The following is a 57,671-nucleotide window of genomic DNA, read 5'->3' as shown; positions in this document are numbered from 1 at the left end:
CGAGTACACCCCCGGCTACCCGATCATCAAGCACCGCACCTTCGGCCGGGCCGTCCCGCCGTCGACCCCCGGCGCGGGTCAGGAGGTGCGGCTGCCCTGCGCCAAGGTGCTGGGCGCCGCCCGTGGCCGGGCCGGCGCCTTCCGCCCGCAGTCGGTGGTCAACATCTCCGGGATGAGCTTTGGCTCGCTCTCCGGCAACGCGGTCACGGCGTTGAACCGCGGCGCCGCCCTCGCCGGCTGCCTGCAGAACACCGGCGAGGGCGGGCTGTCCCCGTACCACCGCAACGGCGGTGAGCTGGTGTTCCAGATCGGCACCGCGTACTTCGGCTGCCGGGACGATCGGGGCCGGTTCAGTCTGGCCAGGCTGAAGGAGCTGGTGGCCGGCGCGCCGGTGCGCGCGCTGGAGATCAAGCTGAGCCAGGGCGCCAAACCGAGCCTGGGCGGCCTGCTGCCCGGAGCGAAGGTCTCCGCGGAGATCGCCGCGACCCGCGGCGTCCCGGAGGGGCGCGACTGCGTGAGCCCGTCCCGGCACGCGGAGTTCTCCGACTGCGACAGCCTGCTGGACTGGGTGGAGCTGCTCGCCGCAGAGACCGGGTTGCCGGTCGGCATCAAGTCGGCGGTCGGCGACCTCGGCTTCTGGCGGGAGCTGACCGAGTTGATGCGGAACACCGGGCGCGGCGTCGACTTCGTGACGGTGGACGGCGGCGAGGGCGGCACCGGCGCCGCCCCGCTGATCTTCACCGACTCGGTCTCGCTCCCCTTCCAGCAGGGCTTCTCCCGCGTGTACAAGGTGTTCGCCGAGCAGGGTCTGCACGAGCAGGTGGTCTTCGTCGGCTCGGGCAAGCTCGGCCTGCCCGACAACGCCGTGGTGGCGTTCGCGCTGGGCTGCGACCTGGTCAACGTGGGTCGGGAGGCGATGCTGGCGATCGGCTGCATCCAGGCGCAGAAGTGTCACACCGACACCTGCCCGACCGGCGTCGCCACCCAGAACGCCTGGCTCGCCCGGGGCCTGGACCCGGCGCTGAAGTCGGTGCGGGCGGCCAACTACGTGCAGACGCTGCGCCGCGACCTCATGAAGGTGGCCGAGGCGTGCGGGGTCGAGCACCCCGGCCTGATCGACACCGGCGCCGTGGAGGTCCTCGACGGCCGTACCGGCTCCACCCCGCTGCACGCGGTGTACGGCTACCACCCGGAGTGGGGGCTCCCGTCGGCCGCGGACCGCGCGGAGATCGTCCGCCTGATGATCGGCGAGGCGCCCCAGGGTGGCAGCGCCCCGCCGTCGCCGACCGCGGCGAGCTGATCGGCCGTCCGCCGTCGCCGGTCGATAATCGGCGGCCGCGGAGGCCCGCCTCCCCTACGGTGGGCCGGTGCTGATCAGACGTGAGACCCCCGCCGACGTGGACGCCGTCCGCGCGGTGCACACCGCCGCCTTCGCCAAGCCCGACGCGCCGGACACCGTTCCCGTGGAGGCTTCCCTGGTCGACGCGCTACGCGCCGATGACGCCTGGCTGCCCGCCCTGTCGCTGGTGGCGACCGACGCCGGCGGGCAGGTCGTAGGGCACGTGGTGTGCACCCGCGGGTGGGTGGCCGGCGAGCCGGTCGCGCTGGGGCTCGGTCCGCTCGGCGTACTGCCGGGGTGGCAGCGCCGTGGCGTGGGCTCGGCGTTGATGCACGCCGCGCTCGGCGCCGCGGACGCCCGCGACGAGCCGCTGGTGGTGCTGCTCGGCCACCCCGACTACTACCCGCGCTTCGGGTTCCGGCCCGCCGTCGACCTCGGCGTCACCCCGCCGGTGGCCGCGTGGGGGCCGCGGTACTTCCTGGCCCGCCCGCTCGCCGCGTGGGACCCGGCGATCCGGGGCGAGTTCACGTACGCGAAGCCGTTCCGCGCGCTCTGACCCTTCCCGACGGTGACCGGACTGTTGCATTCTGGTTGTCATGGGAGAGGTGCTGCCGATACCCACCTTCGGTGACCTGTTCGCCGACACGCGGGGCGAGGACCGGACGATGCGGGTCAGCTTCCACCCCGACCGGGACGCCGTGGTGCTGTCCCTGTGGAGCGGCCCGGTGTGCCGGGGATCGTTCCGGATGGCCAGCGGCGACGTACCCCGACTGCTGTCGCTGCTCACCCAGGTCGCCGGCGGCCGCACGGCCGGGTCGCCGCCCGGTTCCACGCCACCGGATCGGACCGATCCCCGGGCGACCGTGGTCCGCCGGGGCACGGTCCCGGCGGCGCGGACGGCCGAGGAGGACGGCGGGACCGCGGCGCCCGCGCACCGCCGCCAACTGCCGATCGTGCCGGCGCCGCGGGTCGCCTGACCGTCGCCGGACGTCCACCGCCCCCGGCCCTACGGCCACGCCTCGGCGCGGCATGTTCCGGCAGGTCAGTGCCGCAATCGCCGTCGGCCATGCGAACATATGTTCGTGTCGACCGGGGCCAGCATCCTGCACGCCGACCTGGACGCGTTCTACGCGTCGGTCGAGCAGCGGGACGACCCGCGGCTGCGCGGCCGCCCGGTGATCGTCGGCGGCGGGGTGGTGCTCGCCGCCAGCTACGAGGCGAAGGCGCGCGGTGTCCGCAGTGCGATGGGCGGCCGTCAGGCGCGCCGGCTCTGCCCGGACGCGATCGTGGTGTCGCCCCGGATGTCGGCGTACACGGCGGCCAGCCGGGCCGTGTTCGAGATTTTCCGGCAGACCACGCCGGTGGTCGAGGGGCTCTCCGTCGACGAGGCGTTCCTCGACGTGTCCGGCCTGCGTCGGCTGGTCGGGCCGCCGGCCGACATCGCGGCGCGGCTCCGCCGCGAGGTCCGCGAGCGGGTCGGCCTGCCCATCACGGTCGGCGTCGCCCGCACGAAGTTCCTCGCCAAGGTGGCCAGCGGCGTGGCCAAGCCGGACGGCCTGCTGGTGGTGTCGCCCGACGGCGAACTGGCATTCCTGCACCCGTTGCCGGTCGAGCGGCTGTGGGGGGTCGGTCCGGTCACCGCGGCGAAGCTGCGCGAGCGGCGGATCCGCACCGTCGGCGAGGTGGCCCGGCTCGGCGAGGCGGCCCTGGTGTCGCTGCTCGGCAAGGGCGCCGGGCGGCACCTGCACGCGCTGGCCCACAACCGCGACCCGCGGCCGGTGCAGGTGGGTCGCCGGCGCGGTTCGATGGGGGCGCAGCACGCGCTCGGCCTCGGCCCGCACACGCCCGCCGACCTCGACGCCATCCTCGCCGGGCTGGTCGACCGGGTGACCCGGCGGATGCGGGGGGCCGACCGCAGCGGCCGGACGATCATGCTCCGGCTGCGCTTCGCCGACTACACCAGGGCCACCCGGTCGCACACGCTGGTCAAGCCGACCGACGACACCCGGACGGTGCTCGACGCCGTCCGGGCCCTGCTGCGGGCGGCACTGCCGGAGATCGAGCGGCGGGGCGTCACGCTGGTCGGCGTCGCGGTGGCCAACCTGGACGACAACCCGGTGCAGTTGCCGCTCCCGTTCGACCGCGACCCGGGCGCCGACCTCGACGCGGCCGTCGATGCGGTGCGCGACCGGTTCGGCGCGAAGGCGCTGACCCGGGCGGTGCTACTCGGCCGGGACACCGACCCGGAGATGCCGCGCCTGCCCGATTGAACCGCACGCGGACGCGCCGGGCCGGCGAGGTTAAGTGGATGATCCAGGGCAAGCTGGCACGACGCGCAGGAGTTGGAGGCCGGTCTGGAGACTTTAGAGCTGATGTCGTGAACGACTCATCCCCGATGTCGCAGGCGACTCAGCTCTAAAGGCCCCGCGGAGTTGTCGCGCGGGCGCCGGCCGCGTCGGCGACAGACGGCCCACCGGCCGGCCGTGTCGGCGAAAGACGGCCCACCGGCGGCCGGCGTTCGTCGGCGAAAGACGGCCCACGGTCGGCCGCGCCTGCGAGCGAGGGCGCACCTGAGGTCGGGCGTGCCGGGCCGCTGGGCGAGCCGGACCCCGCGAGGCACCGGCCGCGGATCGGCCGAGCGGAGAAACGCGACGTCCGACCGCAGCGTCCGGAAGCGATCAGCGTTGCGCCGGGGTGGCCGACGCGTGGTGGGGCGGGCGGACCGAACCGGATCAGGGTGCGGGAAAAAGTGCCGATCGCGGGGGCGCCAGGAGCACAGAAACCGGTTACAGTGCTCGGACCGGACCACGCGAACACCAGGAGGTGCCCCCGGTGACGAGCACCAGCGACCACCAGCCGGCCGACGCCCGATCCGACTGGGAGGCGCGCATCGCGCTGCGCAGCGACGAGGACGGCACGACGGACGGCACACCCGTCCTCGCGCCGCCCGGCGGACTGACCGCGGTCGCCGGGGTCGCTCACGTCCGTCTCTCCTGGTCGCCGGTGCCCGGCGCGGTGGGCTACCTGGTGCACCGCGCGCCGCTGCGTGACGGCGTCGCCGAGGGCGAGCTGACGCCGGTCGACCACCTCGGCGGCGACGTCCTCTCCGTCCCCGACACCTGGTACGTCGACACCACCGGCGAGCCCGGCCAGCCGTACGCGTACGCGGTGGCCGCCGTACCCGAGGTCACCGTCACCGGCCCGCTCGGCGCACCGGTGAGCTGCGCCTCGCTGCCCGCCGGCGACGCCACGCCCACGGTCGAGCTGCACGTCGACGCGGCCGCCGACGGCGCCCCGCTGGCCCGGCCCTGGCAGCCGATGATCGGCAGCGAACGGCTCTCCCAACTGCTCTGCACGGACACCTCCGGTGGCCGCGAGATCGGCGGCGAGCTGCTCGCCGCGCTGCGCCGGATCCGGGACGAGGTCGGCGTCGAGACCGTCCGGGCCCACTCGATCCTCCACGACGACCTGGCCGTCTACCGCGAGGTGAACGGCGAGCCGGTGATCGACTTCACCGGCGTGGACCGGGTCTACGACCTGCTGCTCTCCACCGGGCTCCGGCCGGTCGTCGAGATCGGGTTCATGCCCCGCGACCTCGCGAGCGATCCGGAGCGGACGGTCTTCCAGTACCGGGGCGTCATCTCCCCGCCGAAGGACTGGGACCGCTGGGCGGAGCTGGTCCGCGCCCTGGTCGCGCACCTGCTCGACCGGTACGGCGAGGAGGTGCTGGGCTGGGACTTCGAGGTGTGGAACGAGGCCAACCTGGAGGTCTTCTGGTCGGGCACCCGGGACGAGTGGATGCGGCTGTACGACGTCACCGCCCGGGCGGTCAAGGACGTCGACGCGCGCATCCCCGTCGGCGGGCCGTCGTCCGCCGCCGCCGGATGGGTCGACGCGCTGCTCCTGCACGCCCGCCGCTCCGGCGCGCCGGTCGACTTCGTCTCCACGCACACGTACGGCAGCCCGCCGCTGGACCTGCGCCCCACCCTGGCGCGGCTCGGCTTCCCGGACGCCCGGATTCTGTGGACCGAGTGGGGCGTCACCCCCACCCATTTCCACCCGGTCAACGACGGCACCTCCGCGGCCACCTTCCTGCTCACCGGCATGCGCTCGGCCGCCGGCCGGGTCGACGCCCTCTCCTACTGGGTGGCCAGCGACCACTTCGAGGAGCTGGGCCGCCCGCCGCGGCTGCTGCACGGCGGTTTCGGCCTGATCACCGTCGGAGGGATCGCCAAGCCCCGCTACCACGCGCTGCGGATGCTCAGCCAGCTCGGCGAGACGGAGCTGCCGGTCCGGGCCGCCGGTGACGGCGCCGACGGCCTGGTGCAGACCTGGGCCAGCCGGCGGGCCGACGGCAGCCTGGCGATCCTGGTCTGGGCCGCCACCCTCGACCAGTCCAAGCGGGACGGTGACCCGGCGCTGGCCCGGCGGATCCGCCTCGCCGTCGACAGCGCCGCCGGTCGGACCGTCACGGTCACCCGGCTCGACCGCGCGCACGGCGACATCACCACGCTCGCCGACCAGCTCGGCGTCGCCGAATGGCCGGTCGGGGAACAGTGGGACGCGCTGCGCGCCGTCGACTCGCTGACGGTGGAGAAGGTGGAGACCGTCACGGACGGCGGGACCGCGGTGGTGGAGCTGCACCTGCCGCAGCCGGGCGCGGTGCTCGTCGAGGTGGCTGGGAGCTGACCGTGCCGGCCACACCTGCGCGGGCGCGGGCCGGGCGCGGGCACGTCGACGTCGACTGGGACCCCGTTCCCGGCGCGGTCGGTTACCTGGTGCACCGGTCCGACGGCGACGGCCCGTACCGGGTGGTCGACCACCGGGGCGGCGACCTGCTCGCGGTGCCCGGCCCGCCGTACGCCGACACCACCGTGGAGCCCGGACGGACCGTGCGGTACGCGGTGCGGCCGGTGCACGACCCGGACCACCCCGACGCCGGCCCGCTCGGGCCGGCGTCGGTGCCGGTCGCCGCATGGACCGACGGCGCCGGCCTGGTCGACGTGGACGTGGACGCGGCCGACGCGGTCGGGCCGGTCCACCGGCCGTGGCGCGACATGGTCGGGTCCGAGCACCTGAGCCTGCTGCGCTGCGCCGACCGGGTGGGCGGCGAGGAGATGGGCGCCGGGCTGGCCGCCGCGCTCGGCCGGGTCCACCGCGAGCTGGGTGTGGAGCGCGTCCGGGCGCACGGCATCCTCGGTGACGACCTGGGCGTCTACCGGGAGGTCGACGGTCGGCCGGTGCACGACTTCGCCGGCGTCGACGCGGTGCTCGACGCGCTCGCCCCGACCGGCCTGCGCCCGGTGTTGGAGCTGTCGTTCGTCCCTCGCGCGCTGGCCCGCGACCCGTCCCGGGAGGTCACCGCTGCCGGCGTGTCCAGCCCGCCGCGTGACTGGGACCGGTGGGCGGCGCTGGTCGGCGACCTGGTCCGGCACCTGCGGGAGCGGGCCGGCGACGACGAGCTGCGGCGCTGGGCGGTCGAGGTGTGGAACGAGCCGGACCTGGAGTGTTTCTGGACCGGCAGCCGCGAGGACTATCTGCGGATGTACGACGTGACCGCCCGCGCCGTCCGCGACGCCTGCCCCGGCCTCCCGGTCGGCGGGCCGGCGACCGCCGCGACGCGGTGGATCGAACCGTTCCTCGACCATGTCGACGCCTCGGGCGCACCGCTGGACTTCCTATCCACCCACGTCTACGGCAGTCCACCGCTGGACCTACGGCCGGCGCTGGCCCGGCACGGTCAGACCGGCACTCCGCTGCGGTGGACCGAGTGGGGACCCTCCCCCACCCACTTCGCCCCGGTGAACGACTCGGTGCTCTCGGCCGCGTTCGTGGCCACCGGCATGCGGGAGGCGGCCGGCCGGGTGGCGGCCCTGGCCTGCTGGGTGGCGAGCGACCACTTCGAGGAGCTGGGTCGCCCGCCGGCCCTGCTGCACGGCGGATTCGGGTTGCTGTCGGTCGGCAACCTGGCCAAGCCCCGGTACTGGGCACTGTGGATGCTCGAACGGCTCGGGCCGGTGGAGTTGGCCGCCCGGTTCGACGGCGACGGCGCCGGGACGCTGGTGCGGGCCTGGCCGTCGGTGGACCCGGACACCGGCCGGGTCGCCGTGGTGCTGTGGAACGGCACGCTCGACCAGGGGGTGCTGGACCGGCCCGCGCAGCGCGCCCGGCTGGGTCGTACCGTCCGGCTGCGGGTCGGCGGGCTGGACGGCGGGGCCTACGCGCTGCGGCACCGACGACTGGACGAGGAGACGTCGAACCTGGCCGCCACCGCCCGCCGGCTCGGTGTCGACGGCTGGCCCACCGAGGAGCAGTGGGCCGGGCTGCGCGCCGCCGATCTCCTCGCCGACGCGGCGCCGCCGGTGACCGTCACGCCGGACGACGGCCGGCTGGTGGTGCCACTGACCCTGCCCATGCCGTCGCTGTCCCTGGTGGAGGTGACCCCCCGATGACCGGACCGTGGTGGCGCGAGGCCGTCACCTACGAGGTGTACCTGCGCTCCTTCGCCGACGCGGACGGGGACGGGCTCGGTGACCTGCCCGGCCTGCGGTCGAGGCTGCCCTACCTGGCCGCCCTGGGCGTGGACGCGGTCTGGGTGACCCCGTTCTACCCCAGCCCCGACCACGACGCCGGTTACGACGTGGTGGACCACCGCGCCGTCGACCCGCGGCTGGGCGCTCTCGCCGACGTGGACCGGCTGGTCGCCGACGCGCACCGGCTCGGCCTGCGGGTGGTGATCGACCTGGTGCTCAACCACGTCTCCTCGGCCCACCCGTGGTTCGTCGCCGCCCGGGCGGCCGGCCCCGGCTCGTCGGAGCGCGCCCGGTTCCACGTACGGCCCGGGCGCGGGCCGGACGGCACGGAACCGCCGAACAACTGGCGGTCGATCTTCGGTGGCTCGGCGTGGGCGCCGTTCGATGACGGCGAGTGGTACCTGCACCTGTTCGACGTCGAGCAGCCCGACCTGCGGCACGAGCACCCGGAGGTGGCCGCCGACGCGCTGGCCACCCTGCGGTTCTGGCTGGACCGCGGGGTGGACGGGGTCCGCTTCGACGCGGCCGGCTCACTGTCGAAGGACCCCGCCTACCCGGAGCTGCCGGACGGCTGGCGGCCCGGGGATCCGGCGCCGTACAGCGACCGGGACGAGGTGCACGACATCTACCGCCGGTGGGCGCGGGAGCTGGCGTCGTACCCGGGCGACCGGCTCGGGGTCGCGGAGACCTGGGGCCCGCCGGAGGTGCTCGCGCCGTACCTGCGCCCGGACGAGCTGGGGCAGGCGTTCGCGATGGACCCGCTCTACTGGCCGCTGCGGGCGCAGCTGTGGCGGGACGGTGTCGACGCGCTGCTCGACGCGACCACCCGGCACGGCCGGCTGCCGACCTGGGTGCACGGCAGCCACGACATCCGGCGGGCCGCCGACCGGTGGGGGCCGGACGGCGCGCGGGCGGTGCTGCTGATGATGCTGGCGCTGCCCGGCGCGGTCTACCTGTACGCCGGTGACGAACTCGGGCTCCCCGAGGTGACGCTGGCCGACGACGCCATCCGGGACCCGGTGTACCGGCGCTCCGGCGGCGTGGACCGGGGCCGCGACGGCGCACGGGTGCCCCTGCCGTGGACGGGCGGCCCGCCGCCGTACGGGTTCGGCCCGGCCGGTTCGGTCCCCTGGCTGCCGCAGCCCACCGGGTGGGGTGGCCGCTCGGTGGCCCGGCAGCGCCACGACCGGACCTCGCCGCTGGCGCTGACCCGGGCGGCCCTGCCGTTGCGCGGCACCTGGTGGCGCGGCCGCCCGGCGGAGCTGGCCTGGCGGGACGCCCCCGCGGAGTGCCTCGCGTTCCGGCGCGGGCCGGGCGGCCCGACGTGCCTGGTCAACCTCGGTGACGCGCCGGTCGACTGGCGCCCGTACGGCGACCGGCTGCTCCTCGCCAGCACGGCGGCCGACGGCAAGCTGCCCGCCCGCGCGACCGCCTGGTTGGCCTGACGGGCTGCTCGGCGCCGGTGGCGGTGCGGGCGCCGGCGCACCCCGTTCCCTCCGCCGCGGCCCGGCCGCCCCTCCCCCGTCGCGCGAGGGCCGGCCGGGTGCGTGGTCAGGCGGCCGACGGGGTCTCCCGGTCGGTGGCCGTCGCGAACGGGTTCGGGATCGCGTCGAGCAGCAGCCGCGTGTACTCGTCGCGGGCCGACCCGATCACCTCACGCGTGGAGCCTCGCTCCACCAGCACACCCTGGTTGAGCACCAGCACCTCGTCGGCGAGCAGCCGGGCGCTGAGCAGGTCGTGGGTGATGTAGAGCATCGCCAGGCGGCGGTCGCGGACCAGGTCGCCGAGTAGCTCCAGGATCTCGGCGCGGATCGACACGTCCAGCATGGAGATCGGCTCGTCGGCGATCAGGACCTGCGGCTGGGGCGCGAGCGCCCGGGCGGTCACGACCCGCTGCCGCTGCCCGCCGGAGAGCTGGTGCGGCAGCTTGTCGAGGAACTGTCCGGCCGGGGCGAGCCCCACGCTCTCGAGTAGTTCGGCGGCACGGTTGCGGGCCGCGTCGCCGCGCAGGCCGGCGAAGTTGGCCAGTGGGCGGGACAGGGCGTACGCCACGGTGCGGGTCGGGTTCAACGCGCTGAACGGGTCCTGGAAAACCATCTGGACGTGCCGGCGGTACTCGCGCAGGGCCCGCCCGCGCAGCCGGTCCACCCGAAGCTCCCCACCGGCACCGCCGGTGAACCGGACCTCGCCGGCGCTCGGACGCTCCACGCCGGTGACGATCCGGGCGAGGGTCGACTTGCCGCTGCCGCTCTGGCCGACCAGCGCGGTGACGGCGCCGGGGCGCAGGTCGAAGGAGACCTCCCGGACCGCGTCGACCGTGCTGGTGCGCAGCCCGCGCCGGCTGGTGTAGCGCTTGCTCACCCGGTCGACGCGGAGCACCGCGGCGACGTCGGCCGCGTCGCCCCGCGGGGACGGCGTGGCGGTGGCCGGAAAATGGCTGCCGAGGGTGGCCGCGGCGTCGGCGGCGTCGGCGGTGACCACCGGTAGGCGGTCGGACTGGGCGACGAGGCACCGGTCCAGCCCGCCGTGGTCGGGCAGCAGCTTCGGGTGCGTCTCCCGGCAGGCGTCCTCGACGTGTGGGCAGCGCGGGGCGAACAGGCAGCCGGTGTGCGTCCGGGACAGGTCCGGCGGCCGGCCCGGGATGTAGCTGACCCGCACGTCCGGCAGGCGCGGGTCGGCGTACGAGCCGAGCAGCCCGCGCGTGTACGGGTGGCGGGGGTCGCGCAGCATGGCGGCGGCCGGGCGGTCCTCGACGATCTCACCGCCGTACATCACCATCACCCGGTCGGCCATGTCGAGCACGGTGCCCAGGTCGTGGCTGATGAACAGCACGGCGAAGCCGAGGTCGCGGCGCAGCTCGGCCAGCCGGGTGAGGATGCTCCGCTGCACGACGACGTCGAGCCCGGTGGTCGGTTCGTCGAGCAGCACGAGCTTGGGACGCAGGGCGAGGGCGAGGGCCAGGGCGACGCGCTGCTTCATGCCGCCGGAGAGCTCGTGCGGGTACGCCCGCAGCACCCGCCGGTCCAGGGCCACCAGGTCGAGCAGCTCGCTGGCCCGCTCGGTGACGTCGCCGGACACCTGGTGCGCGGCGAAGGTGTCTGCGAACTGCGCCTCCACCCGGATCACCGGGTTGAGCGAGTTCATGCTGCTCTGGAAGACGGTGGAGAGGTCGACCCAGCGCAGTCGCCGCAGCTGCTCCTCGTCGGCGGTGGTCAGGTCCACACCGTCGAAGGTGACCCGGCCGCCGGTGATCCGGGCCGGCGGGCTGAGCAGTCGCAGCACCGCGTTGCCGAGGGTCGACTTGCCGCAGCCGGACTCGCCGAGCAGCCCGACGAACTCGCCATCGGCGACGCGGAACGAGACGTCGTGCACGGCCCGGTTCGGCGGCTGGTCGCGCGGGGTGTACGTGACGGAGAGGTGGTCCACCTCGAGCAGCGTCATCTCAGTCCTCCCGCAGGTGGGGGTTGCTCAGCGCGTCGATACCGAAGTTGATCAGCGTGAACGAGGTGATCAGCAGGGAGAGCGCCAGACCGGGGGCGATCAGCCAGGCCCACTGGCCGGTGAGGAGCGCGCCGCCGAGGCTGGCCTGGTTGAGCATCGTGCCCCAGCTGACCGTCTGCGGGTCGCCGAGCCCGAGGAAGGCCAGGCCCGCCTCGCCGCCGATCGCGCCGAGGGCCGCGCCCATGAAGCCGACCACGATGAGCGAGGTCATGTTGGGCACGATCTCCCGGGCGATGATCCGGGCGGTGCCGTCGCCGGCGAAGCGGGCCGCGGTGACGTAGTCGCGGGTGCGCAGGGTGATGATCTGGGAGCGCTTGATCCGGGCGCCGTACGCCCAGCCGGTCACGCTGATCACGAAGATGATCAGCCACAGTCCGCGGACCGGGGCGTACGCGGCCAGGGTGACCATCAGCGGCAGGGCCGGCACGACCAGGCCGAGGTTGATCAGGAACGAGAGCACCTCGTCGACCCAGCCCCGCAGGTAGCCGGCGGTGAGCCCGATGACCAGGCCGATCAGGGTCGAGAGCAGGCCGGCCGCAAGGCCGACGATCAACGAGGTGCGGGCTCCGACGACCAGTTGGGAGAAGACGTCCTCGCCCTGGGAGGTGGTGCCGAGCCAGTGGCTGCCGGTCGGGCCGAGCGAGGTGGGGAAGGCGTCGTCGCGCGGGTCGTACGGCGCGATGAGCGACGCGAACGCGGCGACCAGGATGAACGCGGCGAGCATCAGCAGGCCGATCCGGCACTTGCCGTTGCGCCACAGGATGACGAACCAGCCGGGCAGCCGGCGCCCGTGGGCCAGTTCGCGGGCGGCGGCCTGGACGCCCTCGGTGTCGGTGCCCGGGGCCGGTACGGCGGGTGCGGGGGTGCTCACGCGAACTCACCCCGCTCGTCGTGGTCGTTGCTCATACCGACTCCGCCTTTCGTACGCGGGGGTCGAGGAAGCCGTACAGGAGATCGGCGAGGAAGTTCGCGACCAGCACGCCGATCGTGGTGAACAGGAAGATCGCCTGCATGAGCGGGTAGTCCCGGCTGGACACCGACTCCAGCAGCAGCCGGCCCATGCCGGGGTAGTTGAAGACCGTCTCGACCAGCACGGTGCCGCCCAGGATGCTGCCCAGCGCGATGGCGAAGCCGGTGACATTGGGCAGGATAGCGAGGCGGGCGCCGTAGGTGATGGCGATCCGGCGCCGGGGCAGGCCGCGGGCGACGGCGAGCCGGGTGTGGTCCTCGCCGAGACTCTGCACCATGTTGTTGCGCATGCCGATGATCCAGCCGATCGGCCCGGTGATCAGCAGCGCCACGGCGGGCAGGACGCTGTGTTGGAAGGCGTCGGAGATGAAGATCCAGCTCCAGCCGGGTGAGCTGCCGCCGCCGTAGCCGCCGCGCTCGGGAAACCAGCGCAGGGTGATCGCGAAGACGTAGATGAGCAGCAGGGCGATCCAGAAGAACGGCAGCGTGCCGAGGAACGTCGAGCCGAGCGTGATGACCGAGTCGACGCGGCTGTTGCGGCGGTAGGCGGCCCAGGTGCCGAGCAGCGTGCCGACGACGAACGAGATGAGCTGCGTGACGCCGACGAGGATCACCGTCCACGGCAGAGCCTGCCCGATCATGTGGGTCACGCTGTACGGAAAGTACGTGTACGACACCCCGAAGTCGCCCTGGAGCACCGCGCCGAGGTACTGCACGTACTGCTCGAAGAGGTTGCCGTCGGGCGTGCCCAGCATGACCCGGATCGCCTGGAGTTGGGCCGGGTCGATGCTCTCGCTCTGCCCGGCGAGCCGGGACACGATCGCCTCGGCCGGGTCGCCGGGTTGCAGACGCGGGATCAGGAAGTTGAGCGTGACGGCGGCCCAGAGGGTGCCGACGAAGAACAGGAAGCGTCTGGCGAAGTAGGCCACGGTGAGCCTTCCCTTCTCCTCCGACGGGCCGGCCGGCGCGCGGGCGCCGGCCGGCCGGCCACCGGCTACTTGGCGTTGGTCCCGGCGGGCTGCAGGTGGGTGATGATGAGCAGGTTGTCGCTCGGCGCGGCGTACGGGTTGTCCTCGTTCGGCCAGCCGGTCGCCTTCGCGGTGCGGTACTGGAACCACTTGGCGCCGTACCAGAGCGGGATCACCGGCACCTGCTCGACCATGACCTTGGTCAGGTCCGCGACGGCGGCCTTCTGGGCGGCCTCGTCGGTGGCGGTGCGGAGGGTGTCGATCAGCTGGTCCGTGCGCGGGTCGTTCCACCGGACGAAGTTGCTGACCGCCTTCTTGCCGACCGGCGCGGACTGGTCGCTGGCCAGCGGCTCCTGGAAGTTGCGGAACATGTTGCAGCTGCCGCCGTGGACGCCGAGCAGCACGTCGTAGTTGCCGATCGCGCGGTCGTTCTCGTACGCCTCGGGGGTCGGCGTCTCGGCCCGGACGGTGAAGCCGAGCGCGGTCAGGTTGGCCACGATGATCCGCTGCGCCTGCACCCAGTCGGTCCAGGAGCCGGGCACCCGGAAGCTGAACGCGATGGGCTTGCCGTCCTTGCCGACGCGCTTGCCGTCGCCGTTGCGGGGGTAGCCGGCGGCGGTCAGGTCGGCGTCGGCCTTGGCCTGGTCGTACGCGGCCACGCCCTGGTTGGCGATGTCCGTGGGCAGCCACGCGGCCTGCCCGGGCACCACGAGACCGGTCTGGCTGGCCGGCTTGACGTAGCCGAGCTGCGCCTTGTCGACGATCTCCTGCCGGTTGAAGGCGGGCACCAGGGCCTTGCGGAAGGCGGCGTCGTTGAACGGCGCCCTGGTCAGGTTCATGTAGACGCTGATCGAGCCGCCGGAGGGGTACCAGTACTTGTTGTGCTCGGGGTCCCGGTCGACGTACGCCTTCTTGATGTCCGGCACGAACATCGCGTTGGTGTCGTACTCGCCGCGGCTGAGCTTGAGCTGGTCGATCTGCCCCCCGCCGTCGGCCTTGTGGAACCGCAGCTCGTCGACCTTGATCTTGTCGGCCTGCCAGTAGTCGGCGTTGCGGCCCAGGGTCAGCTGCTGCGGGTTGAACGCCTTCACGGTGAACGGGCCGGTGCCGACCGGCTTCTCGGCGTTGGTGAAGGTCACCGGGTCGGACACCGTGGACCAGACGTGCTTCGGCACGATCTTGATCTCGCTGAACAGGGTGAACGCCGAGGCGCCCGGCTGGCTGAAGCGCATGGTGACGGTGTGCGGGTCGGTCGCCTCGACGGCGCTGAGGTAGCGCCAGACCCCCTTGACGTCCAGCGCCTTGTGCTGCTTGAGCATGTCGTAGGTGAAGGTGACGTCGTCGGCGGTGAACGGCTTGCCGTCGGTCCACTTCACGCCGTCGCGCAGCTTCCAGACGAGCGTCTGCGGGTCGGTCCAGCTCCACTCGGTGGCGAGCCACGGCTTGGCCTCGCAGCCGTAGTTGTCGTAGGCGATCAACTGCTCGAAGAGGTACTCGGTGGCGCCGAGCCGGCTGGCGTCGAGGTAGGGGTTGTAATTGGCCTGCGGGTTGCTGCCGCCGCCGAAGTCGCCGTAGTCGAGGTACGCGATGCGGCCCTCGGTGCCGGGGCCGGACTGCTGTTCGGTGCCGGTGCAGCCGCTGACCGCGAGGGCGACGGCCGCGGCGATCGCGGCGATCCGGGTGAGCTTCCGTCGTTTCACTTGCCGGTACCTCCAGTGGGGGATTCCGCCGGGCAGCCGCAGCTGCGGCGTACGACGAAGTCGGTGGGGAGGACGATGCTGTCGGGTGCCGGGGCGCCGGGGGCGTCGACGGCGGAGAGGATCAACCGGGCGGCCTCCGCGGCCAGATCCCGGACGGGTTGCCGCACGGTGGTGAGCGGGGGCGAGACGAGCGCCGCCATGGGCGCGTCGTCGAAGCCGGTGATGACGAGGTCCTCGGGCACGCGCAGGCCTCGGCCGAGCGCGCCGACGAGAACGCCGAGGGCGATCTCGTCGTTGGCGCAGACGACCGCGTCCGGCGCGGTCGCCCGGTCGCGCAGCAGCTGCTCGGCGGCGAGCACGCCGTCCGGCTGTTGCATGGCGACCCGGACCGGCTCGGCGGGCGGGGTGAGGTCCAGCTCCCGGTACGCGGCCAGGAAGCCGGCCCACCGCTCGCTGACGTCCGGGGAGCCGTCCGGGTTGCCGACGAAGGCCAGGTGGCGCAGGCCGTGGTCGACGAGTAGATGACGGACCAGCCGGGTCATGGCCGGCGCGTTGTCGACGCTGACCGAGGGCACGGTCTCCGGGCCGGTTCCGGCCAGCACGACGACCGGGACCATCTCGGCGAGCCGGAGCAGCGCCGGGTCGGAGATGGTGCCGCCGATGACCGCGACGCCGTCGACCCGGCGGGCCATCTCCAGCACCTGGTCGTCGGAGTCCTCGCGCAGGTGGGTGCAGAGGATGTGCACGCTGGCCCGGGCCGGCACGGCCTCCGACTCGAAGCCCTGGATCAGCTCGGTGAAGTACGGGCCGGACAGGCCCGGGAAGACCAGGCCGAGCGCGCCGTGCCGGCGGGCCGCGAGGGCCCGGCCGAGGTGATCCGGCCGGTAGCCGTACGTCTCGATGGCCTCGAGGACGCGGCGACGCATCTCCTCGGACACCTGACCGGTGCCGTTGGAGACCCGGGACACCGTGGCGACCGAGACGCCGGCCAGCCGGGCGATCTCCCGAACCGTGACCCGACTATTGCCCATGGCTCCCTCGATCCGTAACGTGCGGTTAACAGAAACCGGTTTCAGGCACCATAAGCAGGCGCCCGCGAGATCACAAGAGGGGCCGCCTGAAGATCCGCCGAGAGGAAGAGTCAGACCTGATGTCGCGAGTTCTTCTCCACGACCGCAGGATCGTCGTCGACGGCCGCCCCCGCCTGCTACTGGCCGGGGAGGTGCACTACTTCCGGCTGCCGCGCGCGGCGTGGGCCGACCGGCTGGACCGGCTCCGCGAGTGCGGCGGCGACACCGTCGCGACCTACGTGCCGTGGCTCTGGCACGAGCTGCCGGACGGCAGCGTCGACCTCACCGGGCGTACCCACGAGCAGCGGGACCTGGCCGCGTTCCTGGACCTGGCCCACGAGCGCGGCCTGTACGCGGTGGTCCGGCCCGGCCCGTTCATCATGGCCGAGGTCAAGAACGAGGGCATCCCCTACCGGGTGTACGACGAGCACCCGCACCTGCTGCCGACCACCTGGGACGGCCGGCAGATCGAGACCCGCACCATCGACTACCTGGCGCCGGAGTTCCTGGCGGCCGCCGACGGCTGGTACGCCGAGGTGATGCCGGTGGTCGCCGAGCGACTGGCCGACCGCGGCGGGCCGGTGATCGCCGTCCAGCTCGACAACGAGATCGGCATGCTCTCCTGGGTGACCAACTCCCCCGACCTGACCGACGGGCTGTGCGAGGATCTGCGGCGCTGGGCCGTCGACCGGTACGGTAAGGAGGGCGCGGCCGACCGGATCGGCGCGGACCCGGGCGACCCGGTGGCCTGGGCGGCGGCGCTGCGGACGCCGGCCGAGCCGCGGTCCCTCGCGGTGCACGACGACCTCGGCCGCTACATGCGCGACCGCTACCGGCGGTACGTGGCCGCGCTGCGCGGATCCGCCGAGCGGCACGGCGTCACCGGGGTGCCGTTCCTGGTCAACGTGCACGGCACCGGCGGCGGACGCGGCCGCACCTTCCCGATCGGGATCAGCCAGCTCTTCGAGGCGTACCGCGGGCAGCCGCAGCTCACCTCCGGCTCCGACTACTACCTCGGCGACCTGACCGTCACCAACGTGGCGGACCTCTACGTCGGCAACGCGTTCCTGGCCGCCGTGCACGACGCGGACCAGCCGCTGACCTCGCTGGAGTTCGAGGCCGGCAACGGTGACTACGGCCAGGACCTGTCCACTCTGTACCCGCCGGAGGCGGTCGACCTGAAGGCCCGGCTCTGTGTGGCACAGGGCAACCGGCTGCTCAATCTCTACCTCTTCGCGGGTGGCTACAACCCGCCGCTCGCGGAGCCTGTCGGCGACGGCAACGACCGCATCGCGTTCACCGGCGAGCGGCACGGCTTTGCCTCGCCCGTCGACCCGGAGGGGCGGCTCAACCCGACGTTCGACGCGGCCCGGCGCGCGTTGCACGCCTTCCGCGGGGTCGCCGACCTGCTCGCCGATTCGGACGAGGAGGACGACGGGCTGGCGCTCGGCTTCGTGCCGGACCACTACCTGACCGAGTACCACCACCCGGCGTCGGCGTCCCGGGCCGAGCAGGTCGCCGACCTGGAGCGGTTCCGCGGCATGGGGCCGCGCGACGTGCTGGCCCGGGCGCTGCTGCTCGCCGGGTTCTCCTTCCCGGCGATCGACCTCTCCTCGGCCGACCCGGCCACCACCCCGCCGATGATCGCCCTGGCCAGCGCCACGACCCTCGGTCGCGACGTGCAGCAACGCCTGGTGGCGCACCTGCGCCGCGGCGGCGGCCTGCTGCTGCACGGGGTGCTGCCCGAGCGGGACCACGACGGCACCCCCTGCACACTGCTCGCCGACGCCCTCGGGCTCACCGTCACCGGGCGGGCCGAGGGTGGGCCGCACTACTTCCCGTCGGTCGTCGGGCACGGGTGGGCGGCCGGTCGGGCCGAGGCCCGGGTCGGCTACGCGCAGCGACTGGCCGGCGCGGCCGCCGTTCCGGTGCTCACCGAGGTCGGCTCCGGCGAGCCGTGCGCGGTCGAGGTGAGCGTCGGCGCCGGCCGGGCCCTGGTGGTCGCCGCCGACGTGCCGTGCGACCTGGATTTCTGGCGCGCGGCGGTGGCGCGGCTCGGGGTGCGCCCCCGGCTCGCCCCCGACGCCGACGGCCCGGGCCTGGTGCTCACCTCCACGGTGGACGGGGCCGGGCAGCGGCTGCTGCACCTGGTCAACGTCGCCCCCTCGGCGGTCACCGTGGCCCTGGGCTGGCACGGCGCCCCGGTGCTGGCCGGCCGCCGGCTGCGGGTGCCCGCACGCACCGGACTGATCCTGCCGTACGGGGTCGCGGTGGGCGACGCCACGCTGGTCGAGACGACCTGCGAGTTGGTCTCCCGGGACGGGGACACCGTGCTGCTCCGCCCGACGCAGGGCGACGACGAGGTGGTGCTGGCCACCGACCGGCCGGTCACCGCGAGCCGCGGCACGGCGCACGCCACGGACGGACGGGTGACCGTCCGCCTGCCGGGCGGGCCGGACCACGAGCCGGTCCGGATCACCGTGGGCTAGCCCTCCGGCCTCGCCGGCTGGATCGCGCGTCGGTGCCCGCGCGCCTCGGTCGCGGCACCGCGCCGGTGCGGCCGTCACAGCGCGATGCCCCGGGCCTCGGCCGGCGCGAGTGCGCGGCCACCGCGAGCGTCTGGGCCGGGTCCTACGGACACCCTCCGCGAGCGTTATGACGCAGAGGCATATTTATGCCTCTGCGTCATAACGCTCGTCGCGCGCACCACCGCGGCCCAGGGTTTGTCTCCGAGCGCGCCGAGGCCGGAAATCCGAAGCCGGTGCTTCCTCCCGGCTTATCCGGCCCGCGAACGCGGTGGGCGCCGGCAGGTCGAAGCGCTGCGGGCCAGGTGCCGCGGCCGCCGGACCACCTGACGCCACCACCCGACCAGGCGGGGCCGCAGGCGGCCCCGAAACGCGTCGGCGCCGGGTCGGCCCGGCGGCTGGCTCAGGCGTCCCGGTTGATCTCGTCGAGGACCTGCTGTTGGAAGGCGCGGGCCTGCGGGCCGCTCGGCGGTGGACCGCCGCGCCGGGCCGCGATGGAGCGTCCGATCACCGTCGACCCGGCGTGGCCCTCGTCCAGCAGCCGCTGCCCGGCCGCGGTCTTGGCCAGCCAGGGGCCGTGCCGGAACCGGACCAGGGATCGGCAGGCGCCGAGCACCGCGTCCTCCGCGCCGGCCGCCGGCTCGTCGCCTTGCGGGGTGGGCAGGGCGAGCCACCAGCTCAACGCGTCGACGAGGAGGCGGCGCAGGTCGGCGGGTGCGACGTCCGCGAACACCTCGGCCGCCGACGGACCGAGCAGCGCGTACCCGCTCTGGTGCAGGATGCTGCGGTCCAGGGCGTACCAGAAGAGCCCGTCGGCGGCCGGCCGGTCCCCCGGCGCGTACGTCGCGCGGAACGCCATTCCGGCGCCGGTGTTCAGTTCGACCTCGAAGCCGGGCTCCGGCGTGCCCGACGCGGCGACCGACCGGCGGTAGACGACCAGTTCCAGCCCTCGGGCCGGGCAGGGCAGCGCCTCGTGCCGGAGGCCGGCGACCAGGTCGCGCTTGGCGCCGGCGGGCAGTCGGTCGGCGCAGACCAGCGCCACGTCGACGTCGCTGCGGCCGGGCTGGTAGGCGCCGAGGCCGACCGAGCCGGCGGCGTACGCGCCGACCAGGTCGTCGCCCAGCACCGTCCGGGCGACCGCCACCAGGTCCGCGAGATACCGTCGAACGTCCGAGTCCATGCCCGCAATCTGACCCGATCGGCCAGGGTCGAACCGCTCCGGGCGGGCTATTTCACCTTGCGGGTGGTGCGGACCACGATGTCGTCGTAGTCGGGGTGCTTGCCCAGCCACTCGGCCAGGAACGGGCAGATCGGCACCACGGTCCGCCCCTTGGCCCGGGCGTCGTCCATCACCGCCCGGGCGAGGGTGGATCCGACGCCCCGGCCCTCGAACGAGGGGTCGACCTCGGTGTGGGTGTAGGCGATGATCGTGCCGGTCAGTTGGTAGGTGACGATGCCGGCGAGGGCGCCCGACTCGTCCCGCGCCTCGAAGCGCTCCCGCTCGGGCACGTCTGTCACGGTGAACTGCATGCGGAGAAGTGTCGCAGGCTGCCGGTAGCGTCGCCCACGTGACCGGCCCCGCAGATGTTCCGCCCGACTATCTCGACCGGCTCCGGCCGGTCTGTCTCGGCCTGCCCGAGACCTACGAGGAGCCGGCGTGGGTGGGCACGCGCTGGCGCGTCCGCCAACGCACGTTCGCCCACGTCCTCACGGTCGATCCGGACCACCAGATGGCTTACGCCCGCGCGGCGGCGACCGACCTGCCGGTCTGCGTGCTGACATTCCGGTCGCCCGGCGACGAGATCGCCGGCCTGGTCGCCGCGGGCCACCCGTTCTTCAAGCCCGGCTGGGGCGCCGACGTGCTGGGCATGGTGCTCGACGACAAGACGGACTGGGCGGAGGTGGGCGAGTTGCTGACCGAGAGCTACCTCGTCCTGGCCCCGAAGAAGCTGGCCGCCCTGGTGGACGGCCCCCCCGGCGGCCACCCGCAGCCGGCGTGACCGGCGAGAGGACGTGCCCATTTACATTTAACAAAGTTAATTGATAGCCTCCGGTCCATCGATGAGGAGGCATGTCATGGCACTTCGACGTCGGACGTTCGCGCTGCTGGCCGGCGCGGCGGTGGCCCTCGCGGGCGCGGCCCTGCCGGCCACCAACGGCTTCGCCACCACCACCGGCGCCGCCGTCCAGGCGGCCTGCACCGCGCCGGCCTGGGCGGAGGGCGTCACCTATCCCGCCGGCAGCCGGGTGACCTACGCGGGCCGCACCTACCAGGCGCTGGTGACGCACATCCCGCCGGCGGGGGCCGGCTGGAACCCGGCGGCGACTCCCGCGCTCTGGAGCGACCTGGAGGCGTGTGAGGGCGGCACCCCCACCCCCACGCCCACCCCGACCCCGACGCCCACCCCGACCCCGACTCCGACCCCGACGCCGCCGGGCTCGACCACCTGCCCCGGCAAGCCCCGGCCAGCCGGCAAGGTGCTGCAGGGCTACTGGGAGAACTGGGACGGCGCGGCGAACGGCATCCACCCGCCCCTGGGCTGGATCCCGATCACCGACTCCCGGATCCGCGCGCACGGCTACAACGTGATCAATGCGGCGTTCCCGGTGATCCGCGCGGACGGCACCGTGCTCTGGGAGGACGGCATGGACGCCACCGTGAAGGTGCCCACGCCGGCCGAGATGTGCCAGGCCAAGGCGGCCGGGCTGACCGTCCTCATGTCGATCGGCGGCGCGACCGCCGGCATCGACCTCAGCTCCGCGGCGGTCGCCGACCGGTTCGTCGCCACCGTCGTGCCGATCCTCAAGCGGTACAACTTCGACGGCATCGACATCGACATCGAGACCGGGCTCACCGGCAGCGGGAACATCAACCAGCTCTCCACCTCGCAGGCGAACCTGGTCCGCATCATCGACGGGGTGCTCGCGCAGATGCCGGCGGGCTTCGGCCTGACCATGGCGCCGGAGACCGCGTACGTGACCGGCGGCAGCGTGACCTACGGGTCGATCTGGGGCGCGTACCTGCCGATCATCAAGCGGTACGCCGACAACGGCCGGCTCTGGTGGCTGAACATGCAGTACTACAACGGCAGCATGTACGGCTGCGCCGGCGACTCCTACCCGGCCGGCACGGTGCAGGGCTTCACGAAGCAGACCGACTGCCTAAACGCCGGGCTGGTCGTGCAGGGCACCACCATCCGGGTGCCGTACGACAAGCAGGTCCCCGGCCTGCCGGCGCAGCCCGGCGCCGGCGGCGGCCACCTCGCGCCGGCCGCGGTGGCCCAGGCGTGGAACACGTACGGGGGCGGCCTGAAGGGTCTGATGACCTGGTCGCTCAACTGGGACGGCAGCAGGGGCTGGACGTTCGGCGACAACGTCCGGGCGCTTCAGGGCCGGTGAGCCATCGGCGTCTCCTCGACGCCGACCTCGACCGGACCGACCCGCAGGACGCCGTCGGTGAGCGGCGTGCACCGCACGCCGCCCCGGCGGCGCAGCGCCTTCCACGCGCCCGGACCGATCGCGACGTCCATCCAGGCGCAGGGGTTCGCCGGTCGGTTGACCCGCAGCCGGACCGGGCCGCCGCCCGAATCCAGGACCAGCACCGACCCGACCAGCTCGTCCACCGGGATGCCGGCCGTGAGCACGTTGCGCCGCACCTGCGCCAGGTCGGCGCCGGGCGGCAGCGACTCCTGGGCGATCACGGTCACGCTCGCCTCGCGGTGCGCCGGCCGGCCGAAGTACCGGTCGCCGACGATGCCGAGCCCCGCCCGGAGCTGGATCTCCTCGACCAGTTCGCCGGGTGGAGCGGGCGTCGGGCCGTCGGCGGGCCGGCCCACGTAGCGGTGCACCGGCGAGGCGAGCAGCTGCACGATCTTCGTCACCCGTCCATCGTCCGGCACGGGGGTGGACACGGGCGTCACCCGCCCTTGACGTGGGGCGCGCGCCGCGCGAGCAGGAAGACCGCCAGCACGACCACCAGGAGGGAGAACGCCTCGCCCACGACCGGCAGTGAGCCGGTCCGGATCGACTCGTCCAGCCAGACCAGGCCGACCGCGATGGCCACCAACGGGTCGGTGACGGTGATGGCCGCCAGGGCCGGGGCGCCCATCGGGCCGGCCTGGTAGGCGTTCTGGCTCAGCAGCACCCCGAACGGTCCGAGCACGGCGATGGCGTACGTCTGCCACTGCACGAAGACGCCGAGCGGACTCCCGTTGAGGTGAAAGGCGAGGCTGCTGATGAGTCCGGCGGTCACGCCGTAGCAGATGCCGGCCGCGATGGCCAACGGCATCGGGCGCCACTTCCGTTTGATCTTCACCGCCGACAGCACGCAGAGCCCCACCGAGACGACCACCGCGATCCCGAGCAGGAGGGCGGACCAGAACGACTCCAGCCCCCGCCCCTGACCGCGGCCCGGCTCGGCGATCGCGAGGAACGCGGCGAGCCCGAACAGGCACAGGGTGGACTCGCCCAGGATCGCGCGGTCGGGGCGGTCGTGTTCGAACGCCGCGAAGAACAGCACGTACCAGACGAGCCCGGTCACCAGCAACGGTTGCACCAGGATGAGCGGGATCAGGCTCAGCGCCGCTACCTGAAGGGCGAACGCCAGCGCGGCGAACACCACCGACCAGCGCCAGCCCCGAACTCGGATCAGCCGGACCAGGAGCGAGGGCCGCCCCGGTTGCTCCTCCGGCACCTGCCGGCCGGCCCGGAACTGCAGCACTCCCGAGGCGGCGAACGCGGCGGCGGCGGCCAGGGCGATGGGAACGCCGGCGACCAGCTCTCCCGTCTCGCTCACCGCACGCCAACCGGCCCGGTCACCTGGTCCCCCCACCGTGGTCGTCCGCGTTTCCTGACGCTCCGGCGTCCCGGCGCCGATGGCCCGGGGCGTCGGACGAGCGAGTCGCCCGGCCGCAACTTCCCGATCCGACCGGGGCTAAACGGCGCCGGCAGGTGCTCCGTCCCGACGGCACGCCACCGATCCGTCGCCGGGTCGGTGGGACCGCCGCCGCCGGCAGTGCCAGCAATCTCCCCAAGAATACGCAAATTGGTCATTAAGCTGATGATTGATCCGAAGGGGAGCCGAGGGCGCCCCTCCGCCGCGTACCGCCTGGGAGCACCCGACATGTCAGCGACCGCCCCCGTGCGCCCCGCGCTGCTCCTCGTCACAATCGTCGAGCCGTCGGTGCGGCTGGGCGTGCCGGGCGAGGGCGACCGCGCCGGTGACGGCGAACGCGAAACCCAGGATCGCCACCGGCAAGAACCCGGGCCGGACCCGGTCCCCGAGCAGCAACCAACCGGTGACCGCCGGCGCCACGGTCTGGCCGACGATGGACGACGCGGAGGCGACGGTCACCGAGCCGCGCTGGAGCGCGGTCGCGTAGAGCAGGACGCCGGTCAGGCCGGCGAGCACCACGGCGTAGGTGGCCGGGTTGCCGACGATGGCGCCGACGGTGTCGGCGCGGGCCAGCAGCCGGGCCCCGAGCGCCGCGGAACCGAAGGACAACCCGGCCAGCACGCCGGGCACCGCCGGGCCGCACATCCGAGGGCTGCCCAGGTACGCGCCGACGGCCACCGCGATCACCACGGCGAGCAGCCACCATCCGGCGCTGGCCGGTACCTCGCCCGGTGGCCCGGCGACCGCCGAGAGCACCAGGAGAACCAGCCCGACGATCACCGCGCCGATCGCCGACCAGTCCAGCGCGGTGAGGCGCAGGCGCAGCACCAGCATGGCGATGAGGGCCACCATGCCGAGGTTGGCCGCTCCCACCGCCTGCACCGCGAAGATCGGCAACACGCGCAGCGCGGTGAACGTCAGCAGGGACGACGCGCCGTCGAGCACCAGACCCGTCGCGTACGGTCCGTTGCGCACCAACCGGAGCAGCAACCGCGGGTCCAGGTGCGCGGTGGCGGACAACCGGCGCACCCCGATGGACTGCAGGATGGCGGCGGTGGCGCTGCACAGGGCAGCGCCGATCGCCAGCACGAAGCCCACAGCCATGTCAGGATCCCGGAGTCGACGGAGCCGGCCGCGGCCGGCGAGGGCACCTGGGCATACCCGTCTGGGGCGGGGTATGCGGCCGACCGGTCAACGCGGATGGGTGGCACGTGAGCGCGCCGGACCGGTCGGGCGCGCCGGAGCCCGCCGCGCCGGTCGCCCGGCGGGTGCTGGTGGTGTCCGCCAACATCGGCGGCGGGCACGACGCCACCGGCCGCGCGCTCGAGGAGCGCGTCCACGCGCTGTGGCCGGGCAGCCGGGTGGGCTGGGTGGACACCCTCGAGGTGATGGGGCCCGGAGTCGGGCGCGGTTTCCGGCGCACCTACGTGACCAATGTCGGGATGACGCCGTGGTTGTACGAGTTCTTCTGGGCCTCGCTGTGGCGGCACCGCTGGTTCGCCGTCACCGCCAAGTGGTTCACCGGCGCGTGGGCCGGGCATCGGCTCGCCCCGGTCATGGAGGCGTTCGACCCGGATCTGATCGTCTCCACCTATCCCCTGGGCAGCGCCGGCCTGGCCTGGCTGCGCCGGCGTCGCGGGCTCGGTGTGCCGGTCGGCGCCTGGGTGTCCGACTTCGCGCCGCACCCGTTCTGGGTCTACCCGGAGCTGGACCTGAACGTGGTGGTGCACCCGGCGGCCCTGCCGGTGGCCGCGGTCGCCGCGGTGGGCGCGCCACTGGGCGTCTGCGCCCCACCGGTGGTCGACACGTTCCGCCCCGGCGACCGGGCGGACGCCGCCCGGCGGTGCGACCTCGACCCGGATAAGTCGGCAGTAGTGGTGGCCTGCGGCTCGTTGGGGTTCGGGGCGGTGGAGGAGGCGATCCGGGCGCTGGTCGGCATCGGTGACTCCGTCCAGGTGGTGGCCGTGTGCGGGCGCAACGACCGGCTGGCCGCCCGGCTCTCGGCGCTGGACGCCCCGCCGGGCCGGCTGCTGGTACGGGGGTGGGTCGACGACATGCCCACCCTGCTCCAGGCCGCCCGGCTGCTGGTGACCAACGCCGGCGGGGCCACCGCGCTCGAGGCCCTGGCCACCGGCACGCCGATCGTCATGTACCGGCCGATCGCCGCACACGGCGCGGCCAACGCGGCGCTGATGGCAGCGGCCGGGCTCGCCGAGACCGCGCACAGCCCGCAGGCCCTGGTCGCCGGGGTCCGCACCCGCCTCGGCCAGCCGGCTCGACCGGTGGAGGCGCCGTCCGAGGGGCGGCTGCCGGACCTGGGCTTGCCGGCGGTCGCCCGGTCCCGCGAGCCGGAAGGCGGTCGGCCCCCGGACGGCGCCGGTCCACCCGGCGGCGCCCGCCCACCCGGCGGCGCCCGCCCACCCGGCGGCGCCCGCCCACCCGGCGCCGGCCCGGCTGACGGCGCAGGCCCGGCGGGGCGGGTCGCTTCCCCGTCGGCGAGCCGACCGGAGCGGCCGGCGCCGTGCGGCCGCCGGAGGCGCGCGGCGCGCCGCCGTCCGCCCAGCTGGCCGCTGCGCGCGCAGGACGCGTTCTTCCTGCACGTCCAGACCCCCACCGAGGCCCAGCAGGTCGGCACCGTCCTTGACCTGGGTCCGCGTCCCGACGGCGAGGCGCTCGGAACGACGGACCTGACCGTCCTGCTGGCCCAACGGTTGCCGGCGATCACGACCCTGCGCCGCCGCCTCGTCGACCGGGGGCGGTGGCACCGGCCCGGCTGGGTGGTCGACCGGTTCGTCGACCCGGCCGACCACGTCGACGAGATCCGGGTTCCACCCGGCGACGACGGCAGCGCCGCGGTCGACCGGTTCTGGTCTGAGCCGCTGCCCCTCGACCGCCCGCTCTGGCGCATGCTTCTGGTCAGTGGGCTGCCGGACGGGAACACCCGGGTGGCGATCAAGCTGCACCACGCCCTCGGGGACGGGTTGTCCGTCATCGCCGTCCTACAGCGGCTGCTCGACACCGATCGGCCGCCAGCGGCGACGGCGGGCGGACCGGAGGCGGGCGCAGCGACGGCGGGAACGGGAGCCGGAGCCGCGTCGGACGAGCGGCCGGGGGCGGCGGAACCCGGACCGGGCGGCGCCACTGGGGGCCGTACCGCGGCCGCCGGAGCTCCCGCGAGCCGGCCGGAGACCGACCCCGGACGGGGTGGGCTCGACCGGACCCGGGACGCGGCCCGTCGCGTCGGGCGGACCGTACGGGGACTGGCCCGGCTGGCCACCCAGGGCGCCGCGCCGCGCACGCCGCTCAACCGCCGCATCGACTCGCCGCGACGGCGTCTGCTCACCGCGACCCTGCCGGCCGCCGACGTGCTGCGCGCCGCCCGCGCCTGCCAGGCACACTCCAGCGAGCTGATGCTCGCGCTCACCGCCGGCGCGCTGGCCTCGGCGCACCCGGCCCCGGCCCCGGACCGGTTGCGGGCGATGTTCGCGGTCTCCCGCGATCCGCGCCGACGGGCGCCCACCCAGGGCAACTGGACCGGCGCGGTCACCCTCGACCTTCCGCTGCGGCCGGCGCCCGCGCCGGACCGGATCGCCGCGGTGCGCCGGGCGATGCGCGCCGCGCTGAGCAGCGGCGAACCGGAGGCGGCCGGCCTGGTGATGCGGGCGATGGGCGCTCTGCCCGCGCCGGTGCACGCCGCGTTCGCCCGGCGGGTCTACACCAGCCGCCGCCTCAACCTGGTGGTCTCGTACGTGCCGGCGCTGTTCCAGGCACGGCTGCTCAGCGGCGCCCCGATCCGGTCGGCCGCCCCGGTGGTCGCCCTCGCCGAGGGGGTGCACATCGGCATCGCCCTGTTGCGCCGCGGGAGCGGTTTCGAGGTCGGGATGCTGCTCAACGAGGCGCTCGCGGACGTCGGTGAGGCCTTCGTCACGGCGCTGCGGGCCGGTCTCGCCGGGCTGCTCGCCGACGTCGACGGCGCCCCGGACGGGCGGACCGGGTCCGCCGGTGCCCGGCTCGACGGCGGCCCGGGTGCCGGCGTTCCCGTCCGGGACGGCCCGGCCGATCGGGTGCCGCGCGAGGCCGGTACGACCGGTGGAATCGTGGACACGTCCGGCCAGCCGCTGCCGGGAGCCGTACCACCCCGGGTGCCGCGGTGCGCCTGACCGGCGCGGTGGTGCTGGTGACCGGCGCCTCGTCGGGGATCGGGGCGGCGGTGGTGCGGCGGCTCGCCCGGGACGGGAGCCACGTCGTCGCCGCCGGACGGGACGCCGCCCGGCTCGACCGGCTCGCCTCGGAGACCGGCGCCACCACCCTGCTGACCGACCTGAGCCGGCCGCACGCCGGGCGGGAGTTGGCCGAGCGGGCTCTGGCCCGACATGCCCGGGTGGACGTGCTGGTCAACAACGCCGGCCTGGGCTGGGCCGGACCGTTCGGCGGGATGGCCGACCCGCTCGCCGACGAGTTGCTCGCGGTGAACCTGCGGGCACCGATCGAGCTGACCCGGGCACTGTTGCCCAGTATGTGTCACCGCGGCGGCCATCTGGTGTTCGTGGGGTCGATCGCCGGCCGGCTGGGGGTGGACGGCGAAGCGGTCTACGCGGCCACCAAGGCCGGCCTGGACGCCTTCGCGCAGAGCCTGCGGCTGGAGTTGGCCTCCCGCCACGTGGCGGTCAGCATGGTGGTGCCCGGAGTCGTCGACACCCCGTTCTTCGCCCGCCGGGGCCAGCCGTACCGACGCCGCATCCCCCGTCCGCTGGCGCCGGAGCGGGTGGCGGACGCGCTGGCCGACGCCATCCTCCGCGACCGCGCCGAGGTCTACGTGCCGGGCTGGCTGCGCCTGCCGGTGGCGGTACGCGGAGTGCTGCCCGCGGTGTACCGCCGGCTCGCCAGCCGGTTCGGGTGAACCGCCACGACCGCCCGCCGGCCGGCCGGTTCCGGCTGGTGGCGCCCCACCCGCGTCGAAGGGCCGGGGCGGAGCGTGTCGAGGGTCGGTGTGCGACGGCCGACCTCAACACCCTCGCGTGCGACCCGTCTAGTTGAGTCGCGCCGCCCGCATCGTCTCGCGCAGCGAGGACATGGTGGCCAGCACCGCGGTCGGCTCGTACCCGCAGTGCGCCATGCAGTTGGCGCAGCGCTCGTCGCGGCCCCGGCCGTAGCTGTCCCAGTCGGTCTGCTCGACCAACTCCCGGTAGCTCGACGCGTACCCGTCGGACATCAGGTAACAGGGTTTCTGCCAGCCCAGCAGCGAGTACGACGGGATGGCCCAGGCGGTGCAGGGGAAGTCCACCTTCCCCTCCAGGAAGTCGAGGAAGAGCGGCGAGTGGTTCAACCGCCAGCGGGCCCGCCGACCGCCGGAGAAGGCCTTGCGGAACAGCTCCCGGGTCTCCGTCACCCCGAGGAAGTGCTCCTGGTCCGGCGCCTTCTCGTAGGCGTACGCCGGGGAGAGCATCATCTCGTCCACGCCCAGGTCGTCGTTGAGGTAGTCGAGGACCTCGATGATGGTCTGCGGCGTGTCGGTGTTAAAGAACGTGGTGTTGGTGGTGACCCGGAACCCGCGCCGCTTGGCGTCGCGCACCGCCTCCACCGCGGCGTCGAAGACGCCGTCCTTGCACACCGACGCGTCGTGCCGCTCGCGCAGCCCGTCGATGTGGACGGTGAACGCGAAGTACGGCGACGGGCGGAACTTGTCGATCTTCTTCGGCAGCAGGACGGCGTTGGTGCAGAGGAAGACGTACTTCTTGCGCCGGACCAGCTCGGCGACCAGCTTGTCGATCTCCGGGTGCATGAGCGGTTCGCCACCGGCGATCGAGACCATCGGCGCGCCGCACTCCTCCACCGCGGCGAGGGCCTGCTCCACGGGCATCCGACGCTTGAGCAGGTTCGCCGGCTGCTGGATCTTGCCGCAGCCCGCGCACTTCAGGTTGCAGGCGAACAGCGGCTCCAGCTCCAGCAGCAGCGGGAACCGCTTCCGCCGGCGTATCTTCTGGCCGGCCAGGTAACTGGCGACCCGCAGGCTCTGACGCAACGGCATACTCACGGCCGTACCTCCTTCGGCAGGGTGAAAACCACGTCCTCCACGGCAGCGGTGTGCTCGCTCACCTCCCTCGCGCCGAGTGCGGTCAGCGCGGCGACCACCTCGTCGACCAGATCCGGCGGCGCCGACGCGCCGGCCGTGACCCCGACCGTCGCCGCGCCGGCCAGCCAGCGCAGGTCGATGCCGCTCACGTCGTCCACCAGATGCGCGCGCGCCCCCGCGCGCTCGGCGACCTCCACCAGCCGACGGGAGTTGGAGGAGTTGGCCGAGCCGACCACCAGGACCAGGTCGGCGCGGGCGGCGACGGCCGTGATCGCCCGCTGCCGGTTGGTGGTGGCGTAGCAGATGTCGTCCGAAGCGGGCCCGGCCAGCGCCGGAAAGCGCCGACGCAGGGTGTCCAGGATCCCCGCCGCCTCGTCCACGGCGAGCGTGGTCTGGACCAGGTACGACACCCGCGACGGGTCGTCGACCTGCACGGTCTCGGCCGCGGCCGGGTCCGGCACCAGCCGGATCCGCCCGGGCGCCTCGCCCAGCGTGCCGTCGGTCTCCTCGTGGCCCTCGTGCCCGACGAGCAGCACCGTGTCGCCCCGCCCGGCGAACCGGCGCGCCTCGGCGTGCACCTTGGTGACCAGTGGGCAGGTGGCGTCGATGACCGGCAGCCGCCGCTCGGTGGCCTCCTGTCGGACCGCCGGCGACACGCCGTGCGCGGAGAAGACGGTGGGAGCGCCGTCGGGGACCTCGTCCAGTTCGTCCACGAACACCGCGCCGCGGGCCTGGAGGTCGGCCACCACCCGGGCGTTGTGCACGATCTGCTTGCGGACGTACACCGGCGGTCCGTGCCGGTCCAGCGCCTGTTCCACCACCGCGATCGCCCGCTCCACCCCGGCACAGAACGACCGGGGGGAGGCGAGCAGCACGTGGTGCACGCTGCCGGCCACCTCGGCCCACTCGGTGAGCGCGGCCGCCACCACCGGCAGCACCCGCAGCGCGGCGCGGACCCGGCCGAGGGTGGTCGGCCGGTACAGCGAGCCGGCCGCCGTGTCCGCGACCACCCGCACGCAGGCCGTCGGGCGGCCGGCGCAGCCGGCCAGCAGCCAGGCCGATTCGAGGTCGGCGACGAGGGCGCCGGTCGCGGCCAGCCGGTCCCGGGCGCCGCCGTCGGCCAGCCGGTCCGTGCTGACCACCGGCCCCACGTGCACCCGCAGGCCACGGCGGCGCAGCACGGCGGCGAGCAGGTCGGCGTCGGGCATCCGCACCTCGCCCTGCGGGGCGTCGAGGGCCAGCGGGTCGGCGCGCACCACGCTGGCCACCACCACGTCACCCGTGGCCAGCCCGGGCGCGAGCCCGCCGCCGATGCCGGCGACCGCGACCGGGCCGGTCCCGGCCGGGCGCCGGGCGGCGGCCGAGCGGGCCCGTCGAGGCCCGGTCCCGGTCCGGCACAGGGTCAGCCGCCCGTACGGGTCGGTGTCGCCCAGCCCGCGCCGCAACGCCGACGCCTCCGGCCGCATGGGCGCGTACAGCGTCCACGCCGGGTCGTTCGGGACGGCGGGCCGGATCACCGGGTCACCGTGGCCTCGATGCCGGGCACCGTGGCCACGACCTCACCGCCCCGCGCGCCGAGGATCCGGGCGAGCGCGCTGATCGGGAACACCAGTCGGTACAGCCCGTAGTTGATGTAGAAGTCGCCGGGAAAGCCGGTGCCGGTGAACTGCGGCTCGTCCCAGCCACCGTCCGGCCGTTGGGTGTCGACCAGCCAGGTCACCGCCCGGCCGGCCGGCTCCCCCGACCCGTGGCCGGCGGCGTGCAGCGCGAGCAGCGCCCAGGCGGTCTGCGACGCCGTGGACTCGCCCCGCCCGATCCAGGCCGGATCGCGGTAGGAGCGCAGGTCCTCGCCCCAGCCGCCGTCCGCGTTCTGGTGCGCCAGCAACCACTCGACGGCCCGCCGGATCGCCGGGTGGCCGGGCCGCACACCGGCGGCCACCAGGGCGGGGACGACCGCGCCGGTGCCGTACACGTGGTTGGCGCCCCACCGGCCGAACCAGGACCCGTCCGGCTCCTGGTGGCGCAGCAGCCAGTGCACGCCGCGGCGCACCGCCGCGGTGCCGCCGAAGTTCTCCGCGGCCAGCGCCTCGACGATGTGCGCGGTGACGTCGGCGCTGGGCGGGTCGATGACCTCGCCGAAGTCGCAGAACGGCAGGTCGCCGAGGATCGCCCGGGTGTTGTCGGCGTCGAACGCGGCCCACCCGCCGTCGCGGCACTGCATGCCGAGCATCCAGCGGGTGGCCCGCAGCACCGCGCCCTCGGCCGGCACGCCGGTCCGCCGCAACGCCATGATCACCTCGGCGGTGTCGTCGGTGTCGGCGTACCCGTCGTTGTCGAACTCGAAGGCCCAGCCGCCCACCGGCGTGTTCGGCCGGCGTACGGCCCAGTCACCGCGGATGCGGATCTCCTCGTCGAGCAGCCACCGGCCGGCCCGGTCCAGGGCGGGATGGCCGGGCGGCAGTCCGGCGTCGGAGAGCGCGATGACGGCGAGCGCGGTGTCCCAGACCGGGGACTGGCACGCCTCCAACCGGCGGACCGGGCCGTCCGGGGTCTCCTCCCGCACGGTGAACCGTTCCAGGCCGGCCAGCCCGGCCCGCAGCACCGGGTGGTCGAGCGGGTAGCCGAGCAGGTGCAGCGCCATCAGCGAGTAGACCCAGGGTGGCTGGATCCCGCCCCAGGACCCGTCGGCCTCCTGGCGGGCCACGATCCACTCGGCGGCGCGGCGCAGCGCGTGCCGGCGTACCGGCCCGCGGGCGACGCGCTCGTACCCGCTGGCCATCCGGTCCAACCGGTACAGCAGGCCGGGCCGGGTGCGCAGCCGGGGTGGCCGGGACGGCGGCGCGGCGGTGCGCAGCTCGTCGACGTCGAAGCCGAGCGACCGCACCGGGCGCAGCGCGCGGACGATGGACAGCGGGACGATGGTCTGCCGGGCCCAGCAGGCGAAGTCGTAGACGTTGAACGGGACCCACGACGGCAGCAGGACCAGCTCGGGCGGGACGGCGGGCAGCCGGGACCACGGCCAGTGGCCGAACAGGGCCAGCCAGAACCGGGTGAACACCCGGCTCGCGGCGAGTCCGCCGTGCGCGCGGACGAACGCGGCGGCGCTCGCCATGTGCGTCGCCTCCAGCTCGTCGCCCGCCAGCCGCAGCGCCAGGTACGCCTCGATCGTGGTGGAGAGGTCGCCCGGACCGCCGTGGAAGGTGGCCCACGAGCCGTCCGGGCGCTGCTGGGAGCGGATCCAGCGGGCCGTCTCTTCGGTCTGCTCAGCGGTCCGGATGCCGAGGAACTGCCGTAGCATCAGGTCCTCGGCGTCCATGGTGACGTTGGTGGCCAGCTCGCCCTTCCACCAGCCGGCCTCGTCCTGGAGGTCGAGCAGGTGGTCCCGGGCCCGGCGTAGCGCCGCCCAGGACGCGTCGGACCCGTCCGGGCCGACGGCCCGCCCGGCGTCGGCGGTCGTGGCGGTCTTCGGGGACAGCAGCTCGGTCATCAGTGGTCCCGCCCGGTGATGAAGTCGGCCACGTCGGCGAGTTCGCCGCGTACGTCGTCCGGCAGCTCCAGCGCGTCCAGCTCGGCCCGGGCCCGTTCGGTCTCCTGCCAGGCCCGCTGCTGCGTCCAGTCGCGGGCGCCGGTCTCCTCGACCAGTGCGCTCGCCCGGGCGACGTCGTCGTCGCCGAGCGGTGCCGGCGCGCGGTAGAGCTCGGCCAGGGCCGCGCCCGCGGCGTCACCGCCGCTCAGCGCCCGGACGACCGGGATGCTGCGCTTGCGGGCGCGCAGGTCCGACCCGACCGGCTTGCCAGTGCGCCGCGGGTCTCCCCAGATGCCGAGCACGTCGTCGACGAGCTGGAAGGCCAGTCCCAGGTGGAAGCCGAACCGGGACAGGCCGTCGACGAGCGCGGCCGGTGCGCCGCAGAGCAGCGCGCCGAGCGCGCACGACCCGGCCAGCAGGGCGGCCGTCTTGTTTCCCGCCATGGTCAGGCACTCGTCGAGGGTGACGTCGTCGCGCCGCTCGAAGGTGAGGTCGGCCATCTGGCCGGCGATCAGCGCCCGTACGTCGTGGGCGAGCCGCTGCGCCGCCGGGTGGCCGCCGGGCTGCTCGACCAGCGCCTCGTACGCGAGCCCGATGAGCGCGTCGCCGGCGAGGATCGCCGGACCCACGCCGAACACCGTCCACGCGGTCGGCCGGTGGCGTCGCTCGGTGTCGCCGTCCATGACGTCGTCGTGCAGCAGCGAGAAGTTGTGCGCCAGCTCGACGGCGGCGGCGGCCGGCACGCCCGCCCCGACGTCGGCGCCCGCGGCCCGGGCCGACAGCAGCGCCAGCGCCGGACGCAGGCCCTTGCCCTGGTTGGCGGCGGGTGACCCGTCGGCGTCCCAGTAGCCGAGCTGGTAGCCGGCGACCAGCCGGTTGCCCGCGTCCAGACGGTCGAGGAGGACCCGGATCGCCGGCTCGACGTGAGTCTGGATCTGGTCGCTGCTGCGGCTGCGTACAACGGTCATCGTGCGGCCTCCGTGTGGTGTCGGGGCCGGGACACGAGCTGCCGGGCGAGGATGTCGGCGGCCTCCTGGCCGCTGCGTACCGCGCCCTCCATCGTGTCCGGCCATCCGGTGTCGGTCCAAGCGCCAGCCAGTACCAGCCCGGGCAGGCGAGTGGTCGGAGCCGGCCGGTACGCCCGGGTGCCGGGGGCCTGCCGGAAGGTCGCCCGCGGTTCCCGGCTGACGAACGCGTCGCGTACCGGGGTGTGGCGGGCGGCGGGGAACAGCTCGGCCAGCGCGTGGCGCTGTGCCGCCACCAGTTCGGCGGCCGGGCGGTCGATCTCGGCGTCGGCGGCCGACAGCGACACCACCAGGTGCTGCTCGTCGCCGGCGTCCGGCGCCGACCGGTCGAAGATCCACTGTGCCGCGGAGTCCACCGCGGCGGCCATGGTCAGCCGGGTGATCCGGCGGGCGTAGCGCAGGTGCACGTTGACGATCGGGGCCGCGCCCAACCGGTGCCAGACGCCCGCGTCCGGCGCGGCGGGCGGGGGCACCAGCGCGGCCGCGGTCTGGTGGGGCACCGCCAGCACGACCGCGTCCGCGGCGAGTTCGCCGCCGCCCACCCCGACGCGGAAACCGCCGGGCTCCGGGTGGATCCACCGGACCCGGGTCCGGATGTGCACCCGGGCACCGAGCCGGTCCAGCACCCGCCGGGCGGCGACCGCGTGCAGGTCGACCAGGGGCACCAGGGGGCGGCCGATGTCGCCGGCGTCGGCCGCCTCGAGCAGACCGGTGCGGAACACCCGGGCGGCCAGGGCCAGCGACGCCTGTGTGCTGGGCAGGTTCAACGCCGCCACGGTGATCAGGTCCCAGAGCCGGCGCACCGCGCGCTCGCTCTGGCCGTGCGCGGCGAGCCAGTCACCGAAGGCGATCCGGTCGGTGGCCGGCGCGTCCGGGTCGACGTGCCGCAGCGCGGCACAGGCGCGGACGGCGGCGAGCCGCTCGCCGGGGCTGAGCAGCCGGTAGCCGGCCAGGGCGGGCAGCAGGTGCGCCGGCGCGGGCAGCCGGCGGCGGGCCAGCAGGTGCGGCGGCCGGCCGGGAAGCACCACCGGCACCGAGAACCGCGGTTGCAGGTCCGTGCCGGCGGTGGTGCCGAGCCGGTCCAGCAGGCCCCGGTACGCGTGGTAGCAGCGCAGGAAGACGTGCTGCCCGGTGTCCACGGTCAGCCCGTGCCGGCGGAACGAGTAGGTGGCACCGCCGAGTTCGGGCCGGCTCTCCAGCAGGGTCACCGGAAGGCCGAGGTCGGCGAGGCGGATCGCCGCGGTGATGCCGGCCAGCCCGCCGCCGATGACGCACACACCGCCGCCGCCCGGCGGAGCTGTCGGCCCGGTCATGCGGATCGCCCGACCAGTGCCCGGGCCGCCACCCAGGCCTTCTCGGAGGCGGGCAACGACACCCGTCCGCGGGTGACCGCGAGGGGCTCGGCCGCGATCCGGGCGAGCAGCCGGCGGTAGATGCCGGCCATCGCCGCGGTGCAGGCGGCGCTGCGCCGGTCGAGCAGCGGCAGCAGCCGAAGACCGGTGTCGTACCAGCGGGCCGCCCGGGCCGCCTCGAAGCGGACCAGGTCGGTCAGCCGCTCGGGCGGATCGGTGAAGCCACCGTCGCCCAACTCCAGCGCGCAGCCGAACCGCGCCAGGTCCTCGGCGGGCAGGTAGATCCGCCCGTCGACGCGGTCCTCGACGAGATCGCGCAGGATGTTGGTGAGTTGCAGGGCGACGCCGAGCGCGTCGGCCAGCGGGGCCGCCACGCCGGACTCGGCGGTGCCGAAGACGCCGAGGGAGAGCCGACCGATCGAGCCGGCCACGCAGCGGCAGTACCAGTGCAGGTCCTCGAAGGTCTCGTACCGGCGGCCGGTGACGTCGGCCGCGCAGCCGTCGACGAGTTCGTCGAAGGCGGCCAGCGGGATCGGCATCCGGGTCGCGGCGTGCCCGAGCGCGGTGAGGACCGGGTCGCCGCCGCCGTCGGCGGGCAGCCGGTGCAGCGCGGCCCGGGTCTGCTCCAGCCGGCGCAGCTTCTCCTCCGGCGGCAGGTCGCCGTCGCCGATGTCGTCGACCCGCCGGGCCGTGGCGTAGATGGCCGAGAGCGCGCGACGCTTGGCCCCCGGCAGCAGCCGGATGCCGTACGCGAAGTTGGCGGCCTGGCTACGGGTGATGTCCTCGCAGCGGCGGTAGGCGGCCTCGACGCCGACGGTCGCGGTCATCCGGCGCTCCGCACGGTCGCGGACAGCCAGCGGCGCAGCACCCGCCCGCGGCGGGGGCGCACGGACCACCGCAGCGGGTCGTGGTCGGCCTCCGCGAGCGCGTCGAGGGTTGCCCGGCCACCGGCCAGGTAGCCGCTGACCGCCAGCCGGGCCCAGCCACGCAGCGCCGACACCAGCGGCGCGCCGGCGTCGATCCAGGCCCGGGCCCGCTCCGCCTCGAAGGCGATCAGCTCGCGCAGCGGCCGGTTCGCGGCGGGTCGGGCCAGGTCGTCCTCGGTGACCCCGAACCGTTCCCGGTCCTCCGCCGGCAGGTAGATCCGGCCGCGCCGGTGGTCCTCGGCCACGTCCTGCAGGTGCTCGACCAGTTGCAGCGCCGTGCAGATCCGGTCGGAGAGCGCCCGTTGCGCCGGCCCGGCCTGTCCGAACACGTGCAGCACCAGCTCACCGACCGGGTTCGCGGACAGGGTGCAGTAGTCGACCAGCTGAGCGAAGGTGCCGTAGTGGGTGACCCGCTGGTCGACCCGGTTCGCCTCGACGAGCCGGACCAGCGCGTCGAGGGGAAGGCGGCACTGGGCCACGGTCGGGGCGAGGGCCCGGACCACCGGATGGCTCACCGTGCGGCCGGTGTACAGCGCGCGCAGTTCGGCCTCGATCCGGTCCAGCTCGGCGAGCCGGTCGACCCCGGGCGCCATGGGCTCGTCGCCGACGTCGTCGACGTGGCGGGCGTACCCGTAGACGGCGATGAGGTGGCGGCGGTGCCGCGCGGGCAGCACCCGGAGCGCCACGGGGAAGTTCTCCTCCGCCCGGGCCTGGGCGAGCCGGTGCACCGCGGGCACGACGGTCTGCTGACTCATCCCTGTCCTTCCTCTCGGGCGCGGGGGCGACGGCGGTTCATCCGGGCAGCGGGGTCAGCGGCTGCTGCGCCCGGGCCCGCACCCGCACGGCGAGGTCGGCGGGGAGGGTGGACACCTGGTGCAGCACCGCGGCGCAGATGCCGGGCGGGTCCAGCCCGTGCTCGGCGAGCAGACCGGCCCGCTCGCCGTGGGTGATGAACGACGTCGGCAGGCCCAGGGCGCGCACCGGGCTGCCCACGCCCGCGTCGGCGAACGCCAGCGCGACGGCGCCCCCCACGCCCCCGTCGCGGACGCCGTCCTCGACGGTGACCACCAGGGCGTGTTCGGCGGCCAGACCGGCCAGCGCCGGGTTCACCGGCCGGACCCAGCGCGGGTCCACGACCGTGCACTCCACGCCAGCTTCCGCGAGCAGGTCGGCCGCGCGCAGCGCGGGCGCGGCCATCGCGCCGACGGCGACCAGGAGGACCGGCGCGCCCGCCGCGGTGCGCAGGACGTCCAGACCGCCGGTCCGGTAGAGGGCGGGGATCTCGTCGCCCACCCTGGCCTTCGGGAACCGCAGCACCGTGGGCCCGTCCTGGTCGGCGACCGCCTCCCGCAGCTCCTCGCGCAGGGTCGTCTCGTCGCGTGGCGCGGCCACCCGCAGCCCCGGCACCGCGCCCAGCAGCGCCAGGTCCCACATGCCGTGGTGGCTGGGCCCGTCCGGGCCGGTGATCCCCGCCCGGTCGAGCACGAGGGTGACCGGCAGCCGGTGCAGGGCCACGTCGAGCAGAACCTGGTCGACCGCCCGGTTGAGGAAAGTGGCGTAGACGGCGACCACCGGATGCTTGCCGCCGATGGCGAGCCCGGCCGCCGAGGTGACGGCGTGCTGCTCGGCGATGCCGACGTCGATGGTCCGGTCGGGGTAGCGCGCCCCGAAGCCGGCGAGGCCGGTGGGGCCGAGCATCGCCGCCGAGACCGCCACCAGGTCGGGGCAGTCCTCGCCCATGGCCACCAGTTCGTCGGAGAAGGCATCCGTCCAGGTCCGGCCCGGCGCGTTGGCCGGCTGGCCGGTCCGCGGGTCGACCACGCCGACGGCGTGCAGCCGGTCGGCCTCGTCGGCCTCGCTCGGCACGTGCCCGTACCCCTTCCGGGTGACGCAGTGCACCACGACCGACCGGTCACCGGCGCGGGCGGTGCGCAGCGCCGCCTCGACCTGTGCGACGTCGTGACCGTCGACCGGGCCGAGGTACGCCAGCCCGAGCGCCTGGAAGATGGTCGGCGCGTCGGGCGTCGGCCCGGCCGGGTCGTCACCGGTGGCGGCGGTGTGCAGGCCGGCGAGGTGGGCGGCCAGGCCGCCCACCGTCGGGGCGTACGACCGGCCGTTGTCGTTGAGGACGATCACCACGCGGCCCGGCGAGGTCGCCAGGTTGTTCAGCGCCTCCCAGGCGAGTCCGCCGGTGAGGGCGCCGTCGCCGATGACCGCCACCACCGTGCGGCGGATCCCGTCCAGGGCGTACGCGCGGGAGAGCCCGTCCGCGTAGGAGAGCGCGGTCGAGGCGTGGGAGTTCTCGACGATGTCGTGCGGTGACTCGGCACGTCGCGGGTAGCCCGACAGGCCGCCCCGCCCGCGCAGCCTGGTGAAGCGCTCCCGTCGGCCGGTGAGCAGCTTGTGGACGTACGCCTGGTGCCCGGTGTCGAAGATGATCCGGTCGTGCGGGGAGCGGAACACGCGGTGCAGCGCGAGGGTCAGCTCGACCATGCCGAGGTTGGGCCCGAGGTGCCCGCCCCGCCGGCAGACCGCCTCGACGAGGAACTCCCGGATCTCGGTCGCGAGCGACCCGAGCTGGTCGCCGGTGAGCCGATTGAGGTCTGCGGGCTGGTTGACATCGTCAAGCAGGGACATCATCTCTCCGTCCGGGCACGCGCGACTCCGCGGCGACAACCGTGTGGATCGCCGGCCGGCGGGGCGGCCGCCGGCGTGGGTCGTGCTGCGACGCTCGTCCACCGCACGCTGCGGAGACGGTGGCCCGCGCCGGGTGCAACGGGTAGGGCCGGGGACAACGGGCCGCTTGGAACCTGCGCAAAATCACCTTAACCCTACTGATCACTCCTACCGCCTGAAATCGGTTCGAATACCTCGACCAAGGGGGGCGGAGAGCGCGCCGGGAGAGAGCCGGCGACGGTGGTCCGAAGGATCGGGGAGCGGCCCCGACTCAGTGCTCCAGAGCGCGGGTGACCACGGTGACGTCGTCCGCGCCGAACCCGCGGTCCACCGCCCGCTGCCACTGCGCGGCCAGGGTGCTGGCCACGGCGAACCGGTCGACGTCGACCTCGCGCAGCGCCAGGTTCACGTCCTTGAGCGCGAGAGTGAGCGGATACTGCGGGGAGTAGTCGTCGCGGGCGATCCGCTCCATCTTCTCCGCCGCCCAGGGCGCGGCCAGCGGACCTCCCTGCAGCGCGCCGAGCACCGCCGACCGGTCCAGTCCGAGCGCCCGGCCGAACGCGATCGCCTCGGCGAGCCCCTCGGAGAGGAAGGCGAGCATCAGGTTGTTGGCCAGCTTGAGCCGCGAGCCGGCCCCGGCCGGGCCGACCCAGACCGTACGCTGCCCCACCGCGTCGAAGACCGCAGCGGTCCGCTCCCGCGCCTCCTCCGGGCCGGAGGCGAGGACGAGAAGCTTCCCCTGTTCGGCCGGCCCCCGACTGCCCGCCACCGGGGCGTCCACCAGGACGACGCCGGGCCGGCGCTCGGCGACCAGTCGGGCGACCCGCCCGGTGCCGTCGACCCCGATGGTGCTCATCTGTGCCCAGATCGCCCCGTCGGGCATCGCGGCCAGCATGCCCCGACCGTCGGCGATGTCCAGGACGGCGTCCGCGTCGGTCACCATCGTGATCACCACGTCCGCCCGGCGTACCGCGTCCCCCGGGGCGTCGGCGACCTCGGCGCCCAGCTCGCCGAGGCGGCGGGCCGGCTCCGGGCGGCGGTTCCACACCACGGTGGGCAGGCCGGCCCGGAGGATGTTGGCCGCCATCGGCGAACCCATCCCGCCGAGCCCGAGTACGGCCACGCGCTGCGCTCCCGCCATGTGCACCCCTCCTCCCCGGCAGCGTAAGGGCCGGGCCGGCCGGCGATGGCGGGAACGACAAGTCCGTGGGTACGGGCGCTCATGCGTCGACCGACGGCCCGGCATAGCGTCGGCCGCATGAGATTCACCTCCGCCCTCCGTCCCGCTACTCCCCTGACCCAGGCGGCGGGCGCCCTGGCCGTCGCGCTGCTGTCGGCCGCCGCCTGGTACGCGTGGCTGGGCTGGGACACCGGCTATCAGGTGGACCCGGTCACCGGTGCGACGAGCGGCCCGTACCAGGCGTGGCAGGTCGTCGGGTGCGGGCTGACGCTGCTGGTGGTGTTCGTCGGCGCGCTGCTGGTCGGCGTGCGGCCGGTGCCGGCGTCCGCCGCGCTGACCCTCGCGTTCACCGCCGCCTGGGCCGCGACCTGGGCCTCCCGGGACGACACCGGCCTGTACGCGGTCGGCGCCGTGCTGCTGCTGGCCGGGCTCGCCGCGGGCACCACGGTCGTGGCGCTCCTGGTGCGCGCCGTGCGCCCCACCCACCCGCGATAGCCGCCGTCCGCACCGGCGGGCGGCGCACCGGCGCGGCCCTCGACGGGAGCACGCGGGCGCCGTTCGTCGTCCCCCGGACCGCTCGCCACCCCGCCGTAGAATCGACGGCGATCGCTCGAGGCGGCGGGGCCCGGGTGGCTACGGCGGAGGGCGGTGCGGGGACATGGGGCCGGAGCGACGGACGGCATTGTTCGAGCGGGCGCGCGAGTTGTCGACGCAGCAGCACAACTGGCCGGAGGCCGACCGGCTGTGGGGCGAGGTGATCGATGCCTACCGGCGCGCGGCGGCCGGCCCAGGGCCGGGCGACCGGCGCGACCAGCAGCAGCTGGCCCGGGCGTTGTGGCGGCGCGGCATGCTGTCCTCCGCGCGTGGGCGCCCCGCCGAGGGGATGACCCTCGGCCGCGAGGCGGTGAGCGTCTTCACGCAGGTCAACGAGGCGGTGGCGGCCGAGGACCGGAACGCGACCAGTCCGCGTCGTGACGAGGCCCTGGCCGAGCTGATCACCGCGATGGTGGACGTGGCGGAGTCCGCCTTCGCCGCCGGGCAGCCCGCCACGCGCATCGACCTGCTCGAGGAGGCTCTGGCGACGGGGCTACGGACGGCCGGGCCGCCGCCGGGCGCCGGGGTGAAGACGCAGGAGGCGATGGGCACCGCGTACCACAACCAGGCGAACGCGCTGCTGCACCGGGCCATCACCGGCTCGTCGGCCGGCGACGACGCCCGGGAGGCGGCGATGGCGGCTTCCCGGGCCAGCGAACTGCGCCAGAACCTCGCCGATCCGAGCCGGCCGCTCAGCCTCTGGGAGCTGGCCAACACGTACGCGGTCTACGCGCAGTGCCTGGCGTTGATCCGCGACTTCGACCGGGCCCGGATGGTGCTGACGCTGGGCAACGGGTTGGCCGGGCTCCTCGGCCCGGCCGGCGCGGAGATCGTGGCGAAGCTGCGGATCGGGGCGCGCATGGTCGAGATGGAGGAGGCCGCGGGCAGTGGCGTGGGGCCGGTCGCGGGCGCCCCGAAGCGGCGGTGGGGGTGGCGAGGTCGCTGACGGCACGTCCGCCGACGGGCCCCCGCAGGCCGCCCACCGGCGGCGGTGATTCCCGGTAATCCCGATGGCCGGGGCCGCCCTTTGGGAATCTCGACTGGTGACGGAGAAGGTCGAGGTACGCGTACACGGCGTCGCCGGCGCCCGCGCGGAGACCATCCTCGATCATCCGATCGTGGTGCGGGTGGCGGGCGACCGTCGCGCGGGCTTCTACCGGATCCGGCCGGGGTTGGCGGGCCGCGAGGGCGTCCCGGGGGTCACCGTCGAGGCGTACCGCTGGGGCGACCTCACCGGCGGGGCTCTGCTGCTCAAGGTGCTGACCCTGCTCCTGCTGCCGTTCATGTTGTCGAACGTGTCGGTGTGGATGCGACCGGCCGGACCCGGCCGCCACGGCGTGCTGACGGCCATGTGCCGGCTGCTCGCCGGCACGCTGACCGCGGCGTACGCGCTGGCCGTGGTCGGCGTCACCATCGACCTTATTGGATACCAGTGCGCCGCGCGGCCCTGGTGCGCGGCCGACCGGCCCCTGCTGTCCTGGCTCGGGTCCCTGCCGCACGGCGTGCGCATCGTGCTGCTGGCGGTGGTGCCGTTCCTCGCGATCCGGCTCATCTGGTGGATCGGCTCGCGCCGGGCGCGCAACGTGGGCGACATCGGCCCGCCCGCCGAAGACGGCAGAGCCGTCGACGGGCTCGCCGACCCGATGTTCTGGGACGACGACCACCTCGCCGGCCGGCTGCGCTGGATCCACTTCGCGATCGCCACGGCGATCATCGACGCCGGGCTGATCGCGGCCACCATGGCGCCCACACCCGACGTCGCCGCACGGTGGCTGCTCGGTGGTTGTGGCCTCCTGCTGTTGTCCTGCACGGCGCTGTTGAGCTGGGGCCGCCTGCACCACCCCGCGGCCCGCCGGCCGGTACGGGCCCTGCGGCTGGCGAGCATCGCGCTGACCGTCCTGGCGCTCGCCTACGCGCTCGTCCCGCGCACCGCTCCCCCGTCGGACGGGAACATGCCCGGCACCGACGGCGCCACCGCCGCGCTGGCGGCCACCCAGGGCCTGCTGCTGTTGGGACTGGCCGCCCTCACCGTGCGACACCGGCGCCGGACCAGGACCGAGACACCCCCGATCCTGCTCGGCATGGGCACGCCGGTGCTCGCCGCGGCGGCGGTGATCGTCGCGGCGGCGTACTCCGCCACGTTCGTCTACCGCACGGCCGACCTGCTCGACCGGGGCGCGATCCCCAACCCGGTGCGGGCGCCTCTGCCCGGCGCCCCACCGCTGGAGCCGCCCGCCGCCGACTGGTGGGCCGCCACCGCCGCCATCGTCGGCCTGCTGATCGCCGCCGCGGCGCTGGCGTCGTCGCTCCTGCTGACCAGACGACGCCGACGGCGCAACGCCGAGCGCATCGTGCGGCGGGACTTCCCCCACGTGCCGCCCGAGGCCCGGTCCCGGCTGGTGACGGTCGAGCTGGCGGTCGCCCGCTCGCAGGCCACCGAGCTGTTCGGTCCCACGCTCGTCGCCCTGCTCCTGATCTCCTCGGTGGGGCTGGGCACGATCGTCCTCGACCTGGTCGGCACCGGGCCGACGCAGCTCGCGTCCCGGCTCAGCGCCGACAAGAGCCAGGCGGCCCGGGTCGCCGCGTACCTGACCGATGCCGGGATCTACCTCATCAGCGCGGTCGTCATCGGTCTGGTGGTGCTCAGCGTCACGGTCTACCGCTCGCCGGACGCGCGGCGGACGTTGTCGGCCCTGTGGGACCTCGGGACGTTCTGGCCCCGGACGATCCATCCCTTCGCGCCGCCCTCGTACGGCAAGCGGGCCGTGCCGGAACTCGTCCGGCGCGTGAGCGCGCTGACCCGCCGGACCGGGGTCGTCATCTCCGGTCACAGCCATGGCTCGGTGCTCGCCGCCGCCGCCGTGCTCCGGCTCCCACCGGACACGCTGCGACGCGTCGCGCTGCTCACCCACGGCTGCCCGTTGCAGCGTCTCTACGCCCGGGTGTGTCCCGCGTACCTCGGCGAGCACACGCTCCGCGACCTCGGTGGTCGCCTCGACTGGCGGTGGCGCAACCTCTGGCGCGACACCGACAGCGTCGGCGGTCCCGTCTTCCCCACGGCCCACCGCGCCGAAGCCGCCGCCGGGGCCGTCGACATCCGGGTACGCGACCCGCAGAACCTCGTCCCCGACCCGGACGACACCGTCCCGCCACCGATCGAGGGGCACCGGCCATACCACGACCAGAGGGCGTTCCGGGACGCGCTGCGTGAGCTCGCCGAGCAGGTGGGCTAGCGGTCAGTGCCCCCGGTAGAGCGCGTCGATGTCCGCACCGTAGTGCTCCTGCACCGCCGCACGCTTGATCTTCAACGTGGGGGTGAGCTCACCGGCGTCCTCGGTGAAGTCCCGGGGCAGGATGTCGAAGGTCTTGACCTGTTCCGCGTGCGAGACGGTCGCGTTGGCCCGCTCGACCGCGGCCTGGATCTCGCCGCGCAGCTCCGGGTTGCGCCGCAGTTGTCCGACGGGCACGGCGGGCAGCCCGTGCGCCGCGCGCCACCGCGGCCACGCCTGCTCGTCGATGGTGACGAGGGCGGCGACGTACGGGCGGCGGTCGCCGACGAGCATGACCTGGCTGACCAGCGGATGCTCGCGGATCCTCTCCTCGATCGGCGCCGGCGCGAGGGTCTGGCCCGCAGCCGTCACCATGATCTCCTTCTTGCGGCCGGTGATGGTGAGGTACCCGTCGGCGTCGATGCTGCCCAGGTCGCCGGTGCGCAGCCAGCCGTCGCCGGTGAAGGTGTCCCGGGTGGCGTCGGGGTTGTTCCAGTAGCCGGGGAACACGACCGGCCCGCGGGCGAGGATCTCGCCGTCGTCGGCGATACGGAGCTGGACGTCGGAGAGGGGTCGGCCGGCCGTGCCGATCCGCATCGCCGACGGCGTGTTCGTCGTCAACGCCGGCGAGGTCTCGGTCAGCCCGTACCCCTCCAGCACCGTCAGCCCCGCGCCGCGGAAGAAGTGCCCCAGCCGCTCCCCGAGCGGCGCCCCGCCGACGATGGCCAACCGGCACCGGCCGCCGAAGACGCCGCGCAGCTTGCGGTACACCAGGACCTCGAACACCGCGTGCGCCGGTCGCAGCAGCAGCCCTGGACCTCGACGCCGGTCCATGGCCCGGCTGTGGCGGACGGCCACGCGCTCGGCGAGGCGGAACAGCCACCCCCGGCGCGTCTCGTCGGCCCGCCGTCGCGCCTTGTCGTGCGCCTTCTCGAACATCCGGGGCACGGCGAGGAGGAACGTGGGTCGGTACTTCCGCAGCTGCGCCGGGACGGCGGACATGTCGGGGCCGTGCACCATCGTCGCCCGCCGGTACACCATGCCGACCTGGATCAACCGCGCGAAGGCGTGGGCCAACGGCAGGAACAGCACCGTCGACGCGCCCGGGCGCAGCAGGTCCCGGAGCGCGACCGTGGCGCCGGTGACGTCGCAGTGGATGCCGCGGTGGGTCAGCGCGCAGCCCTTCGGCCGCCCGGTGGTGCCGCTGGTGTACACGATCGTGGCGACGTCGTCGCCGGTCACCGCGCGCCGTCGCGCCTCGACCTGCGCGTCGTCGACGGCCCGGCCCTGCCCGGCCAGCGCGATCAGATCGCCGCCGTCGATCTGCCACACCTGGCGCAGCTCGGGCAGGTCCTGGCGTACGCCCGCCACCGTCGCGGCGTCCTCGGCGGTCTCGACCACGCACCCCACCGCGCCCGAGTCCGTCAGGATCCAGTGCACCTGCTCCGCGCTGGAGTTGTCGTACACGGGGACGGTGATCGCACCGATCGACCACAGTGCGTAGTCGATGAGAGTCCACTCGTAGCGGGTTCGGCTCATCAACCCGATGCGGTCGCCGCGCTCCACGCCGGCGGCGACCAGCCCCCGGGCCATGGTGAGCACGTCGTCGCGGAACTGCCGGCAGGTCACCGGCGACGGCCCGTCGCGCAGCGGCCCGGCCACCGGCCACGACCGGGGGACCGGGTCGGGGCGCAGGAACTGCACCGCGTCGGGATCCGTCTGGGCGTTGTCCCACACCATGTCGGCCAGGCCCGCCATCCGGGCACCGGCGACCGCCGGCTCGACCGACACATCCTGTCTGTTCACTCTCCCGCTCTCCCGGAGGTCGACACGAAGGTCTGTCGGGGCGGCTTCGCGGCCATCATGGCGCAGCCCGCGCCCCGGCTCGCGGCGAACGCCGAAACTCCTCGCGCGCCGTGCCGTATGTCCGTTTTCCCGCGACGCCGGCGACGATGGCACCCGGAGGTACGGGCACTCGTCACCGCCGCCGCGAAGCGCTACGTTCGGCGGGTGCGCAACATCATCCGGCGGCACGACCCGCACCACCAGTTCCTCGACTCCGGAAGGGCCCGGTGACGTCGTGATGCCGTTGCACGAGGGGTGGACCCTGCGGGCGCTGCCGGGGCCGCAGGTCCCCGCCGGGATCGTCGGCCGGGCGGTGCCGGCGACCGTCCCCGGCTGCGTGCACACCGACCTGCTCGCGGCCGGGCTGATCCCCGACCCGTTCCAGGACGACAACGAGCTGGCGCTGTCGTGGATCGGGCGGACGGACTGGGTCTACGAGACGACGTTCCACCACGACCCCGACGACGCCGACCGGGTGGAGCTGGTCTGCGCCGGCCTGGACACGGTCGCCACGCTCACCCTCAACGGGGTGGAGCTGGGCCGGACGGAGAACATGCACCGCGGCTACCGGTTCGACGTGCGGTCGTCGCTGCGCCCCGGCGGCAACACGCTGACGGTGCTCTTCGAGTCGGCCTACCGGTACGCCGAGGGGCACCGGGACCGGCTCGGCGACCGGCCCAACGCCTACCCGGAGCCGTTCCACTTCATCCGGAAGATGGCCTGCAACTTCGGCTGGGACTGGGGTCCGACACTGGTCACCGCCGGGATCTGGCAACCGATCGGGCTGCACGCCTGGTCGACCGCCCGGCTCGCCACCGTCCGCCCGCTGGTCACGATCGACGGGCGCGACGGCCGCGTCGAGCTGCGCGTCGAGGTCGAGCGGGCGGCCGCCGTGCCGGTCACCGTGCACGCCACGGTGGCCGGCGCGACCGGCGAGACGACCCTCGCGCCCGGCGCGCGCACGGCGGTGCTGACCCTCGCCGTCCGCGAGCCCGCACTCTGGTGGCCCCGGGGGTACGGCGAGCCGGCCCGCCACCCGCTCCGGGTGGAGCTGCGCGGCCCCGACGGCCGCACCCTCGACACCTGGTCGCGGCGGATCGGCTTCCGCTCGGTGCGGCTGGACACCGGCCCGGACGCCCACGGCTCGGCCTTCACCCTGCACGTCAACGACGTGCCGGTGTTCGTGCGGGGAGTCAACTGGATCCCGGACGACACCTTCCCCACCCGGATCACCCGCGAGCGGCTGGCCGGGCGACTGCGGCAGGCCACCGACGCCAACGTCAACCTGCTGCGCGTCTGGGGCGGCGGCCGGTACGAGTCGGAGGACTTCTACGACCTGGCCGACGAGGCGGGGCTGCTGGTGCAGCAGGACTTCCTGTTCGCCTGCGCGGCCTACCCCGAGGAGGAGCCGTTTCGTTCGGAGGTCGCCGCGGAGGCCGCCGAACAGGTGACCCGGCTCGCCAGCCACCCCAGCCTGGTGCTCTGGACGGGAAACAACGAGAACCTGTGGGGCTGGCGCGCCTGGGGCTGGCAGCAGTCGCTCGCCGGGCGCACCTGGGGGCGCGGCTACTACCTCGACCTGCTCCCCCGCATCGTCGGCGAGTGGGATCCGACCCGCCCGTACTGGCCGGGCAGCCCCTGGTCGGGCAGCGAGGAGATCCATCCGAACGACCCGGCGCACGGCAGCACGCACATCTGGGACGTGTGGAACGCCGACGACTACACGAAGTACCGGGAGTACGTGCCCCGGTTCGTCGCCGAGTTCGGCTTCCAGGCACCGCCGGCGTACGCCACGCTGCGCCGGGCGCTCTCCGACCAGCCACTCGCCCCCGACTCCCGCGGAATGGCCCATCACCAGAAGGCCGCCGACGGCGAGCGGAAGCTGCGACGGGCCCTGGACGCCCACCTGCCGCCGCCGCGCGACTTCGACGACTGGCACTGGCTCACCCAGCTCAACCAGGCCCGGGCGATCGCCCTCGGCATCGAACACTTCCGCTCCCACCGGGGCGTCTGCATGGGCACCATCCTGTGGCAGCTCAACGACTGCTGGCCGGTCACCTCCTGGTCCGCCGTGGACGGCGACGGCCGCCCCAAACCGCTGTGGTACGCGCTGCGCCGCGCGTACGCCGACCGGCTCCTCACCCTCCAACCGCGCGACGACGCCGTCGCCCTGGTCGCCGTCAACGACACCGCGACCGGCTGGCGGGCCGCGGCATCGGTCATCCGGTCGGCCCTCACCGGCGAGCCGAAGGCGAAGACCACTCTGGACCTGGACGTCCCCGCGTACTCCCGGGTGACGCTGACCCTGCCGGCGGAGCTGGCCCGGCCCGACGACCCGGATCGCGAACTGCTCACCGCCGACACCGACGACACGACCGACCGGGCCCTGTGGTTCTTCGCCGAGGACCGGGCCGTCCGCTGGCCGTCGGCGGACTACGAGGCGGTGGTACGGCCGGCCCCGGACGGACAGCGGGTCCAGATCACCGCCCGGACGATCCTGCGCGACCTCACCCTCTTCCCGGACCGCCTGGACCCCGGGGCGAGCGTGGACCGGGCGCTGGTCACCCTGCTGCCCGGGGAGTCCGCCACCTTCACCGTGCGGTCGCCGGGGGCGTTGGAGCCGGCGGCGTTGACCACGCGCCCGGTACTGCGCTGCGTCAACGACTGATCCTTCGGCCGGCCTGGCCCGCTGAGGATAGGGTCGGGGATCATGCGGACGAAGCAGGAGCTGGGTGCGGCCATCCGGCGAGAGCGGCGGGCCGCCCTCGTCGTCAACGCCCACTCCCGCTGGGGCCGCCACCTGTACGAACGGGCCTGCTCGTTGTTGACGGCCGCCGGCTTCGACCTGATCGCCACCCACCCGGTGGAGCAGCCGGCCCGGCTCGAGGCGACCCTCGCCGCGGCCGCCGACCTCGGGCCGGACCTGCTCATCGCCGGCGGCGGGGACGGCACCCTGAGCGCCGCCGCGCGTCTGCTCGCCCACCGCGACATCGCACTCGGCCTGCTGCCGTTGGGCACCACCAACAACTTCGCGCGGACGGTCGGCGTTCCGCTGCACCTGGACCAGGCCGTCGCCGTCCTCAGCGACGGCAAGGTGGTCGACGTCGACCTCGGACTCGCGGGCGACGTCCCGTTCACCAACCACGTCGGCATCGGCCTCTCCGCCGACATCATGCTCCGGACGCCGCCCCGGCTGAAGCGCCTCGCCGGTCGGGTCGCGTACCCGCTCACCGCGCTGACCATGCTGGCCCGGCAACGTCCGCTACGGGCCACGATCCGCACCGGCGGGACGGAGCGCACCTTCGTCACGCACCAGCTGTACGTGGCCAACGGCGGCTTCCACGCCGGACGGCCGATCACCGCCGACGCGGACGCCGACGACCGGCTCCTGGTCGCGTACCCGGTGGGCAGCGGCACTCGACGCGGCCTGCTCCGCGACACCCTCCGCAACGCGACGAGCGGCCACCGCCGGACCCTGCGCGAGGAGCCGTTCCTCGCCGTCGGCGAGCTGTGGCTGGAGACCGACCAGCCCGCCCGGGTGGAGGTCGACGGCGAGCTGCGCGGACGCACGCCGATCCGGGTCGGCCTGGCCGCGAACGCGCTGCGCGTGATGGCGCCCGCGGGCACGGTGGACCGCTAGCGCGGCGCGGAAGTCCGCCGCCGGCTCGTCGTCCCGACCGAGCGCCCATCGATGGATATTGCATCCGCGTAAATGACGTATGACGATTGTTGGTCAGGGGGGCCCTTCCCATAAGGAGGTTCTTCATGACCGAAGTAACTGAGGCCCCGGACGTCCGTAGTTATCCGTTGGGAAAGAGCCGTCCTCCGCTCGCCGTCGCGGACCTGCCCGAGCCCGAAGAGGTGTTCGGCGTACGCAAGCTCGGTCTCCCCCAGCTGTTCAAGTACGCGCTGGGTCCGAGCCTGATCGCCCTCGGCATCTCCATCGGCAGCGGCGAGTGGCTGCTCGGCCCGCAGGCGGTGGGGCAGTTCGGCTTCGTCGGAGTCGGCTGGGTGATCCTCATCTCGGCCATCCTCCAGACGTTCTACAACGTCGAGTCCTCGCGGTACGTGATGGCCACCGGTGAGGCGCCGGTGGTCGGGTGGGGGCGGGTGCCCCCCGGCTACCTGCTGTGGGTGCCGGTGGGCGTGTTCCTCGTCATCTTCGCGTTCATCGCCGGGGGCTGGGCCGCGTCCGCCGGGCAGGGGCTCTACGCCCTGGTCCACGGCGAGGTGGCGCCGTCCGGAGCCGAGGAGCCGCGGCTCTGGGCGATCGGCCTGCTGGTGCTGGTCTTCCTCATGACCGCGGCGGCCCGGCGCATCAGCCGGACGTTGGAGCTGGCCAACTGGGTCATGGTCGGCACCATCCTCGTCGCCCTGCTGTTCATCACCCTGCTCGTGGTGCCGGGGAGCCTGTGGTGGGAGGGCATCCGCGGCTTCTTCACGCCCGCCGCGCCGCCGGAGGGCATCACCGCGACCCAGCTCGGCGGGCTCGCCGGCTTCACCGCGCTGGCGTCCGGCCTGAACTGGTACGTGATGGGCCACTACCGGGACAAAGGCTACGGCATGGGCTACCGCACCGGGTACATCTCGGGGCTGCGCGGCGACCGGCGCGAGCTGCTGGCCAGCGGCGTCACCTTCCCCGACGACCCGGCCAACGCCGCCCGCTGGAAGCGGTGGTACCGGCTGCTGCTCACCGACATGTGGGGGGTCTTCTTCGTCGGCGCGATGCTGGGCATGCTGCTCCCCACCATCCTGATGGCCCAGGCGGTGGAGCTGTCCGGCGAGACGCCGACCCAGGCCAACGTGCCCACGTTCGTCGCCACCGCGCTCGAACCCGAGTACGGCAGGGTGATGTTCTACGGCATGCTGCTGATCGGCGTCCTGATCCTGTTCAGCACGCAGCTCGGCATCTTCGAGGGCATGGTGCGGGTGGTCACCGACGCCGCGCACGCCACCAGTCCCCGGCTGCGGCGGCTGCTCGAAGGCGACCCGCGCCGCTTCTACTACCCGTTCATGCTCCTGCTGCTCGTGATCATCGCGGTCGTCCTGCACCTCGCGCTGCCGGTGAGTCTGGTGCAGTGGTCGGCGAACATGTCCAATCTCGGCGCACTGATCTTCCCGTTCATGCTCATCTACCTGAACCGGCGGCTGCCGCGCGCCGCACGTCCACGGTGGTGGCATTCCACACTGCTGATCATCAATGTGATCTTCTTCGGGTTCTTCTTCCTCAACTTCATCGCCGATTTCATCGGTGACCCGTTGGTCACCTTCTGATTCCGGCGTGACGAGGGCTCCTTCCGGAAACCGGCGGGAGGGGCCCTCGTCACGTGATGAGGTCGGTGATCGGGCGGGCCCGGATCGAGGCGTCGAGCACCTGGACGGTGTGCGCGAGGGCCACGGTGCCGCCGAGTCGTTGGACCGCAGAGGCGATCTGCATGAGACATCCGGGGTTCGCGGTGACCAGCAGGTCGGCGCCGGTGGCGAGCACGTCGCGGGCCTTGCGCTCCCCCAACTGCGCGGCAGGCTCCGGGTTCAGCACGTTCCAGACACCGGCCGACCCGCAGCAGATCTCGGGGTCGGCGATCTCCCGCAGGTCCAGCCCGGGGACGCCGCGCAGCAACTCGCGCGGCTGCGCCCGGACGCCCTGGGCGTGCGCCAGGTGACAGGCGTCGTGGTAGGCGACGGTCACCGGCAGCGGGTGTCGCGGGGCCACCGGCCCCAGCTCGACGAGCACCTCGGCGAGGTCGCGCACCTTTCCGGCGAAGGCGGCGGCCCGCTCGGCGTACGCCGGGTCGTCGCGGAGCAGCTCGCCGTACTCCTTGAGGGACGAACCGCAGCCCGCCGCGTTGACCACGAACCAGTCGAGGCCGGCGGCGTCGAAGACGTCGATCAGCGCCCGCGCGAAGCGCCGCGCCTCGGCCTCCCGGCCGTTGTGGACGCTCAGCGCGCCGCAGCAGCCCTGCCGGTCGGGGAGGATGACCACCTCGCAGCCCTCGGCGGCGAGCACCCGGGCGGTGGCCGCGTTGACCTCGGGGAAGAAGGCGCGCTGCACGCATCCGGTGAGCATGCCGACGGTGGCCCTTCTCGGGCCCTGGGCGGGGAGCCGCTGCGGGGTGCGGGCGACCCGCCCGATCCGGGGCGCCAGCGACTCCAGCGCGGCGAGGGTCGGCGCCAGGCGCGGCAGCAGCCCGGTGCGACGGAGCAGCCGTCGTAGGCCGGTCGCCTGGTACGCCCGCAGCGGGGCGCGCAGCAGCCGCAGCCGTCGCGGGTACGGGAAGAGGCCGAACACGGCGCTCCGCAGCGCCCGCTCCCGACGGGACCGGGGATGCCGGCGCTCCACCTGCTGGCGGGTGTCCTCGATGAGCAGGTCGTAGCGAACCCCGGACGGGCACGCGGTCACGCAGGCCATGCAACCCAGGCAGCGGTCGAAGTGCTGGACAATGGAGTCGGTCAGCGGTTCGCCGTCGAGCCCCTCCTGCATCAGGTAGATCCGCCCGCGCGGGGAGTCCATCTCCTCGCCCCACAGCACGTACGTGGGGCAGGTGGGCAGGCAGAACCCGCAGTGCACGCAGTCGTTGACCAGGTCCCGTCGGGGCGGGTGGTGCTCGTCGAAGGCCGGGACGTGGCTGGTCATCGTCAGATCCCTCCCACGAAGCGGCCGGGCGCGAAGCGGGCGTCCGGGTCGAACTGGTGCTTGACCCGGTGCATCAGCTCCAGCCCGTTGACCGGTCCCCACACGTCGACCAGCTCCCGCACGGCGGCGGGCGCGGTCAGCACGACGGCATGCCCGCCGACGGCCGTCGCCGCGGCGCGCAGCTCGGCGACGGTCCGCGCCACGGCCTCCGGGGGCGCGTCGGCGGGCAGGCCGCCGTAGAGCACCCCGGTGCCCGCGGAGCCGCGAACCGTCAGCGGAACGTCGTGCCGCCGCCGCGCCTCGGCGCTCGCCGCCAGCAGTCGGGGCACGCCGGAGAGCGCCGCGGTGAGCTTCAGCCCCACGTCGCCGACGCGCCACGGATAGGCCGGCCACCACGGCGGCGGGTCGTCGTCGGCGGTGGCGCCGCCGAGCAGCCGGCGCGTCTCGGCGACCCGCTCCCCCACGCCCGTCGCCGTGCCCTCCAGCAGCACGGCGACCTCCACGCCGCCGTCAACCGGCGCGTCGACCTCCAGCGCGCTCGGCATCACCTGGGCCCCGAGCACGGCGGCGGCGAGCCGCCCCGCCTCCGCCGCGTCGGCGGCCGGGCGACGGACGTAGGCGCGCGTCGCGGGGAGCGGGTGCAGCCGGAACGCGCACTCGGTGATCAGCCCGAGGGTGCCGTACGCCCCGGTGAGGAGCTTGCCGAGGTCGTAGCCCGCGACGTTCTTCACGACCTTGCCCCCGGCGCGGGCCACCACCCCGTCGGGCCGCACCATGGTGACGCCGATCAACAGGTCGCGCACCGTGCCGTAGCGCATGCGGCGGGGCCCGCTGGTGTTCGTCGCGACGACGCCGCCCACGGTCGCCCCGGCCGCGCCGGGTGGCAGCGGGGCGTCGAGCGCGAGGTGCTGCCCGGCGGGGGCCACCTTCGCCTGCACCTCGTCCAGTGGTGTGCCGGCCCGCACGACGACGATGAGGTCGCCCGCGGCGTGCTCCACCACACCGCTGAGCCGACGGGTGTCGAGCCGCAGGTCGAGCCGGCGTGGCGGGTTGCCCCAGTCCTGTTTGCCGCCGGCCCCGGCGACGACCACCGCGAGGTTTCGCGCGGCGGCCACGCGCAGCAGCGCCGCCGCCTCCTCGGTCGAGCCGGGGCTGGCGACGACGCGGGGCGTGACGCCGTCCACCGCGTCACCCGGCCCGGCCGGGCGGACGGCGGCGGGGGTGTCGAGCGCCGCGCGGAGGGCGTCGAGGTCGTCGGCCATTCAGAACACCTCCGCCAGGCCCGCCTCCTGCACCGGGTGCGCGCCCCTGCGTCGGCCGGGCACCTCACCGCACAGCCGGGGCGTGGGGAACACCTTGCCCGGGTTGGCCAGCCCGCGGGGGTCGAAGGCGCACCGGAGGAGCTGCATGGTGTCGAGGTCGTCGTCGCTGAACATGCGGGGCATGTACGTAACCTTGTCCATGCCGACGCCGTGCTCGCCGGTGATGGAACCCCCGTGCGCGATGCAGAGGTCGAGGATCGCGCCGGACACCTCCTCGGCCTGTTCGGCCTGGCCGTCGACGCCGTCGTCGAAGAGGACGAGCGGGTGCAGGTTGCCGTCCCCGGCGTGGAAGACGTTCGCCACGCGGACGCCGCGCTGCCGGGAGATCTCCGCGATGCGCCGCAGCACCTCGGGCAGCGCGGTGCGGGGGATGACCCCGTCCTGGACGATGTAGTCCGGGCTGATCCGGCCGACCGCGGCGAACGCGGACTTGCGTCCCTTCCAGATCAGCGCGCGCTCGGCGTCGTCGGCGGCGATCCGGATCTCGACGGCGCCGTTGTCGCGGCAGAGCCGCTCCACCTCGGCGAACTGGGCGTCGACCTCCGCCGCGGGACCGTCGAGCTCGACGATGAGCACGGCGCCCGCGCCGGCGGGGTAGCCGCAGTGGACGGCCGCCTCGGCGGCCTCGATGGCGAGCGCGTCCATCATCTCGATCGCGGCCGGGACCACCCCGGCGGCGATGACCGCCGAGGTCGCCGCGCCGGCCTGGTCGGTGCCGGCGAAGCCGGCGAGCAGCGTACGCACGGACTCGGGCGAGCGGGTGAGCCGGACGGTGACCTCGGTGGCGATGCCGAGCGTCCCCTCCGAGCCGACGAACGCGCCGAGCAGGTCGTAGCCCGGCGCGTCCGGTGCCCGGCCGCCGAGGCGGACCAGGTCGCCGTCCGGGGTGACCACCTCCAGTCCGGTCACGTGGTTGGTGGTGAAGCCGTACTTCAGGCAGTGTGCCCCGCCGGAGTTCTCGGCCACGTTGCCGCCGATCGAGCAGATCTGCTGGCTGGACGGGTCCGGCGCGTAGTAGTAGCCGTACGGCGCCGCGGCCCGCGTGACGTGCAGGTTGATCACACCCGGCTCGACCACGGCCCGCTCGTCAAGAGGGGCGACCTCCCGGATCGCGCGCAGCTGCGTGGTGACGACGAGCACCCCGTCGGCGTGCGGCAGCGCCCCGCCGGACAGCCCGGTGCCGGAGCCGCGGGCCACGAACGGCACGCCCGCGTCGACGCAGGCCCGGACCGTCGCGGCGCACTCGGCGGCGGTGCGGGGCAGGGCGACCAGGGCGGGGATCACCTTGTACTGGGCCAGCCCGTCGCACTCGTAGGTGCGCAGCCGCTGCCGGTCGCTGATGACCTGCCCGTCGCCGAGCGCCGCCCGCAGCGTCGCGGCGAGGGTGCTGATGTCCGTCGTGGTCATCGCCGACCTCCCGTCGCGGCTTCGGGTCAGGGCATCCGCTCGTACGCCGGCAGGGTCAGGAAGTCCACGAAGTCGTCGGCCACGGCGACCTCCATGAACAGCGCCCGCGCCGGCGCGTAGTCGGCCGGGTCGCCGGGAAGCGTGGCCAGCTCCTCGTCGGCGAGGCGCTCGACGAGGTCGCGGGTGACCCGCTCGCCGGTGTCGTCGAGGGTGACGTCGTTGTGCAGCCACTGCCACACCTGGGATCGGGAGATCTCGGCGGTGGCGGCGTCCTCCATGAGGTTGAAGACGGCCACCGCCCCGGTGCCGCGCAGCCAGCTCGCCAGGTACTGGATTCCGACGCTGATGTCGTTGCGCAGCCCCGCCTCCGTCCGCCGGCCGGGCGTGCTCCGCACGTCGAGCAGGTCCGCGGCGGTGACGCGGACGTCGTCGCGGGCGCGGTCGAGTTGGTGTGGCCGGTCGCCGAGCACCGCGTCGAAGACCTCCCGGCAGATCGGCACCAGGTCGGGATGCGCGACCCAGGAGCCGTCGAACCCGTCGCCCGCCTCCCGGGTCTTGTCGTCGCGGACCTTCGCGAGCGCCGTCTCGTTCACCTGCGGGTCGCGCCGGCTCGGGATGAAGGCGGCCATGCCGCCGATCGCGTGCGCGCCGCGCCGGTGGCAGGTCCGCACCAACAGCTCGGTGTACGCGCGCATGAACGGCGCGGTCATGGTCACCGCGTTGCGGTCGGGCAGCAGGAAGTCGCGACCGCGGGTGCGGAACTTCTTGATGACACTGAACATGAAGTCCCACCGGCCGGCGTTGAGCCCGGCCGAGTGCTCACGCAGCTCGTAGAGGATCTCCTCCATCTCGAACGCGGCCGGGTAGGTCTCGATGAGCACGGTGGCGCGGATCGTGCCGCGCGGCAGGCCGAGCCGGTCCTGGGCGAGCAGGAAGACGTCGTTCCAGAGCCGGGCCTCCAGGTGGCTCTCCATCTTCGGCAGGTAGAAGTACGGGCCGGCGCCGCGGTCGAGCTGCCGGTGGGCGCAGTGGAAGAAGTACAGGCCGAAGTCGACCAGGCTGCCCGAGGTGCGGTCGCCGTCGACCAGGATGTGCTTCTCGCTCAGGTGCCAGCCGCGGGGCCGGACGACGATCGTGGCCAGCTCGCCGTCGTGCAGGGCGTAGTGCCGCCCCTCGGGAGAGGTGAGGGAGAGCTTCCGGTCGATCGCGTCACGCAGGTTGAGCTGCCCGCCGATGACGTTCTCCCACAGCGGGGTGTTGGCGTCCTCGTGGTCGGCGAGCCAGACCTTGGCGCCCGAGTTGAGCGCGTTGATCGTCATCTTCGCGTCGGTCGGCCCGGTGATCTCGACCCGACGGTCGACGAGCCCCGGCGCGGGTGGGGCGACCCGCCAGTCGCCGTCGCGGATGTGCCGGGTCTCCGGCAGGAAGCCCGGCAGCTCCCCCGCCGCCAGTGCGGCCTCACGCTCGGCGCGCCGGGTGAGCAGGTCGCGCCGGCGGGCGTCGAAGGCGCGGTGCAGCTCGGCGAGGAAGCCGAGCGCCTCCGGTGTGAGAATCTCCTGGTAGCGGTCGTGCCGGGGGCCGGCGATCTCGACGCCGTCGGGCAGGTCCATGACGCGCTCCTCACCGTGGGGAGGGTGCCGTCGAATCGATCCACGGGAATTGCTGCCGTCGACTCTAGTGGCGTCGCCGGAAATCCGCGAGGCATGGGACACCCGCCCGGATGTTCGGTGCCGCGGTCACGAAGGTCGCCGACCGGGGTGGCGCGGTCAGTTCTCGTAGGGGTGCTCGCGCTTGGCGCGGCGCAGCGCGCCGGCCCACCAGGTCAGCTGGCGCACCATCCCGGCCGCGGCGACCTCGGCGTGCTCCGGGTGCCGCAGCTGGCCGTGCGCGTCGAACGTGTCGTGTGCCCGACCGGGCGGCGACCGGCCCCTGTGCAACGATCGTCGGGCGTCCTGCCGACCGGTCCGCCCGCTCACCGGGCAGGCGGGCCCGGCGGCACACCTCGTACCCTTGGAGAACGCGATGTCCCCCTCGCCGGCCCGCGTATTCGCCGCGCTGAACGCGGTGCGGCCGCCCGACCAGCCGTCCCCGGTCCTGGGCAAGGCCGTCGTGGTCGGCGGCAGCGTCGCCGGCCTGCTGGCCGCCCGCGTGCTGTCCGACCACGCGGAGAGCGTCGTCGTCGTCGACCGGGACGACCTGCACACGAGCGGCGCGCGACCCGGCGTGCCACAGGGGACGCAGCTGCACGCCCTGCTGCCCGGCGGCTTCCTCCAGTTGGAGCGGCTGTTCCCGGGATTCCGCGAACAGGCCCTGGCCCAGGGGGCGATCGCGGCGCCGCCCGCG

General features: G+C 74.3%; 44 protein-coding genes (2 of these 44 running past the window's edge). 19 read left to right on the top strand and 25 right to left on the bottom strand.

Annotated elements, in window-relative coordinates:
- From O7603_RS04095 to O7603_RS04065, 7 genes are all read left to right on the top strand, one after another.
- Positions 1 to 1,300, top strand: the 3' portion of a protein-coding gene (locus O7603_RS04095; protein ID WP_281574347.1) for an FMN-binding glutamate synthase family protein. 275 nt of this gene lie to the left of the window's left edge; the window shows 1,300 of its 1,575 coding nt (coding positions 276-1,575); the start codon falls outside the window, past its left edge; the stop codon is at positions 1,298 to 1,300.
- Positions 1,301 to 1,367: 67 nt separating this feature from the next.
- A complete protein-coding gene (locus tag O7603_RS04090) occupies positions 1,368 to 1,895 on the top strand; it encodes an N-acetyltransferase (RefSeq protein ID WP_281574346.1) in 528 nt (175 codons plus the stop codon).
- A 40-nt stretch (positions 1,896 to 1,935) separates the two neighbouring features.
- Positions 1,936 to 2,316 carry a hypothetical protein gene (locus tag O7603_RS04085; protein ID WP_281574345.1) on the top strand — a complete coding sequence of 127 codons (381 nt, stop codon included), beginning with the start codon at positions 1,936 to 1,938 and terminating at the stop codon, positions 2,314 to 2,316.
- 105 nt (positions 2,317 to 2,421) lie between these two features.
- Positions 2,422 to 3,609 (top strand): DNA polymerase IV, encoded by a 1,188-nt coding sequence (gene dinB / locus O7603_RS04080; RefSeq protein WP_281574344.1) that lies wholly within the window; start codon positions 2,422 to 2,424, stop codon positions 3,607 to 3,609.
- 562 nt (positions 3,610 to 4,171) lie between these two features.
- Positions 4,172 to 6,028, top strand: a complete 1,857-nt coding sequence (locus O7603_RS04075) for a xylan 1,4-beta-xylosidase (RefSeq protein WP_281574343.1) — start codon at positions 4,172 to 4,174, stop codon at positions 6,026 to 6,028.
- A gap of 2 nt (positions 6,029 to 6,030) precedes the next feature.
- Positions 6,031 to 7,791 carry a xylan 1,4-beta-xylosidase gene (locus tag O7603_RS04070; RefSeq protein WP_281574342.1) on the top strand — a complete coding sequence of 587 codons (1,761 nt, stop codon included), beginning with the start codon at positions 6,031 to 6,033 and terminating at the stop codon, positions 7,789 to 7,791.
- On the top strand, positions 7,788 to 9,317 hold the full coding sequence (locus tag O7603_RS04065) for an alpha-amylase family glycosyl hydrolase (RefSeq protein ID WP_281574341.1): 1,530 nt from the start codon (positions 7,788 to 7,790) through the stop codon (positions 9,315 to 9,317). Before O7603_RS04070 ends, O7603_RS04065 begins: the two co-directional genes overlap by 4 nt.
- Before the next feature lie 106 nt (positions 9,318 to 9,423).
- On the opposite strand, the gene O7603_RS04060 is transcribed toward O7603_RS04065, so the two are convergent.
- The 5 genes from O7603_RS04060 to O7603_RS04040 all read right to left on the bottom strand — a co-directional run bounded on the left by O7603_RS04060 (position 9,424) and on the right by O7603_RS04040 (position 16,041).
- The gene (locus O7603_RS04060; protein ID WP_281574340.1) at positions 9,424 to 11,313 is read right to left on the bottom strand and encodes an ABC transporter ATP-binding protein; all 1,890 of its coding nucleotides are present in this window, start codon (positions 11,311 to 11,313) and stop codon (positions 9,424 to 9,426) included.
- Between the two features lies 1 nt (position 11,314).
- A complete protein-coding gene (locus tag O7603_RS04055; RefSeq protein ID WP_281574339.1) occupies positions 11,315 to 12,244 on the bottom strand; it encodes an ABC transporter permease in 930 nt (309 codons plus the stop codon).
- 31 nt (positions 12,245 to 12,275) lie between these two features.
- Positions 12,276 to 13,271, bottom strand: coding sequence for an ABC transporter permease (locus tag O7603_RS04050; protein ID WP_281574338.1), 996 nt, complete (start codon positions 13,269 to 13,271; stop codon positions 12,276 to 12,278).
- Between the two features lie 65 nt (positions 13,272 to 13,336).
- Positions 13,337 to 15,010: an ABC transporter substrate-binding protein gene (locus O7603_RS04045; protein WP_281574337.1), complete on the bottom strand. Its 1,674-nt coding sequence runs from the start codon at positions 15,008 to 15,010 to the stop codon at positions 13,337 to 13,339.
- Positions 15,007 to 16,041 carry a LacI family DNA-binding transcriptional regulator gene (locus tag O7603_RS04040; RefSeq protein ID WP_281574336.1) on the bottom strand — a complete coding sequence of 345 codons (1,035 nt, stop codon included), beginning with the start codon at positions 16,039 to 16,041 and terminating at the stop codon, positions 15,007 to 15,009. Before O7603_RS04040 ends, O7603_RS04045 begins: the two co-directional genes overlap by 4 nt.
- Before the next feature lie 119 nt (positions 16,042 to 16,160).
- Here O7603_RS04040 and O7603_RS04035 point away from each other — a divergent pair, with 119 nt between their 5' ends.
- Positions 16,161 to 18,569 (top strand): beta-galactosidase, encoded by a 2,409-nt coding sequence (locus O7603_RS04035; protein WP_281574335.1) that lies wholly within the window; start codon positions 16,161 to 16,163, stop codon positions 18,567 to 18,569.
- 439 nt (positions 18,570 to 19,008) lie between these two features.
- Here O7603_RS04035 and O7603_RS04030 read toward each other — a convergent pair whose 3' ends face one another.
- Positions 19,009 to 19,785, bottom strand: a complete 777-nt coding sequence (locus O7603_RS04030; RefSeq protein WP_281574334.1) for a nucleotidyltransferase domain-containing protein — start codon at positions 19,783 to 19,785, stop codon at positions 19,009 to 19,011.
- A gap of 47 nt (positions 19,786 to 19,832) precedes the next feature.
- Positions 19,833 to 20,135, bottom strand: a complete 303-nt coding sequence (locus O7603_RS04025; protein ID WP_281574333.1) for a GNAT family N-acetyltransferase — start codon at positions 20,133 to 20,135, stop codon at positions 19,833 to 19,835.
- Between the two features lie 38 nt (positions 20,136 to 20,173).
- Here O7603_RS04025 and O7603_RS04020 point away from each other — a divergent pair, with 38 nt between their 5' ends.
- Both O7603_RS04020 and O7603_RS04015 read left to right on the top strand, forming a co-directional pair.
- Entirely contained in the window at positions 20,174 to 20,605 is a 432-nt protein-coding gene (locus O7603_RS04020) for an MmcQ/YjbR family DNA-binding protein (RefSeq protein WP_281574332.1), read from the top strand.
- 76 nt (positions 20,606 to 20,681) lie between these two features.
- Positions 20,682 to 22,004: a glycosyl hydrolase family 18 protein gene (locus O7603_RS04015; protein ID WP_281574331.1), complete on the top strand. Its 1,323-nt coding sequence runs from the start codon at positions 20,682 to 20,684 to the stop codon at positions 22,002 to 22,004.
- Here O7603_RS04015 and O7603_RS04010 read toward each other — a convergent pair.
- The 3 genes from O7603_RS04010 to O7603_RS04000 form a co-directional block, all read right to left on the bottom strand.
- Positions 21,992 to 22,486 (bottom strand): molybdenum cofactor biosysynthesis protein, encoded by a 495-nt coding sequence (locus tag O7603_RS04010; protein ID WP_281574330.1) that lies wholly within the window; start codon positions 22,484 to 22,486, stop codon positions 21,992 to 21,994. The two genes, O7603_RS04015 and O7603_RS04010, sit on opposite strands and share 13 nt — an antisense overlap.
- A gap of 35 nt (positions 22,487 to 22,521) precedes the next feature.
- Complete coding sequence (locus O7603_RS04005) at positions 22,522 to 23,400, bottom strand: DMT family transporter (protein ID WP_281574329.1); 879 nt, start codon at positions 23,398 to 23,400, stop codon at positions 22,522 to 22,524.
- 330 nt (positions 23,401 to 23,730) lie between these two features.
- Positions 23,731 to 24,603, bottom strand: a complete 873-nt coding sequence (locus tag O7603_RS04000) for a hypothetical protein (RefSeq protein WP_281574328.1) — start codon at positions 24,601 to 24,603, stop codon at positions 23,731 to 23,733.
- A 107-nt stretch (positions 24,604 to 24,710) separates the two neighbouring features.
- Here O7603_RS04000 and O7603_RS03995 point away from each other — a divergent pair, with 107 nt between their 5' ends.
- Together O7603_RS03995 and O7603_RS03990 are read left to right on the top strand one after the other, a co-directional pair.
- Positions 24,711 to 27,659 carry a wax ester/triacylglycerol synthase domain-containing protein gene (locus O7603_RS03995; RefSeq protein WP_281574327.1) on the top strand — a complete coding sequence of 983 codons (2,949 nt, stop codon included), beginning with the start codon at positions 24,711 to 24,713 and terminating at the stop codon, positions 27,657 to 27,659.
- Positions 27,650 to 28,399, top strand: a complete 750-nt coding sequence (locus O7603_RS03990; protein ID WP_281574326.1) for an SDR family oxidoreductase — start codon at positions 27,650 to 27,652, stop codon at positions 28,397 to 28,399. The genes O7603_RS03995 and O7603_RS03990 overlap by 10 nt, the downstream gene beginning before the upstream one ends.
- A gap of 129 nt (positions 28,400 to 28,528) precedes the next feature.
- On the opposite strand, the gene hpnH is transcribed toward O7603_RS03990, so the two are convergent.
- The 9 genes from hpnH to O7603_RS03940 form a co-directional block, all read right to left on the bottom strand.
- Complete coding sequence (hpnH, locus tag O7603_RS03985; protein ID WP_281576586.1) at positions 28,529 to 29,527, bottom strand: adenosyl-hopene transferase HpnH; 999 nt, start codon at positions 29,525 to 29,527, stop codon at positions 28,529 to 28,531.
- 2 nt (positions 29,528 to 29,529) lie between these two features.
- Entirely contained in the window at positions 29,530 to 31,038 is a 1,509-nt protein-coding gene (ispH, locus tag O7603_RS33015; protein WP_348651067.1) for a 4-hydroxy-3-methylbut-2-enyl diphosphate reductase, read from the bottom strand.
- A gap of 47 nt (positions 31,039 to 31,085) precedes the next feature.
- Positions 31,086 to 33,059, bottom strand: coding sequence for a squalene--hopene cyclase (gene shc, locus O7603_RS03970; RefSeq protein ID WP_281574325.1), 1,974 nt, complete (start codon positions 33,057 to 33,059; stop codon positions 31,086 to 31,088).
- Positions 33,059 to 34,066: a polyprenyl synthetase family protein gene (locus O7603_RS03965; RefSeq protein WP_281574324.1), complete on the bottom strand. Its 1,008-nt coding sequence runs from the start codon at positions 34,064 to 34,066 to the stop codon at positions 33,059 to 33,061. Before O7603_RS03965 ends, shc begins: the two co-directional genes overlap by 1 nt.
- Positions 34,063 to 35,436 carry a hydroxysqualene dehydroxylase HpnE gene (gene hpnE, locus O7603_RS03960; protein ID WP_281574323.1) on the bottom strand — a complete coding sequence of 458 codons (1,374 nt, stop codon included), beginning with the start codon at positions 35,434 to 35,436 and terminating at the stop codon, positions 34,063 to 34,065. Before hpnE ends, O7603_RS03965 begins: the two co-directional genes overlap by 4 nt.
- On the bottom strand, positions 35,433 to 36,302 hold the full coding sequence (hpnD, locus tag O7603_RS03955; RefSeq protein ID WP_281574322.1) for a presqualene diphosphate synthase HpnD: 870 nt from the start codon (positions 36,300 to 36,302) through the stop codon (positions 35,433 to 35,435). Before hpnD ends, hpnE begins: the two co-directional genes overlap by 4 nt.
- Complete coding sequence (gene hpnC / locus O7603_RS03950; RefSeq protein WP_281574321.1) at positions 36,299 to 37,156, bottom strand: squalene synthase HpnC; 858 nt, start codon at positions 37,154 to 37,156, stop codon at positions 36,299 to 36,301. The genes hpnD and hpnC overlap by 4 nt, the downstream gene beginning before the upstream one ends.
- Positions 37,157 to 37,193: 37 nt before the next feature.
- Positions 37,194 to 39,038, bottom strand: coding sequence for a 1-deoxy-D-xylulose-5-phosphate synthase (locus O7603_RS03945; protein WP_281574320.1), 1,845 nt, complete (start codon positions 39,036 to 39,038; stop codon positions 37,194 to 37,196).
- A gap of 310 nt (positions 39,039 to 39,348) precedes the next feature.
- Positions 39,349 to 40,218 carry an NAD(P)-dependent oxidoreductase gene (locus tag O7603_RS03940; protein ID WP_281574319.1) on the bottom strand — a complete coding sequence of 290 codons (870 nt, stop codon included), beginning with the start codon at positions 40,216 to 40,218 and terminating at the stop codon, positions 39,349 to 39,351.
- A gap of 117 nt (positions 40,219 to 40,335) precedes the next feature.
- Here O7603_RS03940 and O7603_RS03935 point away from each other — a divergent pair, with 117 nt between their 5' ends.
- From O7603_RS03935 to O7603_RS03925, 3 genes are all read left to right on the top strand, one after another.
- Positions 40,336 to 40,752: a hypothetical protein gene (locus O7603_RS03935; protein WP_281574318.1), complete on the top strand. Its 417-nt coding sequence runs from the start codon at positions 40,336 to 40,338 to the stop codon at positions 40,750 to 40,752.
- 163 nt (positions 40,753 to 40,915) lie between these two features.
- Positions 40,916 to 41,797, top strand: a complete 882-nt coding sequence (locus O7603_RS03930; RefSeq protein WP_281574317.1) for a hypothetical protein — start codon at positions 40,916 to 40,918, stop codon at positions 41,795 to 41,797.
- 97 nt (positions 41,798 to 41,894) lie between these two features.
- Entirely contained in the window at positions 41,895 to 44,084 is a 2,190-nt protein-coding gene (locus tag O7603_RS03925) for a hypothetical protein (protein WP_281574316.1), read from the top strand.
- Positions 44,085 to 44,087: 3 nt separating this feature from the next.
- Here the strand turns inward: O7603_RS03925 and O7603_RS03920 are convergent, their stop codons facing one another.
- On the bottom strand, positions 44,088 to 45,878 hold the full coding sequence (locus O7603_RS03920; protein ID WP_281576584.1) for a long-chain fatty acid--CoA ligase: 1,791 nt from the start codon (positions 45,876 to 45,878) through the stop codon (positions 44,088 to 44,090).
- Between the two features lie 325 nt (positions 45,879 to 46,203).
- On the opposite strand from O7603_RS03920, the gene O7603_RS03915 reads away from it, so the two are divergent.
- The 3 genes from O7603_RS03915 to O7603_RS03905 all read left to right on the top strand — a co-directional run bounded on the left by O7603_RS03915 (position 46,204) and on the right by O7603_RS03905 (position 51,239).
- Complete coding sequence (locus tag O7603_RS03915) at positions 46,204 to 48,633, top strand: glycoside hydrolase family 2 protein (protein WP_281574315.1); 2,430 nt, start codon at positions 46,204 to 46,206, stop codon at positions 48,631 to 48,633.
- A 42-nt stretch (positions 48,634 to 48,675) separates the two neighbouring features.
- Positions 48,676 to 49,605, top strand: a complete 930-nt coding sequence (locus O7603_RS03910) for a diacylglycerol kinase family protein (RefSeq protein ID WP_281574314.1) — start codon at positions 48,676 to 48,678, stop codon at positions 49,603 to 49,605.
- Positions 49,606 to 49,730: 125 nt separating this feature from the next.
- Positions 49,731 to 51,239 (top strand): Nramp family divalent metal transporter, encoded by a 1,509-nt coding sequence (locus O7603_RS03905; RefSeq protein WP_281574313.1) that lies wholly within the window; start codon positions 49,731 to 49,733, stop codon positions 51,237 to 51,239.
- Between the two features lie 49 nt (positions 51,240 to 51,288).
- Here the strand turns inward: O7603_RS03905 and O7603_RS03900 are convergent, their stop codons facing one another.
- The 5 genes from O7603_RS03900 to O7603_RS03880 form a co-directional block, all read right to left on the bottom strand.
- Positions 51,289 to 52,599, bottom strand: coding sequence for a heterodisulfide reductase-related iron-sulfur binding cluster (locus tag O7603_RS03900; RefSeq protein WP_281574312.1), 1,311 nt, complete (start codon positions 52,597 to 52,599; stop codon positions 51,289 to 51,291).
- 2 nt (positions 52,600 to 52,601) lie between these two features.
- On the bottom strand, positions 52,602 to 53,861 hold the full coding sequence (locus O7603_RS03895) for an FAD-binding oxidoreductase (RefSeq protein ID WP_281574311.1): 1,260 nt from the start codon (positions 53,859 to 53,861) through the stop codon (positions 52,602 to 52,604).
- Complete coding sequence (locus O7603_RS03890; RefSeq protein ID WP_281574310.1) at positions 53,862 to 55,328, bottom strand: FAD-linked oxidase C-terminal domain-containing protein; 1,467 nt, start codon at positions 55,326 to 55,328, stop codon at positions 53,862 to 53,864. It lies immediately after the preceding gene.
- 26 nt (positions 55,329 to 55,354) lie between these two features.
- Positions 55,355 to 56,938 (bottom strand): malate synthase A, encoded by a 1,584-nt coding sequence (gene aceB, locus O7603_RS03885; protein WP_281574309.1) that lies wholly within the window; start codon positions 56,936 to 56,938, stop codon positions 55,355 to 55,357.
- A gap of 156 nt (positions 56,939 to 57,094) precedes the next feature.
- Positions 57,095 to 57,265 (bottom strand): hypothetical protein, encoded by a 171-nt coding sequence (locus O7603_RS03880; RefSeq protein ID WP_281574308.1) that lies wholly within the window; start codon positions 57,263 to 57,265, stop codon positions 57,095 to 57,097.
- A gap of 85 nt (positions 57,266 to 57,350) precedes the next feature.
- On the opposite strand from O7603_RS03880, the gene O7603_RS03875 reads away from it, so the two are divergent.
- Positions 57,351 to 57,671, top strand: partial view of an FAD-dependent oxidoreductase gene (locus O7603_RS03875; RefSeq protein WP_281574307.1) — the start only. The gene runs 1,056 nt beyond the window's last position; 321 of the gene's 1,377 nt are visible here — the first part of the coding sequence; its start codon is at positions 57,351 to 57,353; the stop codon falls past the right edge of the window.

This window comes from Micromonospora sp. WMMD812 (assembly GCF_027497215.1).
Taxonomy (GTDB): Bacteria; Actinomycetota; Actinomycetes; order Mycobacteriales; family Micromonosporaceae; genus Micromonospora.
The sequence above is the reverse complement of the archived record's forward strand: the minus strand, read 5'-3'. Positions and strand labels throughout refer to the sequence as shown.

Excerpts from the sequence above, each read along its gene's own strand:
- O7603_RS04015 (WP_281574331.1), top strand. The coding sequence starts at position 20,682 with ATGGCACTTCGACGTCGGACGTTCGCGCTGCTGGCCGGCGCGGCGGTG.
- O7603_RS04085 (WP_281574345.1), top strand. The coding sequence starts at position 1,936 with ATGGGAGAGGTGCTGCCGATACCCACCTTCGGTGACCTGTTCGCCGAC.
- O7603_RS03890 (WP_281574310.1), bottom strand. The coding sequence starts at position 55,328 with ATGACCACGACGGACATCAGCACCCTCGCCGCGACGCTGCGGGCGGCG.
- hpnC (WP_281574321.1), bottom strand. The coding sequence starts at position 37,156 with ATGAGTCAGCAGACCGTCGTGCCCGCGGTGCACCGGCTCGCCCAGGCC.
- O7603_RS03930 (WP_281574317.1), top strand. The coding sequence starts at position 40,916 with ATGGGGCCGGAGCGACGGACGGCATTGTTCGAGCGGGCGCGCGAGTTG.
- shc (WP_281574325.1), bottom strand. The coding sequence starts at position 33,059 with ATGACCGAGCTGCTGTCCCCGAAGACCGCCACGACCGCCGACGCCGGG.
- O7603_RS03895 (WP_281574311.1), bottom strand. The coding sequence starts at position 53,861 with ATGGCCGACGACCTCGACGCCCTCCGCGCGGCGCTCGACACCCCCGCC.
- hpnE (WP_281574323.1), bottom strand. The coding sequence starts at position 35,436 with ATGACCGGGCCGACAGCTCCGCCGGGCGGCGGCGGTGTGTGCGTCATC.
- O7603_RS03945 (WP_281574320.1), bottom strand. The coding sequence starts at position 39,038 with ATGTCCCTGCTTGACGATGTCAACCAGCCCGCAGACCTCAATCGGCTC.
- O7603_RS04065 (WP_281574341.1), top strand. The coding sequence starts at position 7,788 with ATGACCGGACCGTGGTGGCGCGAGGCCGTCACCTACGAGGTGTACCTG.
- O7603_RS04025 (WP_281574333.1), bottom strand. The coding sequence starts at position 20,135 with ATGCAGTTCACCGTGACAGACGTGCCCGAGCGGGAGCGCTTCGAGGCG.
- O7603_RS04060 (WP_281574340.1), bottom strand. The coding sequence starts at position 11,313 with ATGACGCTGCTCGAGGTGGACCACCTCTCCGTCACGTACACCCCGCGC.
- O7603_RS04030 (WP_281574334.1), bottom strand. The coding sequence starts at position 19,785 with ATGGACTCGGACGTTCGACGGTATCTCGCGGACCTGGTGGCGGTCGCC.
- O7603_RS04000 (WP_281574328.1), bottom strand. The coding sequence starts at position 24,603 with ATGGCTGTGGGCTTCGTGCTGGCGATCGGCGCTGCCCTGTGCAGCGCC.
- hpnH (WP_281576586.1), bottom strand. The coding sequence starts at position 29,527 with ATGCCGTTGCGTCAGAGCCTGCGGGTCGCCAGTTACCTGGCCGGCCAG.
- hpnD (WP_281574322.1), bottom strand. The coding sequence starts at position 36,302 with ATGACCGCGACCGTCGGCGTCGAGGCCGCCTACCGCCGCTGCGAGGAC.
- O7603_RS04035 (WP_281574335.1), top strand. The coding sequence starts at position 16,161 with ATGTCGCGAGTTCTTCTCCACGACCGCAGGATCGTCGTCGACGGCCGC.
- aceB (WP_281574309.1), bottom strand. The coding sequence starts at position 56,938 with ATGGACCTGCCCGACGGCGTCGAGATCGCCGGCCCCCGGCACGACCGC.
- O7603_RS03915 (WP_281574315.1), top strand. The coding sequence starts at position 46,204 with ATGCCGTTGCACGAGGGGTGGACCCTGCGGGCGCTGCCGGGGCCGCAG.
- O7603_RS03940 (WP_281574319.1), bottom strand. The coding sequence starts at position 40,218 with ATGGCGGGAGCGCAGCGCGTGGCCGTACTCGGGCTCGGCGGGATGGGT.
- O7603_RS03910 (WP_281574314.1), top strand. The coding sequence starts at position 48,676 with ATGCGGACGAAGCAGGAGCTGGGTGCGGCCATCCGGCGAGAGCGGCGG.
- O7603_RS04040 (WP_281574336.1), bottom strand. The coding sequence starts at position 16,041 with ATGGGCAATAGTCGGGTCACGGTTCGGGAGATCGCCCGGCTGGCCGGC.
- O7603_RS03965 (WP_281574324.1), bottom strand. The coding sequence starts at position 34,066 with ATGACCGTTGTACGCAGCCGCAGCAGCGACCAGATCCAGACTCACGTC.
- ispH (WP_348651067.1), bottom strand. The coding sequence starts at position 31,038 with ATGCGGCCGGAGGCGTCGGCGTTGCGGCGCGGGCTGGGCGACACCGAC.
- O7603_RS03900 (WP_281574312.1), bottom strand. The coding sequence starts at position 52,599 with ATGACCAGCCACGTCCCGGCCTTCGACGAGCACCACCCGCCCCGACGG.
- O7603_RS03935 (WP_281574318.1), top strand. The coding sequence starts at position 40,336 with ATGAGATTCACCTCCGCCCTCCGTCCCGCTACTCCCCTGACCCAGGCG.
- O7603_RS03905 (WP_281574313.1), top strand. The coding sequence starts at position 49,731 with ATGACCGAAGTAACTGAGGCCCCGGACGTCCGTAGTTATCCGTTGGGA.
- O7603_RS03920 (WP_281576584.1), bottom strand. The coding sequence starts at position 45,878 with ATGGCGGGCCTGGCCGACATGGTGTGGGACAACGCCCAGACGGATCCC.